The organism is Herbidospora mongoliensis, assembly GCF_001570545.1.
Lineage (GTDB): Bacteria > Actinomycetota > Actinomycetes > Streptosporangiales > Streptosporangiaceae > Herbidospora > Herbidospora mongoliensis.
In genome coordinates this window covers 517050-574720 of sequence record NZ_BBXD01000011.1, presented here as the reverse complement: position 1 = coordinate 574720, position 57671 = coordinate 517050, and the positions used below count along the sequence as shown (strand labels likewise).

Here is a 57671-nt window from a genome sequence, read left to right as displayed (position 1 = left end):
CTGCTGGAGTTCGGCTGGCAACTCGCCTTCCGCGCGAAGTCCCACACCGACGACCGCACCGCCGTGTGCGTCTGGGGGAGCTGAGCCGTGTACGACGTCTCGCTCGGCGCGCTACGACCGGGCCGGATCCTCGGCAAGGGCGGCCAGGGCAACGTCTACGAGCTCGCCCGTCAGGACGGCCTCGTCTACAAGGAGTATCTGCAGCCGGAGAAGGTCAACGGCACCGCGCTGTTCGACCTGGTCGGCGTGCCCGCCCGGCTGGGCGCCGCCGATCGCGACCTGCTGCTCCGCCAGGCCGCCTGGCCGCTCCACCGGGTGGTCGACGGAACCCGGGTCATGGGTTTCCTGATGCACCGGGTGCCCGCGCCGTTCTGGGGCAGCCAGGTGAGCGGGCCGAAACTCCGCGAGGTCCAGTTCCTGATGTTCCCCCGCAAACCGCTGTGGGGTGACATCCATCCGCTCGACGGTCCCGGCCGGCTGGCAGTGGCCCGCGCCTGGGCGGCGCTGTTCCGGCTGCTCCACACCGCGGGCATCGTGGTCGGGGACGTGTCGATGCGCAACGCCCTCTGGTCGCCGGCCGGTGGCGTCTTCCTGCTCGACTGCGACGGCGCTCGGCTGCACGGGCGGCTTCCGGTGATGGCGCAGCCGGAGACCCTCGACTGGAACGACCCGCTGCAACCGGAGACCGGTCCCGAGCTGGACACCGACCGGTACAAGCTGGCCCTTCTCATCACCCGGATTCTGACCTGCGGCTACGACCTGCGACCCGGCACACCGCCCGCTTTCGTCGCCGGTCTGCCGCCACGCGTCGTGACCGAGGTGACGAAACGCTTCGCGGAGGCGGCCGGACCGGTCGGGACCCGGCCGACGGCCCACCATTGGGAGCGGGCGCTGAGTGACCGCGGGGTGATCGACCTGCCGGCGCCGGGCCCGGTGCGCACGCCGCCGAACCTGCCGAAGGCGCCGATGGACCGGGCGGCCCGCCCGGTGATCGACCTCAGGGGGCGCTGACGACGTAGCCGCCGTCGCGGAACCCGATCACCTGCCACCCTCGCAGGAGCCGTCCGCCCAGTTCCTCCCGGACGGCCATCCGCCACCGCTTGGCCGCCATCGGGTCCTCCCGGCGCAGCCGTTCGATGTCTTCGGGCAGCTGAATCAGCACCACGGGGGCGTCCGTCTCCCGTACGGAAGGACCGTCGGCCGCGACGGCGATCACGGCTTCCGGTATCTCGGTGGGTGGACCGGTCTGCGTGATCCGCCAGACCGCCAGCACCCGATCTGACTCGTCGCCGCCGTTCACCGCGTCCGCCATCGCCCCGTAGAAGTCGATGTGGTACTTCTCCGGCCGAGCCCCCAGTTTCACCAGGTTGAAATAGGCGTTGCGCCGTACCAGAGGATCGAACGTCCACGTGATCGTCGAGATCCCCCGGGCCAGTGCCCACGACCGCTGATGCCGCTTGAGAGCGAGGCCGGCCCCGGGCGTGACGACCCCCGTCACATGCGAATGCAGCGAAGCCTCCCGAGGCGGTGAGCAGAACCCCACCGTCCCCCCGGCCAGCCGCCCGTCGACGAAGGCCCCCGCCACATAGTTTCCCGTGGCGGAAAGGGCCCGCATCAGCTCCACGGTCGCCGGCGGATTGGCCGGATCGGGCCGCCAGATCTCGTCGAACACCGAGTGCAGGGCCTCGAACTCGGCGAGCGTCGTCAGTTCCCGCACGTTCACGCCAGCACCGACCGCACCAATTCCGTCAGCAGCCGGGCCCGCACGGGCATGTGCTCCACCAGGACATGTTCCTCCGGCGCGTGCGCGCCGCCGCCGAGGGCGCCCAGCCCGTCGAGGGTGGGAGTGCCGACCCCGGCGGTGAAGTTGCCGTCGGAGGCCCCGCCCACGGACACCCCGGTCAGCGGCGGCATCCCGAGCGACGCCGCGATCCCCACCGCCCGCTCGAACAGCGCGGCGGAGGCCACTCCGTCGAACGGGGGCCGGTTGGGGCCGCCCAGAAGCTCCAGACGCGTTCCCGCGAGAACGGGGGACAGGGCCCGCATCAGCTCGTCGACCCGCTGCTGCGACGCCACGTCGGGCACTCGCACGTCGATGGCCACCCGGCCCAGTGCGGGGATCGTGTTGGTCGAGGTTCCGGCCGACATCAGCGACGGCGTCACCGACAGCGATCCGGGACCTGAGGAGGAGGACACCTGCTCGGCCACCCGGGTGATGGCGATGATCTGGTGCGCGAGCTCGATCCCGGCGTTGGCGCCCTTCTCGGGTTCCAGGCCGGCGTGGGCGGCGCGGCCGTGCACCAGGAGTTCGTACCGGGAGATGCCCTTCCGGGCCAGTTTCAACGCCCCGCCGTCGGCGCTGGCCTCCAGGACGAACGCGGCGGACAGCCCCCGCGCCGACTCCTCGATCAGCGGCTGCGAGGTGGGCGAGCCCAGCTCCTCGTCGCCGACGACCAGCACGGAGACCCCGTCCAGAGACGGCAGTGCGGACAGGGCGTGGAAGAGCTGGACCAGCCCGGCCTTCATGTCGAAGACGCCGGGGCCGCGCGCGATCCCGTCGCGGTGGCTCCACGGCATGTCGGCCAGCGTTCCGACGGGCCACACCGTGTCGTGGTGGCCGAGCAGCAGGACGCGCGGCGTGCCGAAGGTCCAGCGCAGGTGGGACACCCCCCGGATGGTCACCCGCTCGGGGACGGCGCCCAGCCGCCGGGCGCCGACCTCCGCGACCACGTCGGCGCTCTTCGCGACGGCGGCGTGGTCGGATGAGAACGACTCGCAGGTGACCAGTTCCTCCAGGTCGGCCACCATCTGACCCAGATTCACCGGCGAACCCCCAACTCGGCCTGGAACAGGCGCAGTACGTTTTCGCCCAGGATCAGGCGGATCTCATCAGGGGAGAAGCCGTGCTTCTCCAGTGCCTCGGTCACCAGCGGCAGGCCGCGCGGGCCGTCGAGGCCGGGGATGACGGCGTCGACGTCGAGGCCGGTCGTGCCGTTGGTCTCGCAGCAGGGCGGGGTCAGGTCGAACAGGACCTCGCGGATGAAGTCGGGGCCCAGGCCCACGTGTTCGATCCCGGCCACCGAGGCGATGTGGGCGATGTGGTCGACCAGGTTGTCGACGGTGACCTTCCTGGGGTGCTCGGTCAGGAAGGCCGGCAGGAAGTTCACGCAGATCACGCCGCCGGTGGCGGCGACGCCGCGCAGCTGGTCGTCGGTCAGGTTCCGGTGGTGGTCGAGCAGCGCCCGCGCCGACGAGTGGGTCGCCATCACCGGCCGCCGGGCCCGCTCCAGCACGTGGGCGACGCCGGAGGCGCCCAGGTGGGACACGTCGAAGACGATCCCCAGGTCTTCCATGATCTCCAGGGACTCGACCCCCGCGGCGGTCAGCCGGGAGCCGGTGGCGTCTTCGCCGCTGCCGTCGGCCAGAGGGGTGCGGCCCCAGTGCGCGATCGAGGCGACCCGCACGCCGAGCCGGTGCAGGGTCGGGATGAGCTCCACGCTCGCGTCGAGGCCGGGCATGCTCTCCATGGCCAGCACCAGCGCGATTTTGCCGTCGGCCAGCGCCTGGGAGATCTCGTCCCCGTTGAGGCAGAGGCGGACCTCGTCGACCTCGGCGGCGATCACGTGGGCGGCCTCGATCATGCGGAGGGTCTGCCGCAGGGCGCCCTCGGGCCGATACCAGTCGTCGATGAAAACGGGCAGGACCTGCAGGTTCACCCCGCCCTCGGTGAGCTGGGGGAGCCAGGTGTCGCGGAAGTACTGGACCCAGTGCTTCGGCGGGCGGGCGGCCACGGCCATCAGGAGGTCGTTGTGGGTGTCGGCCACCACCGCGTCGAAGTGCAGCATGGCGTGGCTCCTTCCGGAAAGCGTCTAACGGACGTTACCGCCCCGTTCCGAAGTTGTACGCCCCAGGTCGGGGGCGCCGGGTGAATCTCCGGTAGTCGCGGGCGTTGCGGGGCCAGTTGTTGGTGATCTTCCCAGTGGGGGTCATGTACCAGCTCCGGCAGCCCCGGTTCCAGACCGTGGCCGCGAGAGCCCTGTTCAAAGCGGTTGTGTACGTCGAGAGCGCCCCCTCCGTCACCTCCATCTGACCCCTCTCGGCGATCAGATCGAGGCACCCCATGACGTAGCTGACCTGGGCCTCCAGCATGTGGACGATGGAGTTGTGCCCCAGGTTGGTGTTGGGGCCGTACAGGAAGAAGAGGTTGGGGAAACCGGGCGCGGCCAGGCCCAGATAGGCCTCGGCACCGTCCCGCCACTGCTCGTGCAGGTCGCGGCCGTGGGTTCCGGTGACGGTCATCGGGAGGAGGAATTCGGTGGAGTGGAAGCCGGTGGCGTACACGATGGCGTCGGTTCTTCTCAGCCCCGACGACGTCTCCACCCCTTCTGGGACGATTCGGGTGATCGGGTCGGTGATCAGTTCGACGTTGGGCCTGGTCAGCGCCGGATAGAAGCGGCTGTCGAGGACGATCCGCTTGCAGCCGGGCGGGTAGCCGGGCGTGAGCTTCCGGCGGAGCTCGGGATCGCGGATCTCGCGGTGGAGATGGACGAGCGCCATCTTCCTGATCACGTCGGTGCTCCACCCGTCGACGAAGGCCGGGAACACCGTGTTCTCGAGGTAGGCGAAGATCCATTCTCGGTACGCCCGATGGGCCCCCGGCACCCATCTGAACATCGCCCTGGTCAGCGGCCCGAACTCGCCGTCGGCCTTCGGCAGCACCCAGTTGGGGGTGCGCTGGTAGACGTCCACCTGACCGGCGGTCTCGGCCACCGGCGGGACGAGCTGGGCGGCGGAGGAGCCCGTGCCGATGACGGCGACCCGTTTCCCCTGGAGGTCCCGCGCTCCCCAGCGAGCCGAGTGGAAGGCGTCGCCCTGGAAGGTGTCCATGCCGGGGATGTCGGGCATGGACGGCCGGTCGAGCTGCCCCACGGCCGTCACCACCACGTCGAACCGCTCGGCCGCCTTCGGGGTGACCACCAGCCAGCCGGTCCCGTCGTGGGCGAGTTCGGTCACCTCGGTCCCGAACCTGGGCCGCACGTCGTGCTTGGCCGCGATCATCTCCAGGTAGGCGAGGATCTCCTGCTGCCCCGGATAACGCCGTGACCAGTCACAATAGGGCTCGAACGAGTACGAGTAGAGGTGCGAGGGGATGTCGCAGCCCGCCCCCGGATAGGTGTTGACGCGCCAGGTCCCGCCGACCCCGCCACCCTTCTCGAAGACGACATGGGGGATCCCTTTTCTGGCCAGTTTGACGGCCATGCAGAGGCCACCGAACCCGGCTCCGATGATGGCCACTCGCATGGAGTCCACGCTAACCCGGCGGCCGGTAACCTCCCAGGGTGACCGAGACGATCCTGCACACGGTGATCCGCTCTCTCGAGGCCTCCTATGACCCGGCCACCGCCGAATCGTGGGACGCCGTCGGCCTCGTCTGCGGCGATCCCACCCAGACCGTGGGGAAGGTGCTGTTCGCCGTCGACCCGGTGACGGCCGTCGCCGAGGAGGCCCTCGACTGGGGCGCCGACCTGATCGTCACCCACCACCCCCTCTACCTGAAGGGCGTCACCTCGGTCGCCGCGACCACCGCCAAGGGCCGCATCGTCCACCGCCTGATCCGCTCGAACGTCGCCCTCTACACCGCCCACACCAACGCCGACGTCGCCGACCCCGGCGTCTCCGACGCGCTGGCCCGCGCGGTCGGGCTGACCGGCTCGCTGCGGCCGCTCGTTCCCTTGCCCGACCGGCCCCGGCTGGGTCTCGGCCGGGTGGGGGAGCTGCCGGTGTCGATGAGCCTGGCCAAGTTCGCCGCCCTGGCCGCCCACGGCCTGCCCCGGACGTCCGGGGGCCTGCGGGTCTCCGGTGACCCCGACCGCGTGGTGAAGACCGTCGCGGTCTCCGGCGGCGCCGGAGACTCACTGCTCAGAGCCGCCAAGCGGGCCGCCGTCGACGTGTTCCTCACCGCCGACCTGCGGCACCATCCGGCGAGCGAGTACGCCGAGGACGACGGCCCCGCCCTGATCGACGCCGCCCACTGGGCGACGGAGTGGCCCTGGCTCACCGATGCCGCCGAAAGGCTGACCACGGCCCTCGCGGCGACGGGCAATAATGTGGAGGCGCGCGTCTCCGAGAGGGTCACCGACGCCTGGACCACAACAGCACAGCGAGGATAGGGATGAAAGCCGCACCGGACGCACAGAAGCGCCTCCTTGACCTGGCTGAGCAGGACGCAGCCCTCGACCGGCTCCGTCACCGCCGCCGCACCCTCCCCGAACTGGCCGTCATCGACGACCTGACCAAGCGCCTGGCGCAGATCGCCACCCAGATGATCGCCGCCGAGACCGAGTCGACCGACCTGGGCCGCGAGCAGTCGAAGGCCGAATCCGACGTCGACGCCGTCCGCCAGCGCGGCGAGCGCGACCAGAAGCGCCTCGACTCCGGTGGCGTCTCCTCCCCCCGTGACCTGGCCAGCCTCCAGTCCGAGATCGCCTCGCTGCACCGCAGGCAGGGCGACCTCGAGGAGGTCGTCCTGGAGATCATGGAACGCCGCGAGACGGCCGACGGCCGCGTCGCGGGCCTGCGCACCGAACGCGAGACGATCACCGCCGACCTCGTCGGCGCCGAGAGCCGCCGCGACACCGCCTTCGCCGAGATCGACAAGGACGGCTCCGAGGTCACCACCCGGCGCAAGACCATCTCCGGCGAGATCCCCGCAGACCTCCTCGCCCTCTACGAGAAGCTGCGCGAAGCCAGCGGAGTGGGTGCCGCCCTGCTGCAGGGCGGCCGCTGCCTCGGCTGCCGCACGACGATGTCGATCGCCGACCTGAACGTCATCAAGGCCGCCAAGCCCGACGAGGTCGTGCGCTGTGAGGAGTGCCGCCGGATCCTCATCCGCACCAACGAGTCGGGCCTGTGACCAACTATTCCATCGAGGCCGACGGAGGGTCGCGGGGCAACCCCGGCCCCGCCGGCTACGGCGCCGTGGTCTTCGCCCCCGACGGATCGGTCGCCGCCGAGGCGGCCGAGTCCATCGGGGTGACCACGAACAACGTGGCCGAATACCGCGGCCTGATCGCCGGCCTGACGGCCCTGACCGGCCTGGGCCTCGACGGGATCCCCGTCGAGGTCCGCATGGACTCCAAGCTGGTCATCGAGCAGATGGCCGGCCGCTGGAAAATCAAGAACGAGGGCCTGCGGCCCCTGGCCACCGAGGCGGCCGCGCTCGCGCGCCGCTTCCGGGTGACATGGACGTGGATCCCGCGCGAGCGGAACACCCACGCCGACGCCCTGGCCAACGAGGCGATGGATGCGGCGGCACGTGGTGAGAAATGGTCGAGTTCGAGTACGCGTACGACGACGGGGATCTTCGACCCGGATCCAGATCCGGCGCGGAAACACGAGAATCAAAGTCCGGAAGAAGCGACGGCGCCGAGGCCTGATGGGTCTGCTCGTGCGACTGCTCAGACGTCTGTTCTAGGCGACTCGTCGTCGGTCTCGGTGACCTCACGGACCGAGACGTCGACGACCGTCTCGACCGGCAACCCGTGGACAGGCGCCACCTGGGTGGCCACGACCCTGATCCTCCTGCGGCACGGCCAGACCGCGCTCTCCGTCGAGAAACGGTTCTCCGGCCTGGGCGACCCCGTTCTCACGGAGCTGGGAGAGTCACAGGCAGAAAAGGCCGCCGAGCGCCTGGCCGGGGCCAAGCTCAACGCCATCGTCTCCTCCCCGCTGGGCCGGGCGAGGCAGACCGCCGAGGCCGTGGCCAAGGCGACCGGCCTGCCCGTCCACGTCGACGAAGATCTGCGCGAGACCGACTTCGGCGCCTGGGAAGGCCGCACCTTCGCCGAGATCCAGGAACGCTGGCCCCACGAGATGACGGCCTGGCTGGCCGACCCCGCGGTGGCCCCGCCCGGCGGGGAGAGCTTCCAGACGGCCGGACACCGGGTCCAGCGGGCGCGCGAACGCATCCTGGCCGGGCACCCGGGAGAGACGGTCCTCGTCGTCTCCCACGTGACCCCGATCAAGCTGCTGGTCCGCTATGCCCTGAACGCGCCTCCAGAGGCGCTGTATCGGATGCACCTCGACCTGGCCTGCCTGTCGGCCATCGACTACTACAGCGACGGCCCGGCGGTCCTACGAGTGTTCAACGACACCGCGCACCTCACGTTTTCGCGTTGACTCTCTGACTGACCGCAGTGAGGTTCCGACGGAGCAGTGACACGGCGGATCCCTTCGTCGCACTGACCTTCGCCGCCCCGCAACGGCCCAGCGGTCCAGTGGGCGATCAACGACGCCGCGCATCTCACCTTCTGGCGCGGGCCCTCCGATCCGCCCCGGTGGTTCGGGGACGGGTCGTCGGAAGCGTGATGTCAGGGCTGGCCGGCGGGAGTTCAGCCGCAGGGCGCGGTCTCGGTCGGGGAAGAGGTCAGCGGGAGCCGTACGTCGAGGATCAGGCCGGTCATCGACGGCTGCTCGGCTCCCGCGCTCTTCAGGATCGAGAGCATGCGGGCGTTGCTGGCGTACACACTGGCGGTGATCACCTGCGCCCGCCTCGACGGCGCGAGAGCGAGCGCGTAACGCATCAGGACGCCGCCGAGGCCCCGGCCCTGCCAGCCGTCCTCGACGAGTAGCGCGACCTCGGCCTCGCCGGGCTCCAGGTCCATCAGGTTCGTCATCGCGACGACCTGCCGGGGTTCCCCCTCCAGGTGGGTGACCAGCGTGATGCCCCGCTCCGGGTTGGTGAACATGCGCATGACCGCGTCGCTCAGCCGGGGCAACGGGCCGAAGTAGCGCAGGCGCAGGGTCTCCGGGGAACACCTTTCGTGCATGTCCCGTATGCCCTGGGCATCTTCGAGCGTCATGGGCCGCGTGACCAGGTCCGTCCCGTCGACGCGCAGGCGAGGATGCGCCTGCTGGGTGATTCTGATGGGCCGTGGCCCTCTCGGCGGCCGGTTCATTTCGACTACCCCCTCGCTGTTCGGTGCGACTCCGGTTGTAGCCGCCCCCGCGGCCACCGTCTGTGCCATTGGACGCGGTCACGCTTGCCACGTCCTTGGGGCCCGCTTGAGGATCGGGCCACTTTCATGGGGACCACTCGGCGTCTTTCCAGCTCGGTGGCATGCTCAGCGATGGGCCACTTGGAGAGGGCCACTTGGGTGGCTTGGAGAGCCGATAGGGTTGGAGGTACGGCGGACGAGCCGGCCGGACGGTCGCGTCGAGATCCTTCACGGGGTCTCGCCGAGGAAGGTCCGGGCTCCACAGGGCAGGGTGGTCGGTAACACCGACCCGGGGTAACCCGCGGGACAGTGCCACAGAGAACAGACCGCCTTTCCCATACAGGGGAGGTAAGGGTGAAACGGTGGTGTAAGAGACCACCAGCGCCCCCGGTGACGGGGGCGGCTAGGTAAACCCCACCCGGAGCAAGGTCAAGAAGGGAGTCTCCGGACTCCCGCGCGTGCCGTTTGAGGGCTGCCCGCCCGATGGCACGCGGGTAGACCGCTTGAGACCACGAGCAATCGTGGCCCTAGATGGATGGCCGTCGGTCAGCAATGACCACAGAACCCGGCCTATAGGCCGACTCGTCCGCCTTATAAGCCTTTGCGTGCATGGAAGTGCTCTCCCGGCAAGATCAACTGTCGGGAGGCAGGTCGTGTGCACATCGTCAGTGATCTAGGACGGCGTGAACGTGTCCCGCGCCCGCTGTTTCCGACTCCCGACGGGTGGCGGTTATGGCGGTGGACCTCGGCGCAGGACGCGACCCCGGTTGCCGTCGTGGTCTAAACGCACTGCCTGATCGGCAACGAGCCTTGAGCCTGCTGGGCAAGCCGGAACTGGCCTGTGCGGCGGTCGGCCTGCAAGATCCCCCGCAAAGCATCTCGCCATGGCCAGGTACCGTCTTGCGTGCCATCATGCGCGAGTGATCGAAGTGCTGCCGGATGCATCCGTATCGCACGCAAAGCCCGGCTGGCGAATCGTCAGGGCAGGCGTGGTCGGGGTCATCCTTCCCGTGGTTCTCCTCGGGTGGGTGGCCATGATGGCCAGGCTCTTCCCCGACTCCCCGCAATGCGGCCCGTACACCGGATGTCTTGGCTACCTCGTCCAGGCGTGGGAAGTCGGCCGTTGGGTTGCGATCGCGTTGGCCTGGCCGCTGCTGTATCTCCTACGAGTACGGCCCTCCTTGCCCGTGGCAATCCTCGCCGCCCTCTTCCTGACAGCCATCTGGCAGGTCGCCGAAGCGATGCCGGTCGTCATGTTCGGCGAGGCTCTCGCCCTCATCGTTTTCAGCGGGGTGATCGCGTATCCGGCTGCGGCTTGGTTGGCCATGCCGCGCATCTCCCGCAAACTGCTCACCCTGGCTGTCGCTTCGTCTTTCGCGCTGTACGCCTACGCCTTCCTGCTCACCTATTGACTCCACCACCCGGGTAACAGGTCCGGGAAGCGATCAGCGCCTCCGGGCGCGGTCAGCGCGCCTGCTTCGACGTCATCAGGCCGCCACGCAGGCCGAAGCGGGTCCCATATGGCTGGCAGGTGGAAACCGAGGCTACCGAGAGCTGAGGTCGGCGCATCTGGGCCGCCGGACGGACGGGGGTCAGGTCGACTGTGGCGGATTGGCTGGTTGGAGCTTGGGCCTGTCGATCGCCGCTTCCCGATGAGGACGCGACACGGTTCGGATCCCGCGAAAGCCCAGGTCATGCAGCCTCTCCAGAAGATCCGCACCCAATGCGCCGCCAGATTCCCGGCCCCCGCACCCGTCGCGAGCGCTCGCGAGAGCCGCCCGCTTTTGCTACACCAGCCCCGACTTTCGTCGAAATGCGCAAAAGGCTATGGGCAAGTCGTAGATCAGGCCATATATTACGGCGCAGACCAGCGTTAACCCTCCCGTGTTACAGCGAAACACACCCGGCATCTGTCGTTAGATCGGCCCTATCGGCGGTGCCGTCCCCCTACGCCGTGCTCAACGCGGCACCCTCACCGAGATGGGACCGGGCATGCGGAAAATACCCCTCTTATCCGTCGTACTGATCACCGCCCTCTCAGGGCTCGTCCTGCCCGCTCCAGCGCGCGCCGCCGTGCCGCCCCAAGAGCCGGGTGTCACCCTGCGCACCTACGACGTCCAGGTCGAACTGTCCAAGCTCTGCACGCTCAAGCCTGGTCAGACACCCAACGTCGACAAGCTGATGCCCACGATCGACTGGACCTCCGACGCCGACTTCGGTCTGGTCGACATGTTCGTCACCGAGGTCTCCGGCAACATCTCCATCGCCACCGCGGGCACGTACGAGTTCCGGCTCACCAGTGACGACGGCTCCCGGCTGCGCATCGACGACACCGTCGTGATCACCAATGACGGGCGGCACGGGGCGATCTCCGTGGACGGCACGATCAATCTCACCACCGGCTACCACGCGCTGCGTGTCGACCACTTCGAGCACCTGTTCGGCCAGCAGCTCAAGCTGGAGTGGAAGCCGCCGGGGGCCTCCGGGTTCACCCTCGTGCCGAACTCGGTGCTGAGCACCGACGCGGGCGTGGTGCGGGTCACCGGGCCGGGGCGCAAGGAGTGTGAGAGCGGGGCCGACTCTCCTGGCGACGGGTTGCCGCTGCAGTCCGTACACCCTGACTTCGCGCTCACCGACCTGCGGCCGGGCGGGTTCCAGCCGCAGGTGACCGGGATGGACTGGCTGCCCGACGACCGGCTGGCGATCACCACGTGGGGTGGTACGGACAACAGGCTCGGCGAGGTCTACCTGCTCGACAACGTCACCGGTGCGACCTCGGCCGCGCAGGTGACCACGAAGAAGATCGCCAGTGGGCTTCAGGAGCCCATGGGCATCAAGTACGTCGACGGCAAGCTCTACGTGTCGGAGAAGTCCCGGCTGGTGGAGTTGAACGACACCAACGGTGACGACGTCGCCGACAACCTCAGGACCGTGGCGACCTGGCCGTTCGGCGGTAACTTCCACGAGTTCGCGTTCGGGATGCTCTACCGCGACGGCCACTTCTACATCAACCTCTCCGTGGCGATCAACTACGGCGGCGCGACCACCGACCCGCAGCCTGCTCCCGACCGGGGCACGACCATCAAGGTCAACAAGGACACGGGTGCGATCGAGTACGTCGCCGGCGGTCTGCGTACACCCAACGGGCTCGGCTGGGGTCCGAACGACGACCTGTTCGTCATGGACAACCAGGGCGGCTGGCTGCCGGCCTCGAAACTCGTACACATCAAGAAGGACCGGTTCTTCAACCACTACACCAACCCTGACGGCCGGTTCGACAACAACCTGGTGACCAAGCCGGTGCTCTGGCTGCCGCACAACGAGATCGCCAACTCGCCCAGCACGCCGCTGCTCCTCAAGCAGGGCAGGTTCGCGGGGCAGATGCTGTTCGGCGACGTCACCTACGGCGGGCTCCAGCGCGGCTTCCTGGAGAAGGTCAACGGTGAGTACCAGGGCGCGGTCTTCCGCCTCACCCAGGGCCTGGAGGCCGGGATCAACCGGATCAGCCTCGGGCCTGACGGCGCCATCTACGCCGGAGGCCTCGGCGCCGGCGGGAACTGGGGCCAGGAGGGCAAGCTCACCTACGGGCTGCAGAAGCTGACCCCCAGTGGCGACAAGGCCTTCGACGTCCTGAAGATGCGCGCGATCGAGGGCGGCTTCGAGCTGGAGTACACCCAGCCGCTTTCGGACGCGACCGCCACGTCACTCGCGGACAAGTACCAGCTCACCCAGTGGCGGTACGCCGCCGCCTCCACCTACGGCGGCCCGAAGGTGGACGAGGAGACGCTGACCGTCACCTCCGCCGACCTGTCGGCGGACAAGAAGAAGGTCACGCTGAAGATCGCGGGCCTCAAGGCCGACCGCGTGGTGCACCTGCGGTCGCCGCGCCCGTTCAGCTCGGCGTCGGGCCAGCCGCTCTGGAGCACCGAGGCCTGGTACACGCTCAACACCCTGGTCAACGGCCCGCAGACCGACACCGTGTACGAGGCGGAGAGCGCCTCCCACAGCGGCGGCGCGAACCTGGCCACCGACCACCTGAGCTACACGGGCAGCGGCTTCGTCGCCGGCTACGGGAACCAGGGCGCGGCCACGCAGTTCGCCGTGACCGTCCCCCGGGACGGCGTCTACCACGTCGGCCTGCGCTACTCCAACGGGCCGAACCCCGCGCCCGGCAACAAATCGGTCAGCGTGTACGTCAACGGCACCAAGATCAGGCAGGTTCCGCTGCCCACCACGGTGACGTGGGAGCAGTGGGCCACCCGGGTCGAACCGCTCACGTTGAACGCGGGCGTCAACACCATCACGTACAAGGTCGACAGCGGCGACACGGGCCACGTCAACCTCGACTCCCTCACCGTGGCCGCGCAACGGGTGTTCGAGGCGGAGAACGCCACGCTGGCCGGTGGCGCGAAGGCGAACAGCGATCATCCGGGCCACACCTACAAGGGCTTCGTCGACGGCTACTGGAACGCCGGCGCGAGCACCTCGTTCAGCGTCTGGTCGGACACGACCGGCCCGCACAACGTCGGGCTCCGCTACGCGTCCGACACCGTCAGGTCGGTCAGCGTGTACGTCAACGGCGAGAAGGTCAGGCAGGTGCGGCTGGCCTCCAGCGGCGGCTGGGACGCCTGGGCCGTCCAGACGGAACCGCTCAACCTGACCCGGGGCACGAACGAGATCACCTACAAGTACGACAGCGGTGACTCGGGCAACGTCAACCTCGACCACATCAGCGTGTCGCTCGCGCAGCGGATCACGCTGTTCGACGGGTCGAACCTGGCGGCATGGGAGAAGCGGGCCGGCGGCGTGGCCACGTGGCCGATCGCGAACGGCTCCGTGGAGTCCCTCGGCGGCGACATCCGCACCCGGCAGACGTTCGGCGACTTCAAGCTCCACGCAGAGTGGCTCGTGCCGGACTACCCGGCGAACGTGACCGGGCAGCAGCGCGGCAACAGCGGCATCTTCCTCCAGGAACGCTACGAGGTTCAGGTCCTGGAGTCCGCCGGTGACCCCGCGCCGCTGATCAACGGCGCCGGCTCGATCTACAACAAGCGCGCGGCCGACAGCAACGTGACCAACCCCCCCGGCACGTGGCAGACCTACGACATCACCTTCCGCGCGGCCCGCTACACCAGTACGGGAGCGAAGGTCGACAACGCGCGGGTGACGGTCGTCTGGAACGGCGTGGTGGTCCACAACAACGTGGCCGTCGACGGCGGCACCGGCGACAACATCGCGGAGAGTGTGGCCACGGGCGGAATCCGCCTCCAGGACCACGGCGACGCGGGCGAGAACCCCCGCTTCCGCAACGTGTGGATCGAACCGGTCTCCTGACCTGATCCGACCGGCAGGCCGGGTGCCGCGCTCTACGCGGGGCCCGGCCTGTCGTCACATGCGCGCTGGGTGTGAGACGAGCCCGTGTCGGGTCGTCCGCCCCGAGAGCCTCATCCATGCGTGCTGTCTGATCCCGAGAATTCACGTGAAGCTCCCGCCGAAGCCTTTGTCCTCCGGAAAACGTCCGTAATCCTCATCCGTCCCGGGTTGACCGGCAGGCGAGAGCGCGACAAACATCGAGGCGCCGTGAGACGTCGTGCCAAGGAGGAAGCGTGAAGTCTGAGCCGATCCAGGACACCCCCGCCCCGCCCGGCGGGCGCTCGCGGTGGGCGACCATCGGCATCGTCTATCTCGGCGGGGTCATCGCCGCCATGAGCCTGGGGAAGTTCGCCCCCGTCGGCCCGGTCGTCACCGATCAGCTGGAGCTGTCGTTGTCGCAGCTGGGCTGGGTCATCTCCGCCGTCGTCGGTGTCGGGGCCGTCTTCGGGCTGCCCGGTGGATTTCTGGTGCGCCGTCTCGGCGCGCAGCAGTCGCTCGTGTACGGCCTGGTCCTGGTCGCCCTGGCCGGCGCCGCCAGCGTCCTGGCGGGTGACTTCGCCTGGCTGCTCGGCGCCCGCATCGTCGAGGGAGTCGGCTATCTGCTGGTCACCATCGCCGGGCCGGTGCTCGTCCTGCGCCTGGCCGACGAGCGCGACCGCAGTGCCGCCCTGTCGGTCTGGGCCACGTTCGTGTCCGTCGGCCTGTTCGCGAGCGCGCTCGCCGGCGGTGCGGTCGGTGACGCCCTCGGGTGGCGGGGCTGGACGGGGCTGCTCGCCGGTCTCACCCTCGTCATGGCGGTGGTCCTGTGGCTGTGGTTGCCCCGTGCCGGGGCCGGTCCGCAGGTGGCCGGCGGGCCCGTGCCGCGGCTGCGCGCGCTGCGGTGGCCGGCGGTGCTGGCGGTCTCGTTCTGTCTCACCGCGCTGGTGACCATTCCGGTCATCGTGCTGCTGCCCACGCTTCTCATCGACCAGCACGAGCAATCGGCCGCCGCCGCGGGGGTGAGCACCTCGGTCATCTCACTGCTCAGCGCGGGCGGTGGGCTGCTCGCCGGTCTCCTGCTGCGCCGGGGCGTCCGCGTCGGGGTGCTCGCGCTGTTCGGGCTGCCGGCCGTGCCCACGGCCTGGCTCGTGTACGGCGGCGGGCCGGTCGCCGGGGTGCTCGCGGGCGCCGGGACGCTGTCGCTCACCAACGGGTTCCTGGCCGCCATCGTCTTCGCCGCCCTGCCGCTGATTCTGGAGCGGCTCGACCACGCCGACATCGGCAGCGGTCTGGTGGCCCAGGGGGGCAGCCTCGGCTCGCTGCTCGGTCCGCCGCTGTTCGGGCAGGTCGCGGCCGGGTTCGGGTTCGGGGCGCTCGCGCCGGTCATCGCGGTCGGGCTCGTCGTCGCCGTCGCGGCGCTGCTGCTGGCGGGTGGCCGTGCCGGGGGACGTCCACCGGGCGTCGGCTGAGCCGCCGGTCGACGGCCGTTTCGGACGCCGCCCTCATCCCTAAAAAGGTGTCCCGTTATGGCCACGTCGCAATGTGTTCGTAACGTATCAGTAACGGTTGGATGGCGTGCCCTGGTGTGTTCATCGTGTGAACGCTAACAATTCCATCAGATGTCCCCTCAAGTGAGCGGCTTCACGCGCCTCCAGGTCCTGAGAGCCCGGATACCGTGACGCCGCAGTACTTGCCCTGCCCGGAGCCTGTTTGTCGACGGTGCGGTTCGCCGCTCCGCCGTTGCGTGCGGATCGGGTGGGGCGGGTACTGAATTTGTTAACGCTAACATTTCTGGCGCGATCACGTGTTCATACGAGGGCCAAGCGTGCAAGTGAAGGGAAGGCCATGACGGCATCCGAGAAGTCAGGAATGAGCCGCCGCAATTTCGTGCGGACGTCGGCCATCGGAGTGGCGTTAGCCGCGACGGCCAACGGTGTTCAGACGGGGGTGGCCGAGGCCGCGACCGCGAACGTCACCGAGTCCTTGGCCGGAATCCCGTATGTCGGTGCCGGTAGCAACACCGCGGTCAGGCCGTTCTGGCTGCACCAGATCACCCTGAACGCCGGTCTGCTGCAGGAGAAGCGCGACCGGATGAAGGCGTTCCTGGGGGCGTTCGACGAGCGCCGCTTCCTGTTCCTGTTCAACAACCAGGCCGGCCGGCCGAACCCCGCGGGTGTGACGGCGCCCGGCGGCTGGGAGGACGGGGGGCTGCTGAGCGGCCACTGGGCCGGTCACTACATGAGCGCTTTGGCCCAGGCCTATGCCGACCAGGGTGAGGCGTCGTACAAGACCAAGCTCGACTGGATGGTCACCGAGCTCGGCGCCTGCCAGGACGCCATCACCGCCCGCATGACCGGCACCGGCGGGCCCACCGAGCCCGAGGCGCTGCCCATCGGCCGGGTGGCCGGGAAGTTCGGCAACGCCCTGAAGCTCAACGGCGGCAGCAACGCCGAGCACATCAAGCTGCCCCAGGAGGCGGTGTCCCAGCTCACCAACTTCACGATCGCGACCTGGGTCCACCTCGCCGCGGCACAGAGCTGGAGCCGGGTCTTCGACTTCGGCCAGAGCACCGCGGTCAACATGTTCCTCACCGCCCGTTCCGGCGCGACCGGGAACGCGCCCCGGTTCGCCATCACCACCACCGGCACCGGCGGTGAGCAGCAGATCAACGGCACCACCGCGATCCCGACCGGGCAGTGGGTCCACCTGGCCGTCTCCCTCTCCGGCGCCGTCGGCACGCTGTACGTCAACGGCGTCGTCGCCGGTACGAACACCAACATGACGCTCAACCCGACCAACCTCGGCGTCCCGGGCAACGTCTGGATCGGCCGGTCGGCCTACGGCGACGCGATGCTCAACGCGAGCATCGACGAGTTCCACATCTTCGACCGGGCCCTCACCCCCGAAGAGATCACCTCGCTGCAGACCTCCGCCGCGGGCACCACCGGCGGCGGCAACATCGCCTGGTACAAGTTCGACGAGACCGACGGCGCGTCCGCGGTCGACTCCTCGCCCAACAACCGCCCCGCCGGCATCGTCGCCATCCCGCAGTCCGGCGGTCAGCTCTGGAAGCCCGTCTACGCCGGCTACCTCGGCGCCATCCCGGAGGACGCCGTCATCCGCGTCGGCCCGCCGCGCTACGCCCAGTACGGCGGCAACGCCGCCACGAACGTGTGGGCGCCCTGGTACACCCAGCACAAGATCATTCGTGGCCTGCTGGACGCGTACACCCTGACCGGGAACACGAAGGCACGTGAGATCGTCGTCAAGATGGCCGACTGGGCGCACAACGCCCTGACCACCGGCGACAAGAACCACGCCAACTACGCGGGCCCGATCACCCGCGACAACCTCAATCTGATGTGGGACACCTACATCGCCGGCGAGCTCGGCGGCGTCAACGAGGTGTTCGCCGAGATCCACGCGCTGACCGGCGACCCCAAGCATCTCGAGACCGCCAAGCTCTTCGACAACCGTGAGTCGCTCTTCGGCGCGACGGTCGAGAACCGCGACATCCTGACGGTGACCAACCCGACCGCCTACGGCCGCAGGCGCCCGGCCCGCCTGCACGTCAACCAGCACGTGCCCGGCTTCTCCGGCTACATGCGGATCTTCGAGCAGGGCGGTGGGGACGACTACCTCAAGGCCGCGAAGAACTTCTTCGGCATGCTGGTCCCGCACCGCATGTTCACCCACGGCGGCCTCGGCGGCAACTACCCCGGCTCCAACAACAACATCGAGATGTTCCAGAACCGGGACAACATCGCCAACGCGATCGCCCAGGGCGGCGCGGAGACGTGCTCGATCTACAACGTGTCCAAGCTGGCCAGGAACCTGTTCTTCCACACGCAGGACCCGGCCTACATGGACTACTACGAGCGGGCCCTGTTCAACCAGCTCGCCGGCTCGCGGGCCGACTCGACGTCGGTGAGCAACCCGCAGGTGACCTACTTCCAGCCGCTGACGCCGGGCGCGGGCAAGTCGTACGGCAACACCGGCACCTGCTGCGGCGGCACCGGCCTGGAGATCCACACCAAGTACCAGGAGGCCGCCTACTTCAAGTCGGCCGACGGCTCGGCCCTGTGGGTCAACCTGTTCGTCCCGTCGACCGTGAACTGGACCGAGAAGAACTTCACCCTGACCCAGGAGACGAGCTTCCCGCGCCAGGCGAGCACCAAGCTGACCGTCACCGGAAGCGGCCAGCTCGACATCAAGCTGCGCGTGCCGAAGTGGGCCGTGAACGGTTACACCGTGAAGATCAACGGTGTGACCCAGCTCCTGACGACGCCGGTCCCGGGCACGTACGTGACCCTGAGCCGGAACTGGAGCAACGGCGACACCATCGACATCGCCTTCCCGTTCAGCATCCACATCGAGCGCGCCATCGACCGGCCCGACACCCAGTCGATCATGTGGGGCCCGCTGCTCATGCCGATCCTCGGCAACCCCGGCGGCGGCGCCTACCGTGAGCTGACGCTCTACCGCCACCTCAAGCGGGACGGCGACTACTCCCGGGCGGCCGTCACGGCGGCCGGCGTGAACGCGGCGGGCGACCCGCTGTTCACCACGAGCGGCTTCAACCTGCGCCCGTGGTACGTCGGAGACACCCAGGCCCACTCGGCGTACTTCCGCCGGGTCGAGCCGAAGATCGTCTTCGGTGGCGTCGACTCGGGCGTGCCCAACGTGAAGCGCAACGACGCCCTGCCGAACTACGACGTGCCGGTCACCGGCATCGTCCAGCCCGGCACGGACGGCCCGACGTTCCTTGACCTGCTCTGGGACAACGCGCCGTTCGCCACCCACGCCGCGTTCATGGCCAAGGTCGGCTCCACGGCCGACGCGTTCGTGGCGGCGGGCACCCTGACCGCCGAGCAGAAGGCCGCGATCGTGGCGGCCGCCGACAACGCGCGGGCCGAACTCTCGCCCGAGGCGGAGATCCCGGTCACGGTCACCCCGGAGTCCCGCACCATCGCCGGTTCGGCCTACCTGGCCGTCCGCGTAGTGAACGACCACGACGCTCCTGTGGACGTCGTGATCGAGACCGCCTACGGCAGGAAGGCCTTCATCGGCGTCGCCCCCGGCAAGTCCGCCTTCCAGCAGTTCGCGGTCCGTGCCGCCCAGTTCCCCGCGGGCGAGGTCACCGTGACCGTCACCGGCACGGTCGACGGTGACCAGGTCACGACCGAGATCGTCAAGCCGTACGCGGCCAGCTGATCACATGACAACCGAGTTCGGGCTCTCGGAGCTCTGGGAGCCCGACACCCGCCGCGACCCGCACGCGTTCTACGTACGCGTGCGGGCCGCCGGCCGTCCCGTCCCCCAGATCGACCCGGCGGGCAACCGCTTCTGGGTCGTGGCCGGCCACGCCGACGTCCTCGAAGGCCTCCAGCACCCCGACATCGGCCACCAGCTTCCCGGGCGAGCCTGCCCTCACAGCGAGGCCGAGCGCATCGCGTCCCGCCAGCTCATCTCCCTCGACCCGCCCGACCACACCCGCCTGCGCGGCCTGGTCAGCAAGGCGTTCACCGCCCGCATGGTCGCCCGCCTCGAACCGTGGATCGCGGGCGTCGCCGACGACCTGGTCGCCCGCGCCCTGGAACTGGGCACCTTCGACGGAGTGGCCGACCTGGCCGACCCGCTGCCCGTCAACGTCATCGCCCAGCTCGTCGGCGTCCCCGACGAGGACCGCCCCCAGTTCCGCGCCTGGTCGGCGACCATCGTCTCGGCCTCCGACCACGACGGCACGGCCACACTGGCGTTCGCGAAGTACATCGACGAGCTGGCCGCCCGCCGCAGAACGGCCCCGGCCGACGACCTGCTCTCCGAGCTCGTCGCCCTCGAAGCGCAGGGCGACGCCCTGGACCGCGACGAACTCGTCGCGATGGTGCAGCTCCTGCTCATCGCCGGTCAGGAGACCACCGTGGACGTCATCGTCAACGGCATCCGCCTCCTGCTCACCCACCCCGACCAGTGGCGGGACCTCCGCGACGACCCGTCCCTGGCCGGTGTCGCCGTCGAGGAGACCCTCCGCTTCCGCGGCCCGGTCGAGATCGTCCCCCCACGCTTCACCTTCCGCGCCCTCGACCTCGCCGGCGGCCCCATCCCCGCCTTCGAACGCGTCGCCCTGTCGCTGTGGGGCGCGAACCGCGACCCCGCGATCTTCACGAATCCGGACACGTTCGACATCCACCGCCCCGACGTCCACCGCAACATAGCCTTCGGCCACGGCACCCACTTCTGCCTCGGCGCCTCTCTGGGCCGCCTCGAGGCCCGCATCATGCTCGACCGCATAGCCCGCGAACTGAGCGGCCTGACCCTCGCCGTCCACCCCGACGACCTCGACGGCTTCCGCCTCCACCACGGCACCATGCCCCTGCGCATCCAGGCTGGATGATCGGCAAGCCGTCCGTCCACGGGCGTTCGCGGGTTCTGGAACGGTCCGATGGGCTCTATGGTGGAACTCCAGGTTGGTGTAAGCCCATGGCTCCGAACCCCAGGTGCCCGGAATCCGTCTCTTCGGTTGGGATCCCGAAACGGGAGGCGTCATGCGCAGGTTCCTCACGCTCCTGGCCGTCGTCCTCGCCGTCGTCGCCTGTACCCCCGACCCGAAGGCCCCGCCGAAGGCGCCCGGCCCGAAAGTGGCCGACCTGTGGCGCGACTTCCCGGTCACCTCCGCGCTCGACCGGCCCCTGATCGTCCTGGATCCGCTCCCGCTCACCGACGAGGCGGCCCGGGGCCGCGTTCCCGCTCCCCTCTCGCTGCCCGCGGCCGTCCCGCCGTCGAGGCAGCTCACCGTTCAGGGCGTGTCCCGGTACGTCACCCTCACCAGCCCCCGGGACGCCCTGTCCGCCATCCGATCCCAGGTCACGGCCGGCCAGCCCGAGGTCCGCGTCACGGCGACCGAACTGACCGAATCGGCCTTCACCACCGACCGGGGCTCGATCGACCTTCCGGCCTGGGAGTTCCGGCTGGCCGACGGCGGCACGCTGACGTGGCCCGCCCTCACGGCGGGCTATTTCTGGCGGCTGGGCTCGATGATCCCGTCCAGCCTCGTCAGTGACCTGTCCATCGACGGTCGGACGATGTCGGCGACCTTCACCGTCAGCTGGGGCATGCCGTGCCCGGGGATGCCGGCCCCGCAGATCACCCCGACGGTGGTCGAGTTCCCGTCATTCGTCCAAATCGGGCTGAAGGTGTCGAGCACCGACACGGGCGACTGCGACCAGCGCGTGTCGGTCCCGTTGAGAAGGGCCACGCTGACGCTGCACGCCCCGCTGGGCAATCGCGTCGTGGTCGATTTCACCGGGCGCGTGGTCAAGCGGGCCACGGGATCCGGGTTGACCTCAACCTTTGTTCAAGTTCCAGGATGAGAACGACCGCCCGGCTCATCCTCAGGAGTTCACGTTGCCCGACCTCTTCTTCACGACCGAGTCCAACGCGGCCGACGGCTGGGCTCCCGTCCCGTGGCCCGAGGGCCTCGTGTCCTTCGAGGTGTACGAGAGCCTCGACGCCACCACCGTCCTGACCTACAGCCGATGGACCACCGACGGCAGCGCCTTCCTGACCGGCCTCACCGGCGCGACCCCGACGGGCTACCACCTCTACCGGGACGGGGACGACGGCCGCACGCCCGGCTGCGTGGTCGCGGTCGAGGCGGAGTTCGACGCCCCCGACCACGAACGCCTGCGCCGCTGGATCGACACCGTCTTCGAGGTCATGGCGGGGGAGGAGCCCCACCCCGGCGGCATCTCGGGCCGCTTCCACACCAGCCTCGACGGCACCCGCATGCTCAACCTGGCCGGCTGGACCGACGCCGAGTCCCACGAGCAGGCCACCTCGGTCCGCAACCCGGCCTGGCAGCGGGTCTTCGACTTCCCGGGCATGGAAAGCGGCAGCTTCCGGCGCTATGCCCCCGTCGGCCCCCGCGACCGGCGCCTGGTCATCGAGGAGAAGTCGGTGCCCGGCTTCGGTCAGGAGGGCCTGCGTGAATACCTGTGAGGCGCGGCGCCGTATCCCGCGTCTGATCGCCGAGATCCGCCGCCTGCGGGCAAGCTAGCCGAACCACCCGGGCACGTCGAGGCGGAACAGATCGCCCGGCGTCATCTGTCGCAGGGATTCCTCCAGGTCGTCGAGCCGCTCCGCCCCGAGTTCGCGGGCCCAGCGGCTCCGTAGTTCGTCGAACACCTCGGCCGACCGCCGCAGGGCGTCGACCCCGAAATCGGTCAGGACGACCGTCTTGCGGCGCGAGTCGGCCGGATCGGGCACCCGCGTGACGTACCCGAGGCCCTCCAGCGTCTCGATGGTCTTCCCCGCCGCCTGTTTCGACACGCCCAGCGTGCGTCCCAGCGCGGCGGCCGAGTCGGCGCCCCGGGCGATGGCCTGCAGGACGAAGCCGTGCATGGGCCGCATGTCGGAGTGGCCCTGGGCGGCCAGTTCCTCGTGGAGGGCGTCGATGAGCACGCGGAACGCCATCAGCAGCCGCAGCGGCAGCTCGAACCCGTTTGACATGAAGGACAACCTGATTGACTATATGGACAACGACATTGTCCATCTTAAGGGATCAGAAATGACTGTCATCCGCGCCGCCGCGGCCCGCCGCTCCGAGACCCCCGGTGGGGTCATGACCACCTTCGCCTCACCCACCCAGGGCGGGGCGGAACGTTCCCTCTGGCGGGTCGAGGTCCCTGCGGGCGTCGCCGGGCCGAAGCACGACTTCGACAGCGAGCAGATCTGGGCGTTCGTCACCGGCGGGGCCACCGTCGAACTCGGCGGAGAGACCTTCGAGGTCGCCGGGGGCGACACCGTGGTGATGCCGCCGCGCACCGCCCGCCAGGTCACCGCCGCGGGGGAGGGCTTCACCGCCGTCGTCACCGCCGCCGGGGGAGCCAAGGCGATCCTGCCCGACGGGACCGTCCACGGCACGCCGCCGTGGATCGCCTAGAGCACCGGTCGCGCCGCCGCCAGCCAGGCGTGCGGGTCGGTGGTGTCGACCGGATAGACGAAGAACAGGTCGGCATGCCCTGACGACATGCTGTCCTCGGCCCAGTAGCGGGCGCAGGCCGTGCACCGCAGAACGCCGAGCCACCGCGAGGCGTCGCGCTCGACCGGCTCCAGCAGATGTTCGACGGCCCGGAGGTGCCGGGCCAGGATCAGCCCCTCGGTCTTGTCGCGGGGCGCCGAGAACCGGTCGTGCCCGCATGCGCAGTCGTCCACGAGAACATAGTGGGACACATGTCAGGGGCTCGTCTCGCGCAGGACGGTCGTCGCCCCCACGTCCACGGTGACCTCGCCGACCGGCTGGGTGCCGCCCTTCGGCCCGAGCGCGGCGACCAGTCCGCGTCCGGCCAGGACGTCCTTCACCGTAGGACCGGTCACCGTGATCCGGGGGACGTCGCGGCTCCCCCCGACCAGGTAGTACCACTGCCCGGACGGCGCCTGCCACCACGTCGCCGACACCAGGTGGCGCTTCAACCGGCTGCAGTCCCACGTGCCGGCCAGGCTGCCGGTCGGGATGGTCACGGTCTGGCCGGGGGTGGCGACGGCGAGGACGCCGCGCACGGAACTCGTGCCGTCGGCGTTGGCGAACCGGGCGCACATCCACCGCGCCCGCGCCGCCTCCGGCAGTTCGCCGGACCAGAACTCCCAGGCCGAGGCCGCCTCGGCCTCGGCCGGGGGGAACGGCAGCGCGCACGACAGATGGGCCCACGCGCTGAACCCGCCCGGCGACACGTCGATCTCCTCGGGCCCGAGCCGGTTGACCTCGGCGGGCGGCGGCGCCTGGTGGGTCACGTTCGCGAGCGCGAGGCGTCCCAGATCAAGCATCGTGTACGGCATTCCGTGCGCCACCGAGGGCGCGCGCAGCCGCAGCACCGGGCCGCGCCAGCACGGACCGGCCATGACCTGCGGCACCGGATCGGTCACGCCGCCGGTCACCACGATCGGCCGCCACTTGGCGCCCAACCGGCTCAGGTTGGCCGCCGACACCTCGGTCACCCACGGCGGCAGCAGATAACGGCCCCCCGACAGCTTCAGCGGGCTCGACCCGTCGGCCTTCAGCCGGGGCTCGGGGAACACCTCCAGCGACCGCGACCGGCCGGTCTCGGCATAGCGCGCGACCCGGCCGGAGTCGCGGAGCAGTACGACCGTGGTGCCGTCGAGCCGCCCGGCGAACAGGAGCTGGGGCGCCGCCGGCGGGTTGGGCAGCGCGCCCGACACCGGTTGCGGGGTCACCTCGCCCTGCCAGGCCCGGACCGCCCGGGTGACCAGGCCGTCGTCGTTGGCCAGGTCGCCCCGGGGTTCCCAGGTGCGCAGGTCGAGGGTGGTGGTGGTCCGCCAGGTGCCGGGGGAGACCCGGCCGACCTCGGGTAACGCGGGTTCGGCGGTGGCGGCGCTGACGTCGTACAGACCCAGCAGGTGGGGGACGGCGGAGACGGCGAGCAGGCCGGTGACGGCGGCCAGCGCGATCAGGACCTTGGAGGGGCCCCGGCCGTAGATGCGGGCCAGCGTCGGGTCGGCGGCCGGGCGGTGCTCGGCGAAGCGGCCGTGTTCGTCGTCGAGCGCCTCGATCATCGCCAGCGCGATCGTCGGCTCGGCCACCCCGGCGGCCGCCAGGAGACGGCGGGCCTCACCCGCGTCGAGGCCCTCGATCCGGGTGAGCGCGTAACCGGCGCGGGCGGCGGGCGGGAGTTCCTCCAGCGCGGCGGTGAAGGCGCGTTCGTCGCTGCGGACGACGGCGGGCACCACCTCAAGGCGGCGCCCGAACCCGATGAGCGGGTAGGGACGCCGCTTCAGCACCCGTTTCAGCACGTCGAGACGTGCCTGGGCGGGGTCGCCCGGACGGCGCAGGAGCGCTTTCGCGGCGAGCCGGTGGGCGAGCAGCACCCGCCGCTCGCCACTGTCGGCCGGCAGCGTCAGATAGGCGAGCCACACGAGGTCGCGGTAGGGCCGGGCAAGGGCGGAATTCCCCTTGATGGACCTTGCCATGGAAACGCTTCTCCCCGAGTCGTCACGCGCCGTAGCCGTCTGAACGCGGCTCGTGAATCCTAGGGGCACCGTTCCCATCTCGGTGGGGATGCCGGGAAAGTCGTCAGGCCCGCTTGTCCCAGTCGGCCAGGATCGCTGCCTCCTTGTCCGGATCGATCCCGTGCTGGAACCGCGCCCCGAACACCCGTTCCTCCACCGGGATGTGCCGCAGCCACTCCCACGTGTCCCGCACGGTCTCGCTGACCGGTCGGCACGTCAGCCCGGCCTCCCGCGCCTTCGACGAGTCGGTCAGCCAGGTGCCGGGCATGCTGTCGTCGGCCCAGAGCGGGAACTCGGTCCACATCTGCACGTCGTGCTCGTGCAGGAAGGCGTCGTCGACCCAGACCAGCTCCGCGTCCGAGCCGGTCACCTCGATGCAGTCGCGCAGCCACTGGCCATATGTGGTGTTGGCCGGGACGCCGCCGGTCATGAACTTGCCGGTGGCGCCCTTCTCGACCTGCGCGATCGTGAACGCGGCGATGTCGCGGGCGTCGATGAGCTGCATCTCGCGGTCGGGGTTCCCTGGCGCCACCACCCGGCCGCCGCGCTCGATGCGGGTCAGCCACCAGGGCAGCCGCCCGACGTTCTCGTGCGGGCCGAGGATCAGGCCCGGCTGGACGATGAGGGTCGCCCCGTCGAAGTGGCGGGTGACGGCCAGCTCACACCCCGACTTGGCGGTGCCGTAGTCGCCTTCGGTCGCCTCGGGGTCGCCCAGGAACTGCTCGGACTCCTCGTTGACCCCGATCTCACTCGGGAAGCCCTTGTAGGCGCTGATGCTGGAGATGAACGTGTAGTGGGCGGCGTGCCCGCTCAGCACCCGCACCCCGTCGAGCACCGAGGCCGGCGTGTAGCCGCACACGTCGATGATCGCGTCCCATGTGCGGCCCTCGGCGAGCCGCACCAGGTCGTCGTGGTTCTCGCGGTCGCCGTGCACGACCTCGACGTCGGTCCGGTCGGCGCGGCTCACGCCCCGGTTGAACAAGGTCACCTCGTGGCCCCGCGCGAGGGCCTCCTCGACGTGGGCCCGGCCGAGGAAGACCGAGCCGCCGATCACCAGAATTCTCATGACCCCATCTTGGGCGCCCGATAACCAATGGTTCGCGGGGTTTCACGACGGGCCGATTTCACCCTGTGCGAATTCAGAGGGTGCGGAGCTCCGGCACGGGGGTGAACCCCTCTTCGTCGAGCACGTGGACGCGGGCGGTCGCGATGTCGAAGTAGAGCCCGGACAGCTCCAGCTTCCCGGCACGTTCCAAGCGGTCGACCATCGGATGGCTGCGCAGGTTCTCCAGCTGCTGGATCACGTTGATCCGGCACAGGTGGTCGAGCGGCGGATCGTCGGAGAGGGGCGGGGCGGCCTCGAACCGCTCGACCGTGTGGTGGCCGTGGCGCAGCCAGTTGCCCACCGCCGTCAGGCCCGTCGGCGTCTCGCCGAGCAGCGCCGCCATGGCGCCGCACCCCGAGTGCCCGCACACCGTGATGGTGGAGACGCCGAGCACGCCGACGGCGTATTCGATCGCCGCCGCCACCGAGTCGTCGGCCGGCACCGACTCGAACCGCGGCACGAGGTTGCCGACGTTGCGGACCATGAAGAGGTCGCCGGGCCCGCTCGCGGTGATGACCGACGGCATCACCCGCGAGTCGGCGCAGGTGATGAACAGATGGGACGGCGACTGCTGGCGCGCCATCATGGTCAGCAGCGGCCGGATCAGCGGCGCCGTGCGGCGCTGGTATTCGCGGGTCCCCTCCAGCAGGTCGGCCTCCGTCGCCGGAAGCCGCCGGTAGGACCACGGCAGCCAGGTCCAGTCGAGCTTGGGCGGAGTCTTGGCCGGGTACACCCGGGTCCCGCTGGCGGCGGCCATGTACCAGTTGTCGTGGAGCTCGTCGATGTCGACGGTGCCGCCCGCCCGCTCGTGTTCCAGCCGCCAGTTGTGCAGCGCCTCGAACGCCGCGTTGTCCATGAAGTCGACGTTGAGCAGCAGGTCGACGTTGGCGCCGCGTGGGATCGTGCGCAGCGACTCGGTCAGCCGGGGCACTCCGATGAAGATGAGCGACCCGGTCACCACGACCCGCCAGCGCCCGCCGCCGGGGGTGACCTCGACCGACACCCAGGTCAGCCGCCGCAGCGACAGCAGCGCCGCCAGGCCCAGCCCGATGACGATGCCCTCGGCCAGCCCGATCAGCACGACCGCGCCCATGGTCAGGAAGTAGATCGGCATCTCGCCGTGGCCGCGCAGCCCGCGCGCGGTGCCCAGGTTGACCATCTTCACGCCGATGAACAGCAGCAGCGCGGCCAGCGCCTCCATCGGGATCAGCCCGAGCGCCGAGGCGAAGGCGACCGTGGCGACCAGCACCCACACGCCGTGGAGCACCGTCGACCACCGCGTCCGCGCGCCCGCGCGGACGTTGGTGGTGGTGCGGACCACCACGCCCGACACCGGCAGGCCGCCGAGGCCGCCGGAGACGACGTTGGCGACGCCCTGCGCGCACAGCTCCCGGTCGAGGTCGGCGCGCGGCCCGTCGTGCATGCGGTCGGCGGCCACGCAGGTCAGCAGCGACTCGACCCCGGCGAGCACGGCCACCAGCAGGATCGAGGCGGCGATCGCGTGCCAGTCGCCGGCGGGCAGGATCGGCCCGGCGAGCTGGCCCAGCCCGCCGGAGAGGTCGACCTTGGTGAACTGCCAGCCCGCCAGCGTCGCCGTCAGCGTGGCGATCGCGAGGGCGGCCAGCGGCGCGGGCACGAACCGGACCTTGGGGATGTGGTTCCAGACCAGCAGCACGCCGATCGTCACCAGGCCCACCCTCACCGCGTCGCCGTGGAGGCCGGCCACCTGGGCCGGGACCTCGAGCAGGTTGTCGAGCGCGGAGCGCTGCGGGCTGCCGCCCAGCACGATGTGGAGCTGCGAGAGCGCGATGACGACGCCGACCCCGGCCAGCATGCCGTGGATGACGGCGGGGGAGACCCCCAGGGCGGCCCTGGCCACCCGGAACGCGCCGAGAACGATCTGCAGGAGCCCGGCCGCGAGTGTGATGGCGCAGGTGGCCCGCCAGCCGTACACCTGGACGAGATCGGCCACCACCAGCGACAGTCCGGCCGCCGGGCCGCTCACCTGGACGACGGAACCGCCCAGCGCGCCCGCCACGATGCCGCCGACGATCGCCGCCACCAGCCCGGCCGCGATCGGCGCCCCGGACGCGACCGCGATGCCCAGCGACAGCGGAACCGCCACCAGGAACACCACGAGCGAGGCCGGAACGTCATGTCGCAGCACGTCAAGGAAGCGCTGCGTAGTCGAACTGTTACCCCCGGTCATGCGGCGACCTTATGCCAAGGTCAGCCAGGGGGCCTACACGGACGGGGGAATCAGCGGTAATAGTCGGGTTGGTCGGTCTCCGGGTTGCCGCGGTGGGTGCCGCGCCGGCCGCCACCGCTGCGGGTGGTCTGCTCGGGATAGAGCTCGTCGTAGGAGGGCCAGCTGCCGCCGGTGTTCTGCGGCGGGGCGGGCGGGGCGGGCGGGGCGGCTTCGGCGGGGTAACCCTGCTGGTCGTAGCCGTAGCCGGTCACCGAGTCGGAGTCGTCGATGGTCGCCCAGCCGGCGCTGACCTCGTAGGACCCGGGTGGCGGAACCGCCGGCAGGTTGCCGGTCTGGTAGGCGCCGGTCGAGAAGTCGTTGTAGGTGGGCGGCGGCGCGGGCATCTGGTAGCCCGCGGCGTCGCTGGCCGCCCAGGTCGAGGCGCTGCCCTGACGGGGAGCCTGGGGCTCGTCGAACACGTCGCCGCCGCCGCCCCACGCCGGGGGGGTCGCGGCCGGCGGCTGCGGGTAGTTCGGGGCGGGCTGGACGGCCCAGCCCGAAGGCTCGGGATAGGCCGGCGGGATCGGCTCGGGCTGCGGCGGAGCGGGGAAGGAACCGCTGCCGTAGCCGGTGTCGTAGCCCGGACGATTGGGGAACGATCCCGTCGCCGGCGGGTCGTAGGCGCCCGGCCGACTCTCGAACATGCCGGTCGACGGACCCGCGGAGAAGGGGTCGGTCGAGGCGCCCGGCGGGGTGAACGGGCCGGTCGCGGGGCTGTTCAGATCGGGGGTCGGGGCGGAGAAGGTGACTGTCTTCTGCTCGGCCAGCTGTGAGGAAGGGGTGGCGCGCAGTCCGTCGACCCGGCCGGTATCGGGCGAGAAGAAGCCGTTGGACGGCGTGCCCGTGTTGAGGGGGCCGGTGATCGGGGTGACCACACCCGGGGTGAGCGTGGCCGCGATCGGGGTCACGACGCCGGGAACGGGAGCGGCCTGGACGGGCGGCTGCGCGGCGGCCGGACGCTGAGGGAGGAAACCCTGGACGGTCGCGGCGTTCGGGTCGACGGCGCCCGATGGGGCGGGGGAGGGAGCGGCTTCGGGCTCGACCGGACGGGGGGTGGCCATGCGCTGCCTGATGGTGCCGCCGAACGCACCGTCGTCGGCGCGTACGCGCGACCAGTAGTCGTCGTCGTAGTCGTCGTTGGAACCCCACTCGTCGACGCCGCGCTTGCCCCGGGGGGCACCGACACCGGCGCCCGCGGGCTGCTTGCCGCCGCGCTGCTGGGGCTTGGCGCCCTGGCGGCTGCCCGGACGGGGCGGCCCAGCCGGTTTGGCGGCCGGTTTGACCGGCGGCTTCTTCGACGGCTCTTCGAATGCGTCGAAACCCTCGGGAAAACTCTCGAAGAACGTCTCCTCGGCCGGCCGGCTGCCCTTCTTCTTCGCGGCGCCCTCGGCCATCGCCTTGATGCGCTCGGAGGAGAGCGCGCTCTCTCTCCGGTTCATCGACCGCATGCCCAGCGCCACCACTATCAGCACCAACAGGACAACGGCGACAAGGCCCAAAATGACCGCGGTCATAGCACCACCCTCAAGGCCATGGCCTTCCAGCGGCGCCGGTGAGATCGCGCGGCCATCGACGCGACCTGCCCCCTGTGATCACCTGCGCTCAGCAATTCAGGATCCGATTCTCCTCGACCGCAATGACCGTTGTCACACCCTAGGCGAAGATTGGTACACCACTACTACTTCCGGTCATCAGCATGTCACTCGATGTCAGCCGCCGTGAGGCGACCTCGGGCGATGGTGTGCGACGCGATGGTGGCCAGACTCTCCGAGAGGGGAGCGCCCTGCGGGAGGTCCAGCTTCTTGCTCAGGGCGTAGACGGTGAAACGGTAGCTGTCTTCGGGTCGGCATGGGGGCACATATCCGACTTTTCCATCAGTAGTCTGCCCCTGCCGTGCACCCCGGGGGGTGCTGTTCTCCGCGAGTTCGGTGGTGTCGGGCTCGATGTTGAAGACCACCCAGTGCACCATCGCTTTCTCGCCGTCGGCGTTGTCGTCGACCACGAGGGCCACCGACTTGGCGCCCGACGTACCCGACCAGCGGAGGGGCGGATTGCCCAGGTCTCCCTTGCACGAGTAGCCAGACGGCAGTGGGTCGCCGTCACGGAACTGCGGGCTCGACACACTGATCACGTCGAGGTTGGCGGGCGAACCGCCGCCCACGATCCCGCAGCCCGAGGCCGATGCCGTCAGCGCCGCGACTGCCGCCGGTATGAGAGCGGCTCGGCGCGTGCGAACGGACTTCGTCAGCGACCCCATGCCCGATGATGCTACGCGGATCCCGCTGGTGCGCCGACCGGATCGCGATGATCCATCGCGAGAAGAAACTCCACAAACGCCGGGTTCGTTCGACCGGCCCCACCACCCGAACCCGTGTGACCTGGGATTCCTATGGTTCGGGTGGGGAACGGGTACTCGCCGGTAGAAATCTTCAAGCCCGGGTTGGGTGGTGACCAATGGCACATCCCGACGATTTAGGGTGGACTCGTGATGCCAGATGCGTGACGCGTTGCGTGACCCCGCCAACCAGGTGTCGCCGAGGGCCAGGTCGTTGTGGTTCGCGGAGGCCGTCATCGTGACGGTCCTGCTGGTGGGCGGCCTGGTGCTGCTGTCCATGTGGATGACGGGCTGGGAGTTCCTGCCCCAGTGGCTGCTCGACCGCACCTGGGTGGCCGGGCTGGTGCTCGGCCTGGTGACGGTGCCGTTCGTGCTCGCCGAGCCGGTCGTCCGGTTCGCGGTGCACCGCTGGGAACTGGCCGCCGACGTCGTCTACGCCCGGTCGGGCTGGCTGTCGCGCGAGTGGGTGTTCGTGCCGGTGTCCCGCATCCAGACCGTGGACAAGGCGCAGGGCTGGCTGGAGCGCTTCTTCGGGCTGGCGACGGTGGAGATCCGCACGGCGTCCTACGCGGGGTCGTCCACCATCAAGGGGCTCGACTACGAGGTGGCCGCTCGGCTGGCCGAAGAGCTGTCGCGCCGGGCCCAGGAACTCCGGGACGACGCCACGTGAGCGTCTCCTTCCAGGAGCCGGTGCCCGAGGCCGTCCGGCTCAGTCCGCGACTGCTGCTGATCGACCCGATCCGGGTGCTGCCCTCGCTGCTCATCCCGCTCGCGGGTGTGCTGGTCGCCGGGGGGTTCTCGCCGCGCTCCTTCATCTGGGCCGCGTTCGGCGTCGCCGGATCGGTCCTGTACGCCGTGGTGCGCTGGGCCACCTTCTCCTACACCATCACCGGCGGCCGGCTGGAACTCTCCCGCGCCTTCATCGGCCGCTCCACCCGCGTCATCCCGCTGGAGCGGATCCGGGGGGTCGACGTCACCACCCCGTTCCTCCACCGGCTGCTCGGCCTGGCCGTGCTGAAGCTCGACACCGGCGCCGGCGGCGACAAGCAGGAGGGCGAGCTCGACGGCATCACCGTCGAGGAGGCCGAGCGGCTGCGCGCGGTGCTGCTGGCCCGCCACGGCGTCGCCACCCAGGAAGAGCGGGAGCAGCCCGTCGCCGCCCCGCACGACCACGTGTTCCTGCGGGCTCCGAAGGCGTGGCTGCGCTACGGCCCGCTGTCCGGCGCCTTCCTGTTCACCCCGTTCGCCCTGGTCGCCGGTGTGGTCGGCCTGGCGTTCCAGTGGGGCGGCGAGCTCGGGCTCGACGAAGACGACGCGGTGGCGGTCGGCTCGTGGCTCTGGGGCCACCCGCTGCTGCTCATCGGTGGCGCGGTCGCGCTGGTCGTGCTGATGCCCTTCCTCGGCGCGGCCATGTACGCCGTCTTCAACTGGAACTTCGTGCTGTTCGGCCGGGGCGACCACCTGGTCGCCGAGCGCGGCCTCGTCAACCGGCGCGTGGTCTCCCTCGAACGCCGCCGCATCCGCGGCTACGAGATCGCCGAGAGCCCGTTGGAGCGCCAGGCCGGGGTGGCCCGTCTGTGGGCCGTGGTGACCGGTCTCGGCGACTCCGAGACCCGCGGCCAGCTCCTGCCGGTGGCCCCCCGCGCCGCCGTCGACGACATCGCCGCCGAGGCCGTCGGCCCGTTCAGCGAGGCGCTGCGCCCCCATCCGCCCGCCGCCCGCCGTCGCCGCCTGTTCCGGGCCATCGCGCCGTGGGCGGTTTCGGCCCTGGTTTTGTACGTCCTGGGCCACACCATCATCGGTGTCATCGCCACCGTCCTGGCCGTGGCCGGAATCGCGCTCGGCCTCGACCGATACCGGTCGCTCGGCCACACCTACGACGGCACCCGGCTGTCGGTCCGATCGGGCTCACTGCGCCGGGCCCAGGCGGTCGTCGAACGCCGGGCCGTGGTCGGCTGGACCATCCGGCAGACGTGGTTCCAGCGCCGCGCCGGACTGGTGACCGTGATCGCCGGAGTCGGCGCGGGCAGCGGCGGCTACAAGGCGATCGACGCCGGAGAGACCCAGGCGGCCGCGTTCGCCGCCGAGGTCACCCCCGACTGGATGGCGCCCTTCCTCAAGCGTTAGCCCGAGGCGCTAGTCCTGCTTGGGCGCCCCGAACATGATCTCGTCCCACGACGGGACGGACGCCCGTCGCGCCCGCGACTTGCGGCGCGGAGCGGGCTTGGGCGCCGGAGCGGGCGCGGCGCCCGCGGGCACCGGCTCGGCCGACTTGTCCTCTTTCGGCGCGGGCCGCTGCGCGGGCGGCTTGGCCTGCGGCGGCCCGGTCCGGGGCTTGACCGTCTTCGGCATGACCGCCGGCGTGGGCGATTCCTCGGACTCCTCGGCGACCGGCTCGGGCGAAGCCGCCGGTGCGGCCTGCTGCGGAACCACGGTCGGTGCCTCGGGCGCGACGAAGGGCGCCGCCTCTTCAACGGCACGGTCCACGACCGGGGCGGCGGGACGGTCTTCCGCCGCCGGGGCGGCCTCGGGCTCCGGCGCGACCGGCTCGGCCGCGGGCTCGGCGGCCTTCGGCTCGGATGCGGCCGGACGGGCCTCCTGCACTGCCGGGTCGGCCTGCGTTTCGGGCGTGACCGGACGCGACTCCGCGACAGGTGCGTCGACCGGCGGCTCCGGCGACTCGGCCGACGCGGAGACGTCGGCCGCCTCCGGTTCGGGGGCCGGCTCGGGCCGGGTCTCCGGCACGACGGGCGCGACGGCCTGCGGTTCCGGCTTCTCGGCCGCCTCCTGCTGCGGCTGCTGGGGCGCGGGTGCGGTGACCTGCGGTTCCGGCGTGACGTAATAGTGGGTTGACTGAGACGTGGGCGCGGCGACCTGCGGCTCGGGCGCGTATCGCGGTTCCTGGGGCGGCGGTGCGCTGACCGGCGGCTCAGGCGTCGCGTAGTTCTGGGGCGCGGGAGCGCGGGGCGGCTCGACGTGGGCCGGCCGGACGTCGGGAGGCTCGTGGAAGGCGGCCGGGAGAGAGGGAGGCTCGGGGGTGAAGCGCGGCGAGAAGTGGTCGGGCAGGTTGCCGTTGGGGGCGACCCTTAACGGCGAGGGCTCGGCCATGTCGTAGTCGTAGTCGGGCGGCGGAACCGGAGCGAGTTTGCCCGCTATTCGGGGCACGAACGGGCGCACCGTCGTGTCTTCGGCCTGGGGGTCGACGTAGTCGTCGGCCGACAGGCGCATCGCCTCGTCGTCGTAGGGGGAGACGTGGCGGCGGCGGGGGTCGAAGAGCCACTCGGCGTGGCGGGTGTGGCCGTTCCAGACGTAACCGAGCTTGATGCGCCACAGGTTGTCGTCGCGCTTGCAGGAGTCCCAGTCGATCTCGTCGACGGGGACGCCGCGCCGGGTGAGACGTTCGGCGACCAGTTCGCCGAGCGTGGGCCGGGCGGCCGTCTCGCCGGGGAGGCGGACGGCGACTCGCTGGGCCTGCTGGGCGATGTATTCGCGTTCCTGGAGCACCGGCCCCTCGAACCAGCGAACTCGCTCGACCGGGATGCCCGCCGTGGCGGCGATCTCCTCGGCGGTCTCACCGGCACGGATGCGGGCCTGGATCTCCTTGGGGCGCAACGGGCTCTCCACTTCGATCTCAAATTGACCGAGACGGGAGAAGTTGCCGCGGACGGCAGCGCGGAGCCGGTCGTCGACGGGCAGCGTGAAGCGGGTACCCCTCCCGGCCGTGGCCAGGACGAGGTAAGTGCCGTCCTCACTCACCGCGACGAGACGGAGCTCCTGCATGCGAGTCCCTTCGTCGTGCTGAATCTTCCCCCGGACCCTTGAGTCTCTCGCGTGAGCCGGTTGCCTTCCAAGCACCGTACCCGGCATGTCCGAACATCGCCTTCTCCAGGGGCTGCGGAGGCGACATGACGCCGGTCACATTTGTCGCGTTCACCCTGCTATAGACAGGCTGGTTCAGCAAGCGGTTCGGGGTCCTCGTCGGATTCTCCCGGTTGACGTACCCGATGGAGGTGAACTTGGGTCAACTCGACAGAGAACTAGCCGCCCAGGACACGGTCCAGGTAGGCGTTGCCGAAGAGACGGTCCGGATCGAGCCGGTTGCGTAGGGACACAAAGTCGGAGAAACGGGGATATACCCGCGAAAGATATTCGTAGTCCTGGTTGTGCAACTTGCCCCAGTGGGGGCGTCCGCCCAGCCCGGCCATGATCTCCTCGACCGCCGCGAAGTAGGCGGGGTTCGGGGTCCGGTGGTAGACGTGGCAGGCGATGTACGCGGTGTCCCGGTCGTGGGCGGTCGACAGCCAGGCCGTCGAGGGCGGCGTGACCCGCACCTCCACCGGGAACGTGATCCGCCACGGCGACCGGTCCATCAGGTCGCGCACCTCACGGAGGGCCCGCGCCAGATGGCGGCGCGGAATGCCGTACTCCATCTCCAGGAACTTCACGTCGCGCACGCTGGTGAAGACCTTGTACGCGGTGTCCGCGCTCTCCGACGCCCCGAGCACCAGCCCGGAGAGCCGGTTGATCGGCGGGATGACCGCGGGGAACCGCGCGCCCATGCGGTTGGTGACCTCGAACAGCCGGTTCTCCACGACGACCTCGTCGACCCAGGTCCGGAACCGGCCGGGCGTGTGCTGCCCGCCCGTCGCCCGGTTGTTGCGTTTCACCAGGCACCGGTCGGTGTGCGGGAACCAGAAGAAGTCGAGGTGCTCGTTCTCCAGGGTGAACGTGTCGAGCGCGTCCAGGATCGCCCCGAACGTCATCGGCTCCCGGCGGCTGTGCAGCAGGAACGCGGGCTCCACCCGGAACGTCACCGCCGTCAGCACGCCCAGCGCCCCCAGCCCGACCCGGGCCGCGTCGAACAGGTCGCCCTCGGAGACGGTGACCAGCGAGCCGTCGGCGAGCACGAGTTCGAGCTCGGTCACCTGGTCGGCCAGCCCGCCGATCGAGCGGCCGCTGCCGTGGGTGCCGGTCTGGATCGCCCCCGCCACGGTCTGGGCGGTGATGTCGCCCATGTTGGCCAGGGCCAGCCCGCGCCGGTCGAGTTCGACGTTCAGCACGTGGATCGGCGTGCCGGCGGCCACGGTGACGGTGCCGTCGCCGAACGACAGGATCCCGGTCAGGCTCTCGGGCCGCAGCAGGATCCCGTCGGTGAGGGCCACCCCGGTGAAGGAGTGGCCCGTGCCGATCATGCGGACCTTCAGGCCCTGCCGCCGGGCGTCACGCACGGCCTCGGCGACCTCGGCGGGTGAACTCGGCGTACGCGTCTCAGCCGGGGTGATCGACTGGTTGCCCGCCCAGTTCGTGAACGTCATGAATGTGAACGATACTCAGAAACCACCGGCGTCCGCAGCGCGCTCGAACCGACCAGACCGACCACGGCCGCCAGCAGGGCGCACCCGTACGCGAAACCGTACGCGTTGGAGGCGCCGAACGTCTCCGCCAGGTGCCCGCCGGCCCAGGCGCCGATCGCCACGCCGAACCCGATCGACGTCGACAGCCACGACATGCCCTCGTTGAGCTGCGGGGCCGGGACCATCCGCTCGATCAGCGAGAAGCTGGTGATCAGGGTGGGCGAGATGGCCAGACCGGCGAAGAACAGCGCGACCGCCATCGGGGCCAGCTCGCCGATCAGCACGATCGGGGTCAGGCCGACGGCGAACACGCCGAGGCCGCGCACGAACCTGCTGCGCAGGGTGAGCTTCCAGGCGCGTGAGCCGTACCAGAGACCCGAGACCATCGACCCGGCGCTGAACGAGGCGAGCAGCAGCCCGGCCACGCCGTTGTTGCCGTGCTCCTGGGCGAAGGCCACCGTGACGATGTCGACCGTGCCGAACACGGCGCCCATGCCGAGCAGCACGACCGACAGCAGCGCCACGCCCGGGATCGCGATCGGGGAGCCCCGGTGCTCGCGCACCCGGACGATCGGCGGCTGACTGGCCTTGAACAGCGCGAAGGCGGTCGTGCCGGACACCGCCAGGACGACGGCGACGATGAGCCCGGCGTACACGTTCAGCGACGTGGCCACCACAGCGGTGAAGGCAGGACCGGAGACGAAGATGAGCTCGTCGGCGACCGACTCGAACGAGAACGCGGTGTGCAGCTTCGCCGGGTCGTCGAGCAGATGGGACCACCGGGCCCGCACCATCGACCCGAGCTGCACCGCCGCCATGCCCGCGAGGACGGCGGCGGCGAACAGCGTCCAGATCGGCGCCCCGGCGCCGGCCAGCAGCATCAGCGCCACCAGCGCGCTCCCGTGGGCGAGCACGGCGGGCACCGCGACCTTCGCCTGGCCGAAGCGGTCGCTCAGCCGCCCCATGACGGGCGCCCCGACGGCGGTGGAGAGAGCGAAGACGGCCGTGACCGCGCCGGCCGTCGCGATGGATCCGGTGACGTGCTGGACGAGCAGCGTGATCCCGATGCCCAGCATGGACATGGGGATGCGCCCGACGAACCCTGAGAGGACGAAGCCCTTCGCACCTGGCGTGCGGAACAGACCCCGATACGTACGCATGAGAGCAGACCTCAACCCGAACAAACGCGTCCGGGCGAACCGTTACGGCTGCGGCCATGGGGGACTCGGTGTGATGGCACGCGGACGACTACTGCTGATCCCCTTGAAACTCTTCCGACCTTGTCTCACGGCCAGCCTTGATGGCAAGTGAGTTTCCGGTCGATAAGGTATCAACGTGAACAGGGCTCTCCGTCATCCCCGGTTCACGCCGCTTCTCGCGGTGGTGGCCGGGCTCGCCGCGACCATCGTGGTGACGGTCACCACCGGCGGTGTGTTCCTCCTCGGCGCGGACAACGGCAGGCCGGTGTCCAGCGAGAACGTGCCGAACCTCGTCCCCGGTCAGGTCATCCCCACCGCGCCGCCCTCCATCGGCGGGCCGGGCATCCAGACGACCCCGCCGCAGCTGCTCGGCATCGCGCCGCGGCCGGTGCCGCAGGAGACGGTGCTGCGCATCGCCAAGGTGAAACACGTCCAGAAGGTCGCCCTCGTCGCGGGCGGCGGGGTGAAACTGTCGGGCCATCCGCTGCAGCTGCTCGCGGTCGAACCGGCCCAGTTCCGGTCGTGGACGCCGAAGCCGGTCGCCGAGCACCCTGAGGTGTGGAGCGCGATCGCGCGCGGCGAGGTGGTCGCCGACCCGGCCGTCATGAAGCGGCTCGGCATGGTGCTGGGGGAGGAGTACCAGGTCGACAACGGCCCCCGCCTGCGCATCGCCGCCTCGGCCGCGCTCGGCTTCCCGAACATCGACGGCCTGATCTCCAAGGACCTCGGCGAGCGGCTCGGCTTCTCCGACGGCGTGGTCGTGCTCGTGCACGGCGAGGACGTCAGCGGGCCGCGGGTGCGCAAGCTGATGGGGACGGGCTCCAGCGTCGTCCCGATCGGGGTGGTGAAGGAGCAGCCCGCCGAACGGAACGCCGCCCCTAACAAGCAGACCCTGGTCGGCCGTCCAGAGAGCTACCTGGAGCTCTACCAGCGCTCGGCCGCCGTCTGCCCCGGATTGTCATGGACGGTCCTCGCCGCGATCGGCCAGGTCGAGAGCAGCCACGGCCGCAACAACGGCCCGTCGTCGGCCGGGGCGCTCGGCCCGATGCAGTTCATGCCGGCCACCTGGCGGTCCTACGGCGTCGACGGCGACGGCGACGGGACCGCCGACATCTGGAGCGCCTACGACGCCGTGCCCGGCGCGGCCAACTACCTGTGCGCCACCGGCGCCGCCGGGGGCGGCGAGGCGCTCAGGAAGGCCGTGTGGGCCTACAACCACTCGTGGGACTACGTCGACAAGGTGCTAGGACTCGCCGGGGCCTACGCCCGGGCGTACCCCTGACATCGGCCTGACCGGAGCCGGGCAGCAGGCCACCGGGCAGGAGGTCGGCTCGGGCTCGTTCACCAGGTCGCGGATCATCTCGACGAACCTCGGGTGGGTGCCCGCCGTGCCCGCGCGGGCCATCCGCATGCCCAGCTCGTCGGTGAGCGTCCGCGCCTCCACGTCGAGGTCGTAGAGGACCTCCATGTGGTCGGAGACGAACCCGATCGGCACCAGCACGACCGACTCGACGCCCTTCGCGTGGAGGGTCTCCAGGTGGTCGCAGACGTCGGGCTCCAGCCACGGGATCTGCGGCGGGCCGCTGCGGCTCTGCCACACCAGGTCGAACTCGGCCGCCCCGACCTCGTCGGCGACCAGCGCGGAGGACTCCCGCAGCTGGCGCTCGTAGCCGTTGCCCCGGGGCCCGGCCGACGACGCCATCGACACCGGGATCGAGTGGGCCGTGAAGACCAGCCGGGCGTCGTGGCCCACCTCGTCGAGGGCCGCGCGGGTGCGGTCGACCATGGCCGCGACGAACCCCGGATGGTCGTAGAAGTGGCGCATCTTGATCAGCTCGGGCCCGCCGGGCACCGCCGCGGCGGCCCGGGAGATGTCCTCACGGTATTGCCGGCAGCTCGAATAGGACGCCGTGGCCGCCGTCGCGAACGCCGCCGCCCGCCGGATGCCGTCGGCCTTCATCTGGGCGACGGTCTCCTCCAGGAAGGGGTGCCAGTTGCGGTTGCCCCAGTAGACCGGCAGGTCGAGGACCTCGCGCAGCTCGGCGACCAGCGCCCGGTTCTGGTCGTTGATCGGGCTGGCCCCGCCCATCGCCTGGTAGTGGGCCTCCACCTCCAGCAGCCGCTCGCGCGGCACCCCCCGCCCGCGCACCACGTTCTCCAGGAACGGGAGCACGTCTTCCGGCCGTTCAGGCCCGCCGAACGACAGCACGACCACCGCGTCGTAGTTCCCCATGTGCCCAGCTTAGGGGGGTAGGTTCGACGAATGAGCTCGATCTTCCAGGATGTGCGTGACTACGTCGCCGTCCCCCGGACGGCCTCGCTGCGCCTGGCCCCCGACGGCTCCCGGCTCGTCGCTGTCACGCAGTCCCTGAACCCCGACAAGAAGTCCTACGGCACCGCGCTCTACGACATCCCTCTCGAGCCCGGCGGCGAGGCGACCCGGCTGACCCGGTCGGCGAAGGGGGAGGGCGGCGCGGTCTTCACCGCAGGCGGCGACCTGCTCTTCGTCTCCGCCCGCCCCGACCCCACCGAGAAGGACGACAACGACAAACCGGCCCTGTGGCTGCTGCCGAAGTCCGGCGAGCCCCGCCGCCTGGCCACCCGCCCCGGTGGCATCGCCGGCGTGAAGACCGGCGGTTCCTCGATCGTGTACGTCTCCGACGTGCTCCCCGGCGACCAGGACACCGAGAAGGACCGCCGCAAGGAACGCGAAGAGGCCGGGATCACCGCGATCCTCCACGAGGGCTACCCGGTCCGCTTCTGGGACCACGACATCGGCCCGGCCCACCCCCGGTTCTTCTCCGTGGAGCACGGCGAGCTAACCCCCGACGTGGGCGACGCCCTCCACCGGGCCGCCTTCGACGTCACCCCCGACGGTGCGACCGTGATCACCACGTGGCGGGAGAACGTCGCCGACGGCGAACACCGCAACCGCCTGGTCGCTCTCACCGCCGGCGAGCGCCGGATCCTGGCCTCGGACGACGGCTTCGACTTCGAGGGCCCGGTCGTGATCTCGCCCGACGGCGGCCACGTCGTCTGCCACCGCGAGCGCATCACCTCGGAGACGGTCTCGGGCCGCGTCGAGCTCTGGCTCGTCGACCTCAAGACAGGCGAGCAGCACCCGCTCGGGGAGGGCGCCGCCTCCATCGCCTGGGCTCCCGACTCGACCTCCCTGTACGTCTCCGCCGACCATGGGGGCCGCCGCCCGATCTTCCACGTGTCCCTCGGCGGCGAGTGGAGCCGGATCACCCTCGACGACGGCGCCTACGCCGAGCTGAACGTCGCCCCCGACGGGACCATCTACGCTCTGCGCGGCGCGATCGACAGCCCCCACCTGCCGGCGAAGATCACCCGCGACGCCGGCGACGCCTACGGCGCTTACGTCACCCTCCCCGCCCCGACCCCCGTCCTCGACGTGCCCGGCACCCTCACCGAGGTCTTCGCCGTCGCCGACGACGGCACCGAGATCCGCGCCTGGCTCGTGCTGCCCGTCTCCGAGCGGCCGGCCCCGCTGCTGCTGTGGATCCACGGCGGCCCGGTGAACAGCTGGAACGACTGGTCGTGGCGCTGGAACCCGTGGATCATGGCCGCGAAGGGCTACGCCGTCCTGCTGCCCGACCCGGCGATGTCGACCGGCTACGGCCAGGCGATGATCGACCGGGGCTGGGGCGAGTGGGGCCCGGTCACCCACGGCGACCTGATGGCGATCACCGACGCCGCGTGCAAGCTCCCCGAGGTCGACGAGACCCGCACCGCCGCCATGGGCGGCTCGTTCGGCGGCTACATGGCCAACTGGGTGGCCGGCCACACCGACCGCTTCAAGGCGATCGTCACCCACGCCTCGCTGTGGAACCTCGACCAGTTCGCCGGTACGACCGACGTCTCCTCCTTCTGGCAGCGCGAGTTCGGCCCTCCCGGCTCCGACCGCTACCTGCGCCTGTCGCCGCACCACTCGCTCGACCAGATCACCACCCCGATGCTGGTCATCCACGGCGACAAGGACTACCGCGTCCCCATCGGGGAGGCCCTGCGCCTGTGGTGGGACCTCCAGCGCACCGGCGCCGAGGCCAAGTTCCTGTACTTCCCCGACGAGAACCACTGGGTGCTCAAACCCGGCAACTCGATCGCCTGGTACGAGACGGTCCTGGCGTTCCTGGCTGTTCACGTCCTGGGCGAGGAATGGAGACGGCCCGGCTCGGTAGCCTGATCACATGCCGCTGAACCCGGACAAACTCCTCGATCTCGCCCGGAGCATCGCGATCGAGGCGGGCGACCTGCTCCTCGCCGAACGAGCCGCGCTGTCGTCCCGCCCCGAAGTGGTGGAGACCAAGTCCAGCCCCACCGACGTCGTGACCGCCCTCGACCGCGCCGCCGAGGATCTGATCCGGGCCCGGATCACGGAGAACCGGCCCGAGGACGCGATCCTCGGCGAGGAGGGCGGCGACACCCCCGGTGCGGGCGAGGCGCGCTGGGTCGTCGACCCCATCGACGGGACGGTCAACTTCCTCTACGGCCTGCCCGCCTGGTCGGTGTCGATCGGGGTCGAGGTCGACGGGCGGATCGTGGCCGGTGTGGTCAACGTGCCGCCCATGGGGGAGGTCTTCACCGCCGTCCGGGGCGGCGGGGCGTTCCTGAACGACCGGCCGATCACCTGCACGACCGGGGTCGCGCTCGACCGGGCGCTCGTTGCGACCGGCTTCGGGTACGCCGCGGGGCGCCGGGCCGTCCAGGCCCAGGTGCTGGCCGAGGTGCTGCCCCGGGTGCGGGACATCCGCCGGGGTGGCTCGTGCGCGGTCGACCTGTGCTCGGTGGCGGCCGGGCGGGTGGACGCCTACTACGAGCGCGGGACCAACTACTGGGACCACGCAGCCGGCGGGCTGATCGCCGAGGAGGCCGGCGCGAGGGTCGGGGGGTTGCGCGGGACGTCGTACAACATCGAAATGGGTCTGGCCGCCGCGCCGGAGCTGTTCAACCAGCTCCACGACCTGCTGCTCTCCCAGAACCCCGAGAGGGATCTCTAGGACGACGAAGCGCGAGCCCCCGCCGACCTGTTGGTCGGCGGGGGCTCGCTGCTGCTCGGATTTCTCAGCCTGGGTCAGTCAGCGCTGAAGAGGGATGCCGTGGTCGTCGGCCAGCCTCCGAAGATCTTCGATCTCGGCGGTGAGGGTGTCGGCGAGGAAATCGTCGCCGGTGGCCGTGGCCTCCTGGAGTCCCTTGTAGGCCTGGTCGAGCCGGGTTTCGATCGTGCTCGTGAACTCGCCCATCTCACCTTCTTTCCTAGGGTCTATCGAGCCGACGCGGAAGCGGACGCGCGGGCTCGGGGGTATGACCACCTCTACCCACCCTGCTTAAACGCCTAAACATGGAAATTTCTCCATCCCGGGATGCGCCTTACCGTGCACTTACGGTCACTGACGCGAGAATGAAGCCACCTGATGAAGGAGGAGCCCGATGCGGGTGCTTGTGGTGGAGGACGAGCGAGTGCTCGCCGACGCGATCGCGACTGGATTGCGCCGGGAGGCGATGGCCGTGGACGTCGCCTACGACGGCGCCGCCGCCCTGGAGAAGACGGGCTACATCGACTACGACGTGATCGTGCTCGACCGCGACCTGCCGAAGGTCCACGGCGACGAGGTGGCCCGGCGTCTGGTGGCGGCCCGCACCGCCTCGCGGATCATCATGCTGACCGCCAGCGGTGACGTCGACGACAAGGTCGAGGGCCTGGAGCTGGGCGCCGACGACTACCTCGCCAAGCCTTTCGTGTTCATGGAATTGGTGGCGCGGGTGCGGGCCCTCGGGCGCCGGTCGGCGTCGTCGCTGCCGCCCATCCTGGAACGTTCGGGCATCCGGCTCGACCCCGGGAAACGCCTGGTCACGCGGGACGACAACGAGATCACGCTGACCAAGAAGGAGTTCGCCGTCCTGGAGGAGCTGCTGCGCGCCGAGGGCGCCGTGGTCAGCCAGGAGGACCTGCTCGACAAGGCGTGGGACGAGAACATCGACCCGTTCACCAACGTGGTCAGAGTGACGATGATGACGCTGCGTAAGAAGCTGGGCGAGCCCCAGGTGATCGAGACAGTACCTGGAGTGGGGTACAAGCTGTGACCGAACGCAAAGAAGAGGTGACCGCTGAGCACCCGAAACCGGGTGTCCGGATGACGTCGGCGGTGGGCACGGGCCCCTACAAGAGCCAGCAGCCGCCGCCGCCGAGCGGTCCGCCCGCCTGGGACGGCCCGCCGCCGACCGACCCTCACCCGGTCCGGATGACGGTCGCCGAGCAGGTCCAGGATCTGGCCGGTCGTCTCAGCATCCGCTGGCGTCTCACCATCACCTACGGCGCCATGTTCTTCGCGGCCGGGGCGCTGCTGGTCTTCGTCATGTACTCGCTGGTGGGCTGGGCCATCAAGGACGCCTGGACGCCGGTGCCGCTGGGCGGCGACGTGCCGGCGGAGCTCTCCCAGATGTGGGACGACTACTGGATCGGCCAGCGCAGCGCGACCATCGAGGCGGCCCAGGCCTACGTCCTCCAGCGGTCGCTGATGGCCCTGCTCGGGGTGGGCATCCTCGCGCTGATCCTCGGCTACATCGTGGCCGACCGGGCGCTGAAGCCGGTCATGCAGATGACCGCCACCGCCCGCAGGCTCTCGGAGACCTCGCTGGCCCACGAGCGCATCGACCTCCAGGGCCCCGACGACGAGCTGAAGGAGCTGGCCGACACCTTCGACGCCATGCTGACCCGGCTCAACAGCGCCTTCGACACGCAGCGGAGATTCGTCGGCAACGCCTCCCACGAGCTGAGAACGCCGCTGGCGATCAACCGGACCGTCCTGGAGGTCGCGCTGTCCGACCCCGAGGCCTCCGAGGACCTCAAGGTGCTGGGCCGCACCCTGCTCGGCACCAACGCCCGGCACGAACGCCTCATCGAGGGACTCCTGCTGCTCGCCCGTAGCGAACGCGAGCTGTCGGTGCGCAAGGCCGTCGACGTCCAGGACGTCGTGAAGACCGCCGTCGACCAGCTCGCGCCTTTCGCGGCCGAGCAGGATATCGACGTCGAATACGACCTTCACCCGGCTCAGGCCACCGGTGATCCGGTGCTGCTGGAGCGGTGTGTCAGCAATCTCGTCGAGAACGCGATCAAGTACAACAACGAGTCCGGCGGAAAAGTCTGGGTGCGATCGGGAATCGTGGACGGGGCCACCGTTGTTCAGGTCGCCAACACCGGCATTCTTGTTCCGGCCTATGAGGTCGACGCGCTCTTCGAGCCTTTCCGGCGGCTGCACGCCGATCGGATCGAGTCGGCCAAGGGGGCAGGGCTCGGACTGTCCATCGTGCGCGCCATCGTGCGTGCTCACGGGGGGACGGTCACGGCGGTTCCGCGTGACGGCGGCGGCCTCGTGGTGACGGTGCGACTGCCGGGTTCGGCGCCCGCGGCGAGTCCCTCGGCGCGGTGATCGTGCCCTGCTGCACATCCACTCGCGCAATGTGGTTGGATGTGCCGTCGAACGCGGTGGGTCATCCCGCCAATGCTGTGGTTTCGCCATATTTGGCTAACCGGAGCCGAGGTGGGGAACACCCTCGCGAGTCGGGAGGTTCAGCGTCTATTCATCCGGGGTACCGATTGCCCGGTATAGGCCACCTACCTCCCGAAGCGTCAGAGATACAGATGAGGGGGATGGAGTACGCACATGGCTACCGACTACGACAGCCCGCGCAAGACTGACGACGACCTGAGTGAAGACAGCCTTCAGGAACTCCAGGCGCGGCGCAGCGACAAGTCGTCGGGCAGCATCGACATCGACGAGACCGATCTGGCCGAGTCGCTCGAGCTGCCGGGGGCCGACCTGTCGAACGAGGAACTCTCGCTCCGAGTGATTCCTCGGCAGGCCGACGAGTTCACCTGTTCGCGGTGCTTCCTGGTGCATCACCGCAGTCAGCTGGCCTCCGAGAAGAACGGACAGCAGGTCTGCCGCGAGTGCGCAGCCTGATTCCGGGAAGGGTCCGTTGATGGCTTCAGAAGCGGATCAGACCAGAGATCAGAGTAAAGATCGGGACAGCGACAACGAAGTCGCCGAGATCATCGGCAAGCTCGTCAGCCAGGACGTACCGGGGGAAACTGACGGCGCCGAGCGGCGCAGGCTGCTCGGCCGCCTCAGCGGGGCGCTGGCCACGTCCGCCAGGAAGGCGGGCGCGAGCGGGGTCGGCCGTGGCCGCTGGCTGGCCGACCTCTTCATGAACGTCGCCACGCGGCTCCCGATCCGCGACCTGGCGACGCTGCAGGAGCACCACTACGGCCTGACCGGCGAACAGCTCGCCGACGATCTCGTCCGCACCGCGGCGAAGGCCACGATGGCCGTCGGCGCCGTGGGCGGCGCACTGGCCGCGGCGGAGTTCGCCGCGCCCCCTCTCCTTCTCTCCGCGCCGGCCCAGCTCGTCGCCGAGACCGTCGTCGTGGCCGCCATCGAGGTCAAACTCCTGGGCGAGCTGCACGAGGTCTACGGCGTGCAGGTGCAGGGAACGGGGCCCACCCGGGCCACGCAGTTCGCCATCGCCTGGTCCAAGCAGCGAGGGGTCGACCCCCTGAAGCCCGCGTCGGTCACGCTCGCCCTCGGGGCGGCGGCCAAGACCTCGCTGCGTAACCGGCTGATGCGCACCCTCGGCCGGCACCTCACCACCCTGGGCCCCTTCCTCACCGGCGCGGTCGCCGGCGGGGCGCTCAACCGTATGGCCACCAGACGTCTCGCCACGGCGGTGCGCACTGATCTTCGTCGTCAGCGGGGTCTTCCCCCACCTCCACCACGCTGATACCAAACCGTTACCATCTGGTCTAAACCATTGCGTAACAGGTCACGACCTGCGGGAGATCATTCTCACACTCCGTGTTATGAATTGTGCACGTCGATGGGGGTATGGGCGGTTCCAGAGACCTTACGTATGGTTATCCGTAAGGCGATAACTGGAGGGCTCATGCGTGGCACCAGCTCGTTCCTGATCGTCGCGAACCGGTTGCCTGTCGACCGTGTGGGCGAAAAACAATGGCGCCGCAGTCCTGGCGGCCTCGTCACCGCCATCGCTCCTGTGATGCAGGCGAGAGACGGGGCATGGCTCGGCTGGCACGGCGCGGCCGGCGAAGAACTCAAGCCGTTCGACCACGACGGGATGCACCTCATCCCCGTACCGCTGTCGCAGCTTGAGGTCGAGTTCTACTACGAGGGTTTCTCCAACGCCACGCTGTGGCCCCTCTATCACGACGTCGTGGCGACCCCTGTCTACTCGCGGCTCCTGTGGGACGCGTACAAGGCGGTCAACGACCGGTTCGCGCGGGCCGCGGCCGACGCCGCCGCTCCCGGGGCGGTCGTGTGGATCCAGGACTACCAGCTCCAGCTGGTACCGGCGATGCTCCGTAAGCTGCGGCCCGACCTGAAGATCGGGTTCTTCTTGCACATCCCCTTCCCTCCCGCCGAACTTTTCTGGCAGCTTCCCTGGCGCAAGGAGATCCTCGAAGGGCTGCTCGGGGCCGACCTCGTCGGGTTCCAGCGTCCCGGTGGGGCCTCCAACTTCGTCCGGCTCGCCCGGCGGGTGCTCAACCTCCCGGCCAGCCGCAACGAGATCCAGCTCGACGACCGGATCGTCCGCGCCGAGGCCTATCCCATCTCGGTCGACTTCGGCTCCCTCGACCAGCTGGTGCGCGAGCCGCACATCATGACGCGGGCCAAGGAGATCCGGGCCGAGCTCGGCAACCCCGAGCACGTGCTGCTGGGCGTCGACCGGCTCGACTACACCAAGGGCATCGGCCAGCGGCTGAAGGCCTACGGCGAGCTGCTCGCCGAGGGCCGGATCGAGCCGGGCGAGGCGGTGTTCGTGCAGATCGCCACGCCCACCCGGGAACGGGTCGAGGAGTACATCCGGCTGCGCAACGACATCGAGCTCCAGGTCGGGCGCATGAACGGCGAATACGGCCTGTTCGGCTGGTCGCCGATCAACTACATGCACCAGTCGTACAACAGAGACGAGCTGGCCGCCCTCTACTGCGCCGCCGACGTCATGGTCGTGACGCCGCTGCGCGACGGCATGAACCTGGTCGCCAAGGAGTACGTCGCCTGCCGCCACGACCTGCGCGGCGCCCTGGTGCTGAGCGAGTTCGCCGGCGCCGCCGACGAGCTCAAGCACGCCTACCTGGTCAACCCCTACGACATCGACGGCATGAAGCGGGCCATGATGACCGCCATGCACGAACCGCCCCACGAACTCGGCCGCCGGATGCGCTCCCTGCGCCGCCGCGTCGCCACCCACGACGTCGACCGCTGGGCCAGCGACTTCCTCACCGACCTGGAGGCATGAGAAAGGCGGCCCTCCGGGGAAGGCCGCCTCTCTTTTTCGAAGAAGATCAGTCTTTGAGCTCGTCGGTCACGTCCTGAGCCATGTCCTTCCAGTTCTTCCAGCGCTTGGCCGCCGCACGGGTGGCGATGATGCGGGTGACCTCCATGCCCAGGCCCATCACGACCGCGTAGGCGAGCGCCTCACCGAGGCTCACGTCCGGGGAGTCGACGCTGGCCGGGGGTTTCTTGCCGGTGGCCTTCTCCCAGGCGAAGCCCAGCACCTTCTTCGCGGCGAAGCCGACCGCCAGCCCTACCAGGCCGCCGACGATGCGCCACTGCATGTCCGGTTTCTCTTCCTTACCCGCCATGATCCCTCCTCGGTAACAGCCTTATTCTGGTGCGTCCGCCAGGCTCGTACGCCATAACATCTGGTGGCATGACGACTCAGCGACCACTGCCCCCCGACAGGCCCTCCCTCGACGGCTTGGAGCAGGCATGGGTAGCCCGCTGGGCCGCCGACGACCTTTACCGGTTCGACCGGTCGCGGCCGCGTGAGCAGATCTTCTCGATCGACACGCCGCCTCCGACCGTCTCCGGCTCACTGCACGTCGGCCACGTCTTCTCCTATACCCACACCGACACGATCGCCCGGTTCCAGCGGATGCGGGGCAAAGCCGTCTTCTACCCCATGGGGTGGGATGACAACGGTTTGCCGACCGAACGCCGGGTCCAGATCGTGTACGGCGTCCGGTGCGACCCCTCGGTCCCCTATGACGCCGATTTCCAGCCGCCCGACAAGCCCGGCAAGCAGCAGGTGCCGATCTCCCGGCGCAACTTCATCGAGCTGTGCGAGCGGCTGACCGCCGACGACGAGAAGGCGTTCGAGGAGCTGTGGCGGCGGCTCGGGCTGTCGGTCGACTGGTCGATGACCTACCAGACGATCGACGCCAACGCGCGGGCCGCGTCCCAGCGCGCGTTCCTGCGGAACCTGGAGCGCGGGCAGGCCTACCTGTCCGAGGCCCCGACCCTCTGGGACGTCACGTTCCGGACCGCCGTCGCCCAGGCCGAGCTCGAAGACCGCGAGTGGCCGGGCGCCTACCACCGCATCGCCTTCCACCTGTCGCCCGAGCAGCAGGCGCAGGGGTTCGCCGGGCGGGTCTGGATCGAGACGACCCGGCCCGAGCTGATCCCGGCCTGTGTGGCGCTGGTCGCCCACCCCGACGACGAGCGCTACCGGCCGCTGTTCGGGTCGACCGTGCGCACGCCCGTGTTCGGGGTCGAGGTCCCGGTCCTCGCCCATCATCTGGCCGAACCCGACAAGGGCTCGGGCATCGCGATGATCTGCACCTTCGGCGACGTCACCGATGTCGTCTGGTGGCGGGAGCTCGACCTGCCCACGCGCGCCGTCGTCGGCTGGGACGGCCGGATGCTGCCGGACGCCCCGGAGGGCGTGAACGCGGAGCCGTACAAGGAACTCGCCGGAAAGACCATGCACAGCGCCCGCGAACGCATCGTCGAGATGCTGCGGGAGAGCGGCGAACTGGAAGGGCAGCCGCGGCCGGTGAAGCGGCCGGTCAAGTTCTACGAGAAGGGCGACAAGCCCCTTGAGATCGTGACCACCCGCCAGTGGTACATCCGCAACGGCGGGCGCGACGCCAAGCTGCGCTGGGAGATGCTCGACCGGGGCCGGGAGCTGATCTGGCACCCCGCCCACATGCGGGTCCGCTACGACAACTGGGTCGAGGGGCTGGCCGGCGACTGGCTGATCTCCCGGCAGCGGTTCTTCGGCGTGCCGATCCCGGTCTGGTACCAGCTCGACGCCGAGGGCCAGATCATCCACGAGGCGCCGCTCACCCCGCCCGAGAGCATGCTGCCGATCGACCCGGCGACCGACGTGCCGCCCGGCTTCACCGAAGACCTGCGCGGCAAGCCCTTCGGCTTCGCCGGTGACCCCGACATCATGGACACCTGGGCGACCTCCTCGCTGACCCCGCAGATCGCGGGCGGCTGGCAGCGCGACGACGACCTGTTCCAGCGGGTCTTCCCGATGGACCTGCGGCCCCAGGCCCACGAGATCATCCGCACCTGGCTGTTCTCCACGATGGTCCGCGCCCACCAGGAAGAGGGTGTGCTGCCGTGGAAGCACGCCGCCATCTCGGGCTGGATCCTCGACCCCGACCGCAAGAAGATGTCGAAGTCCAAGGGCAACGTGATCACGCCCATGGGCCTGCTCGAGGAGTTCGGCTCCGACGCCGTCCGCTACTGGGCCGCCAACGGCCGTCCGGGCACCGACACCACCTTCGACACCGGGATGATCAAGATCGGCCGCCGGCTGGCCATCAAGATCCTCAACGCGTCGAAGTTCGTCCTCTCCTTCGAGGCCGGAGAAGGAGAGGTCACCGCGCCGCTCGACCTGTCGATGCTGGCCGCGCTCGACGAGGTGGTCCGCGACGCCACCCGCGCCTTCGAGGCCTTCGACTACACCAAGGCGCTCGAACGGACCGAACGGTTCTTCTGGGCGTTCTGCGACGACCACCTCGAACTGGTCAAGGCGCGCGCCTACGACGGCGACGCCTCGGCGGTGGTCGCGCTGCGGGCCGCGCTCGACATGCTGCTGCGGCTGTTCGCGCCGTTCCTGCCGTTCGTGACAGAAGAGGTCTGGTCGTGGTGGCGGGAGGGCTCCGTCCACACCGCCACCTGGCCGAGCGTGGCCGGTCGCGGCGGTGACCCGGCGGTGCTCGAGGCGGTGGCCGACGTGCTGGCGCGGGTGCGCAAGGCCAAGTCGGCGGCCAAGCTGTCGATGCGGGCCGAGGTGACCCTGCTCGACGTGCGGGGCGAGAAGGCCGATCTCGTGCGGCTGGCGCAAGACGACCTGTGCTCGGCGGGCAATGTCGAGGAGTTCGTGCTGGAGACCGGTGAAGGGCCGCTCGTGGTGAAGACCGTCCTCGAAGAAGCCTAATCCGGTTGCGCGCCGGGCCCTTTCCCGTGCCAGGCTTGACGCGTGATCGCAGAACGTGAGCGAGCCCATCAGGGGAAGGGCCGGCGGGGGCCGGACGTACCGCCGACACTCAACATCGTCGCCGCCTGGTCCTGGCGGGTCATCGTCATCGGCGTGGTCGTCTACATCTTCGCGATGATCGTCGCCAGGCTCAGCTTCGTCACCCTCCCGGTCGCGATCGCGTTCCTGCTGACGGCGCTGCTGTTCCCGATCACCAAGCGGTTGCGGCGGGCCGGGCTGCGGCCGATCTACGCCACCTGGCTGACCATGCTGGTCGCGCTGTCGTTCATCGGCGGCCTCGGCTTCCTGATCGGCAACCGGGCCAACGAGGAGTTCCCCGGGCTGGTCGCGCAGATCCAGCAGACCGCCCGCGACGTGCAGAACTGGCTGCTGACCGGGCCGCTCCACCTGCGCGAGGCGCAGATCGCCGACTTCGTCGACGACCTCACCCAGCAGCTCAACCAGCAGCGCAGCCAGATCACCGACACCGTGCTGACCGGCGCGACCGCGCTCGTCGAGGTGCTGGCCGCGATCGTGCTGCTGCTGTTCGTGACGTTCTTCCTGCTCAAGGACGGCGACCGGATCTGGGCGTGGTTCCTGCGGGCGTTCGGCGGCGCGTCCGACCGGGTCGACCGGGCCGGCCGGGCCGCCTGGCGCACGCTGTCGCACTACGTGCTGGGCACCGTCGCCGTCGCGGCCGTCCACGCCCTGGTCATCGGCATCGTGCTGGCGGGGATGCGGGTGCCGCTGTGGGCGCCGCTCGCGGTGCTGATCTTCTTCGCCTCGTTCATCCCGATCGTCGGCATCTTCTTCGCCGGCGGCATCGCCACCCTCGTCGTGTTCGGCTCCCAGGGCTGGGTGTACGCCCTGATCTTCGTCGGCGTCCTGGTGGTCGAGCAGCAGCTGGAGAACCACGTGCTCCAGCCCCTGATCGTCGGCCGGGCGCTGCAGTTCCACCCGCTGGCCATCATCATCGTGCTGACGGTCGGCGGCGTGATCGGCGGCATCGCGGGGGCCGTGGTCGCCGTCCCGATCTCGGCGGTGATCTACCGGGCGCTGCCCGAGCTGCGCCGCGACCGGCCGGAGGAACCACCCAGGTTGATCGGACCGCCCCCGCCCGAACCAGAGCCCCCACCAGGCGCGGGAGACGCGGTCCCGGGTGGCCCCAACCGGTAGGGTTGCGATCCATGAGTGTCGAGGTGCTGATCCACCGGCTCGACCCTGAGCTACCGCTACCGGCATACGCCCATCCGGGCGACGCGGGTGCCGATCTCTACGCGGCGGAAGACGTCGAGTTGCTCCCGGGTGAGCGGGCCATGGTCGGCACGGGCGTGGCGATCGCGCTGCCCGACGGCTATGCGGCGTTCGTCCACCCGCGTTCCGGGCTCGCCGCCAAATACGGCGTGACGCTCGTCAACGCGCCTGGAACGGTCGACGCCGGATATCGAGGCGAGATCAAGGTGACGCTGCTCAACACCGACCTCAAGGAGGCCGTCCGGCTGCGGCGCGGTGACCGCGTCGCCCAGCTGGTCATCCAGCGGGTCGAGAAAGCGGCGTTCTACGAGGTGGAGCGGTTGCCCGGGTCGGCGCGCGGCGCCGGCGGCTTCGGCTCCACCGGCAGATAGGAAAGGTGAACCAAGTGTTCCGACGCCGACGTGGCGCGGCCGAGGCCCCGTCCGACAAGCCGTCCGACCCCACTCCCGGTCAGCAGGGGGCCGCAGAGCCCAAGGGTTCGGGCCGTGAGTCCGGGCCGTGGGACTCCACCGACAGCTACCCGGAGGCCGACCGGGTCGACCTGGGCGGGCTGCACCTGCCGATCGGGCCCGACTTCGAGGTCCAGCTCCAGGTGGCCGGCGAGCAGATCGTCGGTGCGCTGGTGCTGGCCCAGGAGAGCGCCCTGCAGCTCCACGCCTTCGCCGCCCCCAAGAAGTCCGGCCTGTGGGACGACCTCCGGGTCGAGCTCAGCCGCGACATCGAGGCGGCCAAGGGCACCGTCGAGGAGCACGAGGGCCCCTTCGGCGCCGAGCTCCACGCCAACGTGCCGCAGGAGAACGGCCAGCAGGCGCCGATCCGCTACATCGGGGTCGACGGTCCGCGCTGGTTCCTGCGCGCCGTGATCACCGGCCGCGCCGCCGTCGACCCGGGGGCCGCCGCGGTCCTCGAGGGCGTCGTGCGCGAGGTCGTGGTCGTCCGTGGCGACGACCCGATGGCTCCCCGCGAGGGCATCCAGTTGCAGCTTCCCCCCGAGGCCCGCCAGGCCCTGGAGGAGCAGGCGGACGACAAGCCGTACAACCCCTATGACCGAGGTCCGGAGATCACCGAAACCCGGTGAATTCCCGCTTTTGCCCGGTCGATATGGGACCGTTATGCACCTGGCGGCCCATCGCCTAGGCTGAAGCATCATGAGTACACAGGAGCCCGTCAAAAAGGGCGGACTGCGCGGCTTCTTCCGGCGGTTGGCCACCAGCCAGGCCGAGCTGGAAGCGGCCGAGCTACGTGAGGACCTCGAGAACCACGGGGCCACTCCCATCGCGGCGTGTGGCCAGCGCCAGCGCTTCTGCGTGGCCGGTACTCTCCGTACGGTGACGCTCCGGCCACGGGGCGGCGCGCCGGCCCTGGAGGCGGAGCTCTACGACGGCTCCGACGTCATCGACCTGGTCTGGCTGGGCCGACGCAAGATCGTCGGCATCGAGCCCGGCCGGGTGGTCCGTGCGGAGGGCCTCGTGAGCCTGCAAGATGGTCGCAAGGTCATGTTCAACCCGCGGTACGAACTGCGCCCAACCGGGTGACGAGGAACGGTGAACCACACGTGAGCACTGCCGAAGAGGCGTCCGCGCCCCAGTCGGTGAGCAAGCCGGTGAGCGCCCACGAGACCGTCGAGGCCGTGGTCCGGAACCAGATCGCCAAGGCGTTCGGCGGTAAGCGCGGCACCGTCGAGGCGGCCGTGCCGACGATCGCCTTCACGCTGACCTGGATCTTCACCGAAGACCTCAAGTTCTCCGTGATCCTGTCGGTCGCCCTGTCGGTGGTCCTGCTGCTCGCCCGCATCGTGCAGCGGTCGACCCCGCAGTTCGTGCTCAACAGCCTGTTCGGCATCGGCATCGGCGCGTTCTTCGCGCTGCGCAGCGGCAACGCCGAAGACGCGTTCCTGCCCGGCATGGTCTACATCGCCGTCGTCGAGGCGGTGATGATCCTGTCGATCCTGGTGCGGTGGCCGTTCCTGGGGTTCCTGCTGGGCGCCACCAACCCCGAGGACCCGGTGGCCTGGCACCGCGACAAGGGCATCGTCGACCTGTGCGTGAAGCTCTCGTGGATCATGGCGCTGCCCGGCCTGATCAAGCTCGCGGTGCAGATCCCGCTCTACCTGGCCGGCAACGTCTTCTGGCTCGGCATCGCCAAGGTGGCTCTCGGCTGGCCCGTCTATCTGGCCGCGCTGGCCACGGTCGGCTGGATGCTGGCCCGGGGGCGGACGAACGCCGCCACCCCCGAAGCCGCCTGAATCACTTAGTGGGGCGCGAGCAGCTGCGCCAGTTCGTCTTCGACCTCCTGGCTGGCCACGAACAGCAGTTCGTCGCCGGCCTCCAGCGGGTCGTCGGCCGAGGGCACCAGCACCCGGCCCTCGCGCAGGATCGCGACCAGGGCCGAATCGGTCGGCCACGGCACCGAACCGGCCCGCTGGCCCACCACGGGCGCGTCTTCCGGCAGGGTCAGCTCGACCAGGTTGGCCTGCCCCTGGCGGAACGTCATCAGCCGCACCAGGTCGCCGACGCTGACCGCCTCTTCGACCAGCGCGCTGAGCAGACGCGGCGTGGAGACCGCCACGTCGACGCCCCACGACTCGTTGAACAGCCACTCGTTCTTCGGGTGGTTGATCCGGGCGACCACCCGCGGCACGCCGTATTCGGTCTTGGCCAGCAGTGAGACGACCAGGTTGACCTTGTCGTCGCCGGAGGCGGCGATCACGACGTGGCAGGCGTTCAGCCCGGCCTCGTCGAGTGCGGAGATCTCACAGGCGTCGGCGAGCAGCCACTCGGCCCTCGGCACACTGTCGATCTTGATGGCCTTGGGGTCGATGTCGATCAGCAGCACCTCGTGGCCGTTCTCCAGGAGCTCGGCCGCGATCGAACGGCCGACGGCGCCCGCCCCCGCGATCGTGACGCGCATCAGTTCTCCTCGGTCTCGGCGGGCGTGCCGGACAACAGCTTGTTGATGTGGTCCATGTGGTTGCCGGCGGCGACCACGTGGAGCACGTCGCCCTCCTGGAGCACGGTGTCCTCTCTCGGTACGACCGCCTCGCCCATCCGGTTGAGGAAGGCGACCCGGCCGCCGATGGCGGCTTCGAGGTCTTTGGCGCGGGTGCCGATCCAGGCCGGGTTGTAGGTCACCTCGGCCAGCACGACGGTGCCGGTCGGGTCACGCCACAGCGGTTCGGCGCCCTCGGGCAGCACCCGGCGCAGGATCTGGTCGGCGGTCCACCGCACGGTCGCCACGGTCGGGATGCCCAGCCGCTGGTAGACCTCGGCGCGGCGGGGGTCGTAGATGCGGGCGACCACGTTGTCGACGCCGAACGTCTCACGGGCCACCCGGGCGCTGATGATGTTGGAGTTGTCGCCGCTGGACACGGCCACATAGGCCTGGGCCGACTCGATGCCGGCCTCTTCGAGTACGTCGCGGTCGAAGCCGATCCCGGTCACCCGGCGCCCACGGAACCCGGCGCGCAGGCGCCTGAACGCCTGGGGATCACGATCGATGATCGCGACCGAGTGGCCGTTGTCCTCAAGGATGTGGGCGAGCGTGGATCCCACGCGCCCGCACCCCATGATCACGATGTGCATGCTCCCCGCCGGTGTCGAGAGGTCGATGGGGACAGTATTGCGCCTGAGGGTACTGCCGCGTGCCGAGCCCCAGGCCAGGGGGCTACCATTCACAGTCGTGCCAAAGGTGACGGACCTCGTCAAGCGCCTCGTCGTCGGGCGCGCCTTGCGCAGCACCGAGCTGCACGGGCAGCTCCTGCCCAAGCGCGTCGCCCTTCCTGTCTTCGCCAGCGACGCGCTCTCCTCCGTGGCCTACGCGCCGCAGGAGATCCTCGTCATCCTTTCGATCGCCGGTGTGGCGGCGTACAACTTCAGCCCGTGGGTCGCCGTCGGCGTCGTCGTGATCATGCTGACGGTGGTGGCGTCGTACCGGCAGAACGTGCACGCCTATCCGTCGGGCGGCGGCGACTACGAGGTGGCCACGGTCAACCTCGGCGCCAACGCCGGGCTCACCGTGGCCAGCGCGCTGCTGGTCGACTACGTGCTCACGGTGGCCGTGTCGGTCGCCAACGGCGTCGACTACGTCGGCGCGACCATCCCGTTCGTGGCCACCCACAAGCCGCTCGTGGCGATCGTCATCGTGGTCGTGCTGACGATGATGAACCTGCGCGGCATCCGCGAGTCGGGCATCCTGTTCGCGATCCCCGTCTATCTGTTCATGGCGTCCGTGGTCGGGATGATCCTGTGGGGCGTGTTCCGCCTGGGCGTCCTGGGCGACGAGCTGCGCGCCCCCACCGCCGGGTTCGACGTGGTCCCGGAAGAGGTCGACCTGGCCGGGTTCGCCATGGCGTTCCTGATCCTGCGCGCGTTCGCGTCCGGGTGTGCCGCGCTGACCGGGGTCGAGGCGATCAGCAACGGGGTGCCGGCCTTCCGCAAGCCCAAGAGCCGCAACGCCGCGACGACGCTGCTGCTGATGGGCGTGGTCGCGGTCAGCATGTTCAGCGGCATCATCTTCCTGGGCCTGAAGGCGGGCGTGACGGTCGCCGAACCGGCCCACGTCGCGGGCGGCCTGCTGCGCCCCGACGGCACGGCGGTCGGCCCCAACTACTACCAGGAGCCGATCATCTCCCAGGTCGCCTCGGCGGTCTTCGGCCCGGGAACGGTCCTGTTCATCCTGGTCTCCGCCGTGACGGCGCTGATCCTGTTCCTGGCCGCCAACACGGCGTTCAACGGCTTCCCGGTGCTGGGCTCGATCCTGGCCCAGGACCGCTACCTGCCCCGCCAGCTGCACACCCGCGGCGACCGGCTGGCCTTCAGCAACGGCATCATCATCCTGGCCGCCGGGGCGGCCCTGCTGATCTGGGCGTTCGACGCCGACGTCAGCAAGCTGCTGAACCTCTACATCGTGGGCGTGTTCGTGTCGTTCACGCTCAGCCAGACCGGCATGGTCCGCCACTGGACCCGGCTGCTGCGCACCGAGGCCGACGCCAAGGTCCGCTTCGAGATGATGCGGTCGCGCGTGATCAACGGCTTCGGCGGGGTGATGACCGGGATCGTGCTCATCGTCGTCCTGGTCACCAAGTTCACCCACGGCGCCTACATCGTCTGCATCGCCATGCCGGTGCTGTTCCTGATGATGAAGGGCATCCGCCACCACTACGACGCGGTCGCGGCCGAACTGGCCGCCCCAGAAGACGACGTCGACGCCTCGATGCTCCCGGCCCGTAACCACGCGATCGTGCTCGTCTCCAAGATCCACAAGCCGACCCTGCGGGCCCTGGCGTACGCTCGCGCGACCCGCCCCTCGACGCTGGAGGCCGTTTCGGTCGGCGTCGACCCGGTGGAGTCCCAGAAGCTCCAGGAGGAGTGGGACCGGCGCGGCATCCCCGTCACGCTGAAGATCCTCGACTCCCCCTACCGGGAGATCACCCGGCCGATCCTCGACTACGTCAAGTCGCTGCGCCGCCGCTCGCCGCGCGACGTGGTGACCGT

50 protein-coding genes and 1 other RNA gene (2 of these 51 cut by a window edge) are annotated in these 57671 nt (G+C 70.0%); 31 read left to right on the top strand and 20 right to left on the bottom strand.

The genetic code is table 11. The annotated features are described in order from the left end of the window. A protein-coding gene (locus tag AW272_RS14130; protein WP_066364448.1) for a protein phosphatase 2C domain-containing protein crosses the window boundary here: on the top strand, positions 1-84 show its 3' end. It extends 753 nt beyond the left edge of the window; only the last 84 of its 837 coding nucleotides appear in the window; its start codon lies off the left edge, out of view; it ends in the stop codon at positions 82-84. A 3-nt stretch (positions 85-87) separates the two neighbouring features. After that, positions 88-1011: a hypothetical protein gene (locus tag AW272_RS14125; protein ID WP_066364447.1), complete on the top strand. Its 924-nt coding sequence runs from the start codon at positions 88-90 to the stop codon at positions 1009-1011. Here AW272_RS14125 and AW272_RS14120 read toward each other — a convergent pair. From AW272_RS14120 to AW272_RS14105, 4 genes are read right to left on the bottom strand one after another with little or no spacing between them, the layout of a single operon-like run. After that, positions 998-1723 (bottom strand): GNAT family N-acetyltransferase, encoded by a 726-nt coding sequence (locus AW272_RS14120; RefSeq protein ID WP_245657533.1) that lies wholly within the window; start codon positions 1721-1723, stop codon positions 998-1000. The genes AW272_RS14125 and AW272_RS14120 overlap by 14 nt on opposite strands. After that, the gene (locus tag AW272_RS14115) at positions 1720-2823 is read right to left on the bottom strand and encodes a M20 family metallopeptidase (RefSeq protein WP_218010884.1); all 1104 of its coding nucleotides are present in this window, start codon (positions 2821-2823) and stop codon (positions 1720-1722) included. The genes AW272_RS14120 and AW272_RS14115 overlap by 4 nt, the downstream gene beginning before the upstream one ends. Further along, entirely contained in the window at positions 2820-3845 is a 1026-nt protein-coding gene (locus AW272_RS14110; protein WP_066364441.1) for a dipeptidase, read from the bottom strand. Before AW272_RS14110 ends, AW272_RS14115 begins: the two co-directional genes overlap by 4 nt. 34 nt (positions 3846-3879) lie before the next feature. Continuing rightward, positions 3880-5301 carry a flavin-containing monooxygenase gene (locus AW272_RS14105; RefSeq protein WP_066364440.1) on the bottom strand — a complete coding sequence of 474 codons (1422 nt, stop codon included), beginning with the start codon at positions 5299-5301 and terminating at the stop codon, positions 3880-3882. A gap of 38 nt (positions 5302-5339) precedes the next feature. Here AW272_RS14105 and AW272_RS14100 point away from each other — a divergent pair, with 38 nt between their 5' ends. From AW272_RS14100 to AW272_RS14090, 3 genes are read left to right on the top strand one after another with little or no spacing between them, the layout of a single operon-like run. Continuing rightward, a complete protein-coding gene (locus AW272_RS14100; RefSeq protein WP_245657531.1) occupies positions 5340-6170 on the top strand; it encodes a Nif3-like dinuclear metal center hexameric protein in 831 nt (276 codons plus the stop codon). 2 nt (positions 6171-6172) lie between these two features. After that, a complete protein-coding gene (locus AW272_RS14095) occupies positions 6173-6913 on the top strand; it encodes a zinc ribbon domain-containing protein (RefSeq protein ID WP_066364439.1) in 741 nt (246 codons plus the stop codon). Then, positions 6910-8178, top strand: coding sequence for a bifunctional RNase H/acid phosphatase (locus tag AW272_RS14090; protein ID WP_066364436.1), 1269 nt, complete (start codon positions 6910-6912; stop codon positions 8176-8178). Before AW272_RS14095 ends, AW272_RS14090 begins: the two co-directional genes overlap by 4 nt. Positions 8179-8390: 212 nt before the next feature. On the opposite strand, the gene AW272_RS14085 is transcribed toward AW272_RS14090, so the two are convergent. Beyond that, the gene (locus AW272_RS14085) at positions 8391-8957 is read right to left on the bottom strand and encodes a GNAT family N-acetyltransferase (RefSeq protein ID WP_083958285.1); all 567 of its coding nucleotides are present in this window, start codon (positions 8955-8957) and stop codon (positions 8391-8393) included. 236 nt (positions 8958-9193) lie between these two features. Here AW272_RS14085 and rnpB point away from each other — a divergent pair. The 8 genes from rnpB to AW272_RS14045 all read left to right on the top strand — a co-directional run bounded on the left by rnpB (position 9194) and on the right by AW272_RS14045 (position 22346). Beyond that, positions 9194-9585, top strand: an RNA gene (gene rnpB, locus AW272_RS14080) — RNase P RNA component class A. A 331-nt stretch (positions 9586-9916) separates the two neighbouring features. Then, positions 9917-10408 carry a hypothetical protein gene (locus AW272_RS14075; RefSeq protein WP_157518537.1) on the top strand — a complete coding sequence of 164 codons (492 nt, stop codon included), beginning with the start codon at positions 9917-9919 and terminating at the stop codon, positions 10406-10408. Positions 10409-10988: 580 nt separating this feature from the next. After that, positions 10989-14330: a 3-keto-alpha-glucoside-1,2-lyase-like domain-containing protein gene (locus AW272_RS14070; protein ID WP_174551815.1), complete on the top strand. Its 3342-nt coding sequence runs from the start codon at positions 10989-10991 to the stop codon at positions 14328-14330. Between the two features lie 272 nt (positions 14331-14602). Continuing rightward, on the top strand, positions 14603-15817 hold the full coding sequence (locus tag AW272_RS14065) for an MFS transporter (RefSeq protein WP_066364429.1): 1215 nt from the start codon (positions 14603-14605) through the stop codon (positions 15815-15817). 400 nt (positions 15818-16217) lie between these two features. After that, positions 16218-19562 carry a beta-L-arabinofuranosidase domain-containing protein gene (locus tag AW272_RS14060; protein WP_218010883.1) on the top strand — a complete coding sequence of 1115 codons (3345 nt, stop codon included), beginning with the start codon at positions 16218-16220 and terminating at the stop codon, positions 19560-19562. 4 nt (positions 19563-19566) lie between these two features. Further along, the gene (locus tag AW272_RS14055; protein ID WP_066364426.1) at positions 19567-20742 is read left to right on the top strand and encodes a cytochrome P450; all 1176 of its coding nucleotides are present in this window, start codon (positions 19567-19569) and stop codon (positions 20740-20742) included. A 151-nt stretch (positions 20743-20893) separates the two neighbouring features. After that, on the top strand, positions 20894-21718 hold the full coding sequence (locus AW272_RS14050) for a hypothetical protein (protein ID WP_066364424.1): 825 nt from the start codon (positions 20894-20896) through the stop codon (positions 21716-21718). Between the two features lie 34 nt (positions 21719-21752). After that, a complete protein-coding gene (locus AW272_RS14045; RefSeq protein ID WP_169807546.1) occupies positions 21753-22346 on the top strand; it encodes an antibiotic biosynthesis monooxygenase in 594 nt (197 codons plus the stop codon). Between the two features lie 54 nt (positions 22347-22400). Here the strand turns inward: AW272_RS14045 and AW272_RS14040 are convergent, their stop codons facing one another. Beyond that, complete coding sequence (locus tag AW272_RS14040) at positions 22401-22856, bottom strand: MarR family winged helix-turn-helix transcriptional regulator (RefSeq protein WP_066364738.1); 456 nt, start codon at positions 22854-22856, stop codon at positions 22401-22403. Between the two features lie 58 nt (positions 22857-22914). Here AW272_RS14040 and AW272_RS14035 point away from each other — a divergent pair, with 58 nt between their 5' ends. Further along, positions 22915-23289: a cupin domain-containing protein gene (locus tag AW272_RS14035; RefSeq protein WP_066364421.1), complete on the top strand. Its 375-nt coding sequence runs from the start codon at positions 22915-22917 to the stop codon at positions 23287-23289. Here AW272_RS14035 and AW272_RS14030 read toward each other — a convergent pair. From AW272_RS14030 to AW272_RS14005, 6 genes are all read right to left on the bottom strand, one after another. Further along, the gene (locus AW272_RS14030) at positions 23286-23561 is read right to left on the bottom strand and encodes a hypothetical protein (protein ID WP_066364420.1); all 276 of its coding nucleotides are present in this window, start codon (positions 23559-23561) and stop codon (positions 23286-23288) included. The two genes, AW272_RS14035 and AW272_RS14030, sit on opposite strands and share 4 nt — an antisense overlap. 21 nt (positions 23562-23582) lie before the next feature. Then, positions 23583-25331 carry a hypothetical protein gene (locus tag AW272_RS14025; protein WP_083958284.1) on the bottom strand — a complete coding sequence of 583 codons (1749 nt, stop codon included), beginning with the start codon at positions 25329-25331 and terminating at the stop codon, positions 23583-23585. 103 nt (positions 25332-25434) lie between these two features. Next, entirely contained in the window at positions 25435-26436 is a 1002-nt protein-coding gene (locus AW272_RS14020) for an NAD-dependent epimerase/dehydratase family protein (RefSeq protein ID WP_066364418.1), read from the bottom strand. A gap of 73 nt (positions 26437-26509) precedes the next feature. After that, complete coding sequence (locus AW272_RS14015; RefSeq protein ID WP_066364416.1) at positions 26510-28684, bottom strand: SulP family inorganic anion transporter; 2175 nt, start codon at positions 28682-28684, stop codon at positions 26510-26512. A gap of 50 nt (positions 28685-28734) precedes the next feature. Further along, positions 28735-30237, bottom strand: coding sequence for a hypothetical protein (locus AW272_RS14010; RefSeq protein ID WP_066364414.1), 1503 nt, complete (start codon positions 30235-30237; stop codon positions 28735-28737). Positions 30238-30422: 185 nt separating this feature from the next. Further along, entirely contained in the window at positions 30423-30980 is a 558-nt protein-coding gene (locus AW272_RS14005) for a YbhB/YbcL family Raf kinase inhibitor-like protein (RefSeq protein WP_066364411.1), read from the bottom strand. A 238-nt stretch (positions 30981-31218) separates the two neighbouring features. Between AW272_RS14005 and AW272_RS14000 the strand changes: the two genes are divergently transcribed. Further along, positions 31219-31728 (top strand): PH domain-containing protein, encoded by a 510-nt coding sequence (locus AW272_RS14000; RefSeq protein ID WP_066364410.1) that lies wholly within the window; start codon positions 31219-31221, stop codon positions 31726-31728. Next, entirely contained in the window at positions 31725-33185 is a 1461-nt protein-coding gene (locus AW272_RS13995; protein ID WP_245657528.1) for a PH domain-containing protein, read from the top strand. The genes AW272_RS14000 and AW272_RS13995 overlap by 4 nt, the downstream gene beginning before the upstream one ends. A 9-nt stretch (positions 33186-33194) precedes the next feature. On the opposite strand, the gene sepH is transcribed toward AW272_RS13995, so the two are convergent. The 3 genes from sepH to AW272_RS13980 all read right to left on the bottom strand — a co-directional run bounded on the left by sepH (position 33195) and on the right by AW272_RS13980 (position 37572). Then, complete coding sequence (gene sepH, locus AW272_RS13990; protein ID WP_066364408.1) at positions 33195-34838, bottom strand: septation protein SepH; 1644 nt, start codon at positions 34836-34838, stop codon at positions 33195-33197. A gap of 257 nt (positions 34839-35095) precedes the next feature. After that, on the bottom strand, positions 35096-36373 hold the full coding sequence (locus tag AW272_RS13985) for a D-arabinono-1,4-lactone oxidase (RefSeq protein WP_066364406.1): 1278 nt from the start codon (positions 36371-36373) through the stop codon (positions 35096-35098). Then, positions 36370-37572, bottom strand: coding sequence for an MFS transporter (locus AW272_RS13980; RefSeq protein WP_066364405.1), 1203 nt, complete (start codon positions 37570-37572; stop codon positions 36370-36372). The genes AW272_RS13985 and AW272_RS13980 overlap by 4 nt, the downstream gene beginning before the upstream one ends. Before the next feature lie 175 nt (positions 37573-37747). Between AW272_RS13980 and AW272_RS13975 the strand changes: the two genes are divergently transcribed. Then, a complete protein-coding gene (locus AW272_RS13975) occupies positions 37748-38893 on the top strand; it encodes a lytic transglycosylase domain-containing protein (protein WP_066364403.1) in 1146 nt (381 codons plus the stop codon). Here the strand turns inward: AW272_RS13975 and AW272_RS13970 are convergent. Then, positions 38855-39844 (bottom strand): ferrochelatase, encoded by a 990-nt coding sequence (locus tag AW272_RS13970; RefSeq protein WP_066364402.1) that lies wholly within the window; start codon positions 39842-39844, stop codon positions 38855-38857. The genes AW272_RS13975 and AW272_RS13970 overlap by 39 nt on opposite strands. Positions 39845-39874: 30 nt before the next feature. Here AW272_RS13970 and AW272_RS13965 point away from each other — a divergent pair, with 30 nt between their 5' ends. Then, the gene (locus AW272_RS13965; protein ID WP_066364400.1) at positions 39875-41818 is read left to right on the top strand and encodes a S9 family peptidase; all 1944 of its coding nucleotides are present in this window, start codon (positions 39875-39877) and stop codon (positions 41816-41818) included. A 4-nt stretch (positions 41819-41822) separates the two neighbouring features. Continuing rightward, complete coding sequence (locus AW272_RS13960) at positions 41823-42632, top strand: inositol monophosphatase family protein (RefSeq protein WP_066364398.1); 810 nt, start codon at positions 41823-41825, stop codon at positions 42630-42632. 78 nt (positions 42633-42710) lie between these two features. Here the strand turns inward: AW272_RS13960 and AW272_RS43155 are convergent, their stop codons facing one another. Then, positions 42711-42875: a hypothetical protein gene (locus AW272_RS43155; RefSeq protein WP_169807545.1), complete on the bottom strand. Its 165-nt coding sequence runs from the start codon at positions 42873-42875 to the stop codon at positions 42711-42713. Positions 42876-43062: 187 nt separating this feature from the next. On the opposite strand from AW272_RS43155, the gene AW272_RS13955 reads away from it, so the two are divergent. The 5 genes from AW272_RS13955 to AW272_RS13935 all read left to right on the top strand — a co-directional run bounded on the left by AW272_RS13955 (position 43063) and on the right by AW272_RS13935 (position 47949). Continuing rightward, the gene (locus tag AW272_RS13955) at positions 43063-43716 is read left to right on the top strand and encodes a response regulator transcription factor (RefSeq protein WP_066364397.1); all 654 of its coding nucleotides are present in this window, start codon (positions 43063-43065) and stop codon (positions 43714-43716) included. 50 nt (positions 43717-43766) lie between these two features. Then, positions 43767-45062 carry a sensor histidine kinase gene (locus AW272_RS13950; RefSeq protein ID WP_066364732.1) on the top strand — a complete coding sequence of 432 codons (1296 nt, stop codon included), beginning with the start codon at positions 43767-43769 and terminating at the stop codon, positions 45060-45062. A gap of 234 nt (positions 45063-45296) precedes the next feature. After that, complete coding sequence (locus AW272_RS13945; protein WP_030454398.1) at positions 45297-45596, top strand: DUF4193 domain-containing protein; 300 nt, start codon at positions 45297-45299, stop codon at positions 45594-45596. 19 nt (positions 45597-45615) lie between these two features. Beyond that, the gene (locus tag AW272_RS13940) at positions 45616-46413 is read left to right on the top strand and encodes a hypothetical protein (protein ID WP_066364396.1); all 798 of its coding nucleotides are present in this window, start codon (positions 45616-45618) and stop codon (positions 46411-46413) included. A 162-nt stretch (positions 46414-46575) separates the two neighbouring features. Then, positions 46576-47949, top strand: coding sequence for an alpha,alpha-trehalose-phosphate synthase (UDP-forming) (locus tag AW272_RS13935; protein ID WP_066364395.1), 1374 nt, complete (start codon positions 46576-46578; stop codon positions 47947-47949). Positions 47950-47995: 46 nt separating this feature from the next. Here AW272_RS13935 and AW272_RS13930 read toward each other — a convergent pair whose 3' ends face one another. After that, complete coding sequence (locus tag AW272_RS13930; RefSeq protein ID WP_066364392.1) at positions 47996-48295, bottom strand: DUF4235 domain-containing protein; 300 nt, start codon at positions 48293-48295, stop codon at positions 47996-47998. A gap of 68 nt (positions 48296-48363) precedes the next feature. On the opposite strand from AW272_RS13930, the gene valS reads away from it, so the two are divergent. The 6 genes from valS to AW272_RS13900 all read left to right on the top strand — a co-directional run bounded on the left by valS (position 48364) and on the right by AW272_RS13900 (position 54424). Continuing rightward, on the top strand, positions 48364-50886 hold the full coding sequence (gene valS / locus AW272_RS13925; RefSeq protein WP_066364390.1) for a valine--tRNA ligase: 2523 nt from the start codon (positions 48364-48366) through the stop codon (positions 50884-50886). Positions 50887-50928: 42 nt separating this feature from the next. Continuing rightward, entirely contained in the window at positions 50929-52101 is a 1173-nt protein-coding gene (locus tag AW272_RS13920; protein ID WP_066364386.1) for an AI-2E family transporter, read from the top strand. Positions 52102-52112: 11 nt separating this feature from the next. Next, a complete protein-coding gene (gene dut, locus AW272_RS13915) occupies positions 52113-52550 on the top strand; it encodes a dUTP diphosphatase (RefSeq protein ID WP_066364381.1) in 438 nt (145 codons plus the stop codon). A 14-nt stretch (positions 52551-52564) separates the two neighbouring features. Continuing rightward, a complete protein-coding gene (locus tag AW272_RS13910; protein ID WP_066364374.1) occupies positions 52565-53257 on the top strand; it encodes a DUF3710 domain-containing protein in 693 nt (230 codons plus the stop codon). Positions 53258-53327: 70 nt separating this feature from the next. After that, entirely contained in the window at positions 53328-53714 is a 387-nt protein-coding gene (locus AW272_RS13905) for an OB-fold nucleic acid binding domain-containing protein (RefSeq protein WP_066364371.1), read from the top strand. 20 nt (positions 53715-53734) lie between these two features. Then, positions 53735-54424 carry a DUF3159 domain-containing protein gene (locus AW272_RS13900; protein ID WP_083958283.1) on the top strand — a complete coding sequence of 230 codons (690 nt, stop codon included), beginning with the start codon at positions 53735-53737 and terminating at the stop codon, positions 54422-54424. 5 nt (positions 54425-54429) lie between these two features. Here the strand turns inward: AW272_RS13900 and AW272_RS13895 are convergent, their stop codons facing one another. Both AW272_RS13895 and AW272_RS13890 read right to left on the bottom strand, forming a co-directional pair. Then, positions 54430-55089 carry a potassium channel family protein gene (locus AW272_RS13895; RefSeq protein ID WP_066364369.1) on the bottom strand — a complete coding sequence of 220 codons (660 nt, stop codon included), beginning with the start codon at positions 55087-55089 and terminating at the stop codon, positions 54430-54432. Beyond that, on the bottom strand, positions 55089-55760 hold the full coding sequence (locus tag AW272_RS13890) for a potassium channel family protein (protein WP_066364367.1): 672 nt from the start codon (positions 55758-55760) through the stop codon (positions 55089-55091). The genes AW272_RS13895 and AW272_RS13890 overlap by 1 nt, the downstream gene beginning before the upstream one ends. Positions 55761-55857: 97 nt before the next feature. On the opposite strand from AW272_RS13890, the gene AW272_RS13885 reads away from it, so the two are divergent. After that, on the top strand, positions 55858-57671 hold the 5' portion of the coding sequence (locus AW272_RS13885; RefSeq protein ID WP_066364365.1) for an APC family permease. Its footprint extends 235 nt past the window's final position; only the first 1814 of its 2049 coding nucleotides appear in the window; it begins with the start codon at positions 55858-55860; its stop codon lies off the right edge, out of view.

Excerpts from the sequence above, each read along its gene's own strand:
- AW272_RS14110 (WP_066364441.1), bottom strand. The coding sequence starts at position 3,845 with ATGCTGCACTTCGACGCGGTGGTGGCCGACACCCACAACGACCTCCTG.
- AW272_RS14105 (WP_066364440.1), bottom strand. The coding sequence starts at position 5,301 with ATGCGAGTGGCCATCATCGGAGCCGGGTTCGGTGGCCTCTGCATGGCC.
- AW272_RS14095 (WP_066364439.1), top strand. The coding sequence starts at position 6,173 with ATGAAAGCCGCACCGGACGCACAGAAGCGCCTCCTTGACCTGGCTGAG.
- AW272_RS14085 (WP_083958285.1), bottom strand. The coding sequence starts at position 8,957 with ATGAACCGGCCGCCGAGAGGGCCACGGCCCATCAGAATCACCCAGCAG.
- AW272_RS14070 (WP_174551815.1), top strand. The coding sequence starts at position 10,989 with ATGCGGAAAATACCCCTCTTATCCGTCGTACTGATCACCGCCCTCTCA.
- AW272_RS14060 (WP_218010883.1), top strand. The coding sequence starts at position 16,218 with ATGAGCCGCCGCAATTTCGTGCGGACGTCGGCCATCGGAGTGGCGTTA.
- AW272_RS14055 (WP_066364426.1), top strand. The coding sequence starts at position 19,567 with ATGACAACCGAGTTCGGGCTCTCGGAGCTCTGGGAGCCCGACACCCGC.
- AW272_RS14050 (WP_066364424.1), top strand. The coding sequence starts at position 20,894 with ATGCGCAGGTTCCTCACGCTCCTGGCCGTCGTCCTCGCCGTCGTCGCC.
- AW272_RS14040 (WP_066364738.1), bottom strand. The coding sequence starts at position 22,856 with ATGTCAAACGGGTTCGAGCTGCCGCTGCGGCTGCTGATGGCGTTCCGC.
- AW272_RS14035 (WP_066364421.1), top strand. The coding sequence starts at position 22,915 with ATGACTGTCATCCGCGCCGCCGCGGCCCGCCGCTCCGAGACCCCCGGT.
- AW272_RS14025 (WP_083958284.1), bottom strand. The coding sequence starts at position 25,331 with ATGGCAAGGTCCATCAAGGGGAATTCCGCCCTTGCCCGGCCCTACCGC.
- AW272_RS14020 (WP_066364418.1), bottom strand. The coding sequence starts at position 26,436 with ATGAGAATTCTGGTGATCGGCGGCTCGGTCTTCCTCGGCCGGGCCCAC.
- AW272_RS14015 (WP_066364416.1), bottom strand. The coding sequence starts at position 28,684 with ATGACCGGGGGTAACAGTTCGACTACGCAGCGCTTCCTTGACGTGCTG.
- AW272_RS14010 (WP_066364414.1), bottom strand. The coding sequence starts at position 30,237 with ATGACCGCGGTCATTTTGGGCCTTGTCGCCGTTGTCCTGTTGGTGCTG.
- AW272_RS14005 (WP_066364411.1), bottom strand. The coding sequence starts at position 30,980 with ATGGGGTCGCTGACGAAGTCCGTTCGCACGCGCCGAGCCGCTCTCATA.
- AW272_RS14000 (WP_066364410.1), top strand. The coding sequence starts at position 31,219 with ATGCGTGACGCGTTGCGTGACCCCGCCAACCAGGTGTCGCCGAGGGCC.
- sepH (WP_066364408.1), bottom strand. The coding sequence starts at position 34,838 with ATGCAGGAGCTCCGTCTCGTCGCGGTGAGTGAGGACGGCACTTACCTC.
- AW272_RS13985 (WP_066364406.1), bottom strand. The coding sequence starts at position 36,373 with ATGACGTTCACGAACTGGGCGGGCAACCAGTCGATCACCCCGGCTGAG.
- AW272_RS13980 (WP_066364405.1), bottom strand. The coding sequence starts at position 37,572 with ATGCGTACGTATCGGGGTCTGTTCCGCACGCCAGGTGCGAAGGGCTTC.
- AW272_RS13970 (WP_066364402.1), bottom strand. The coding sequence starts at position 39,844 with ATGGGGAACTACGACGCGGTGGTCGTGCTGTCGTTCGGCGGGCCTGAA.
- AW272_RS13965 (WP_066364400.1), top strand. The coding sequence starts at position 39,875 with ATGAGCTCGATCTTCCAGGATGTGCGTGACTACGTCGCCGTCCCCCGG.
- AW272_RS13960 (WP_066364398.1), top strand. The coding sequence starts at position 41,823 with ATGCCGCTGAACCCGGACAAACTCCTCGATCTCGCCCGGAGCATCGCG.
- AW272_RS43155 (WP_169807545.1), bottom strand. The coding sequence starts at position 42,875 with ATGGGCGAGTTCACGAGCACGATCGAAACCCGGCTCGACCAGGCCTAC.
- AW272_RS13955 (WP_066364397.1), top strand. The coding sequence starts at position 43,063 with ATGCGGGTGCTTGTGGTGGAGGACGAGCGAGTGCTCGCCGACGCGATC.
- AW272_RS13950 (WP_066364732.1), top strand. The coding sequence starts at position 43,767 with ATGACGTCGGCGGTGGGCACGGGCCCCTACAAGAGCCAGCAGCCGCCG.
- AW272_RS13945 (WP_030454398.1), top strand. The coding sequence starts at position 45,297 with ATGGCTACCGACTACGACAGCCCGCGCAAGACTGACGACGACCTGAGT.
- AW272_RS13940 (WP_066364396.1), top strand. The coding sequence starts at position 45,616 with ATGGCTTCAGAAGCGGATCAGACCAGAGATCAGAGTAAAGATCGGGAC.
- AW272_RS13935 (WP_066364395.1), top strand. The coding sequence starts at position 46,576 with ATGCGTGGCACCAGCTCGTTCCTGATCGTCGCGAACCGGTTGCCTGTC.
- AW272_RS13930 (WP_066364392.1), bottom strand. The coding sequence starts at position 48,295 with ATGGCGGGTAAGGAAGAGAAACCGGACATGCAGTGGCGCATCGTCGGC.
- valS (WP_066364390.1), top strand. The coding sequence starts at position 48,364 with ATGACGACTCAGCGACCACTGCCCCCCGACAGGCCCTCCCTCGACGGC.
- dut (WP_066364381.1), top strand. The coding sequence starts at position 52,113 with ATGAGTGTCGAGGTGCTGATCCACCGGCTCGACCCTGAGCTACCGCTA.
- AW272_RS13905 (WP_066364371.1), top strand. The coding sequence starts at position 53,328 with ATGAGTACACAGGAGCCCGTCAAAAAGGGCGGACTGCGCGGCTTCTTC.
- AW272_RS13895 (WP_066364369.1), bottom strand. The coding sequence starts at position 55,089 with ATGCGCGTCACGATCGCGGGGGCGGGCGCCGTCGGCCGTTCGATCGCG.
- AW272_RS13890 (WP_066364367.1), bottom strand. The coding sequence starts at position 55,760 with ATGCACATCGTGATCATGGGGTGCGGGCGCGTGGGATCCACGCTCGCC.